The organism is Methylobacterium sp. 190mf, from assembly GCF_900107945.1.
Classification (GTDB): Bacteria; Pseudomonadota; Alphaproteobacteria; order Rhizobiales; family Beijerinckiaceae; genus Methylobacterium.
Map to the genome: position 1 here is coordinate 112,066 of NZ_FNVI01000010.1, position 56,427 is coordinate 168,492.

The window sequence follows — 56,427 nt, forward strand, 5'->3', positions numbered from 1 at the left end:
GACCCGGAACGTCGTGGCCGCGTGGGTCGACACCACAGTCTCCGGGCTCAGGCCGCTCCGCTCGGCGACCTGCGCGACGTCTTCCCCGTGGGGCGCGTCGTAGCAGCAGGGCAGCGTCCAGAGTATCGGGCTCGCCGCGCGCGCGGTCGCGCCGGCCACCAGCGCCCGGACCCGCTCGGCGAGCGTCTCGCGGTCGAGCACCAGCGGGTCGTAGTGCAGCATCAGGGAGCGGTAGGTCGGCACGCGCTCGCGCAGCCCCTCGGGCGGATCCGCCCCGAGGGCGTCGTCGAGGGCCAGGACCCGGTCGCTGATCGCCGGGTCGACGGTGCTGCCGAACTCGACCACGAGGGCCGCCTCGCCGGCGTCGAGGAGGCGGGGCTCGTCCAGCGCCGCGCTCACGGCCGGAACGGCGCCAGCGTGACGCCCGCGCCCTCCAGCCGGGTCCGCACCGCCCGCGCCGTGGCGACGGCGTGGTCCGAATCGCCGTGGACGCAGATCGAGCGGATCGGCGTCGGCAGCGTTTGACCGTCGGCCGTGAGGATCGCGCCCGCCTCGACCATGCGCAGGACGCGGTCGGCCGCCTCGCCGGCATCGGTGATCATCGCGCCGGGCTCGCTGCGGGGGATCAGGAGGCCTGTCGGCGTGTAGCCGCGATCGGCGAAAATCTCCTGGTGAACGTCGAGGCCGCAGGCCTCGCCCGCCGGCACCTGGGCGGTCAGCGCGATGGCGAGCAGCGCGAGCTCCCGGTCCACCGCACGGACCGCGCGGGCGATGGCGTCGGCCACCGGCCGCTCCTCCGCGGCGACGTTGGCCAGCGCCCCGTGCGCCTTCACGTAGGTGATGCGGTGGCCGGCATAGGCGGCGAGCGCCTGCGCGGCGCCGATCTGGTAGGCGACGAGTCGCTCGATCTCGGCGGGGCTGTAGGGCATCCGCCGCCGCCCGAAGCCCCAGAGATCCGGGAAGCCCGGATGGGCGCCGACCGCCACGCCGCGCTCCTTCGCCAGCGCGAAGGTTCGGGCCATGATCTCGGGGTCGCCGGCGTGGAGGCCGCAGGCGACGTTGGCCGAGGTGACGATCCCGAGGATCGCCGCGTCGTCGCCGCAGGCGTAGGCGCCGTAGCCCTCGCCGAGGTCGGAATTCAGGTCCACGCTGGTCATCGCCGCCGCTCCGCGTGCCGATCGGGTCTCATAGGGCCGCAACGGGTTCCGGCTCGGCCGGATCCGCGCTGCGAGAATCGAGCGCGCGGCCCGCCGTCTCCGGCAAGAGAAGCGCCGCGACGATCACGAGGCAATAGGCGCCCGCCGCCACGACGCCGATGGCGATGCCGAGTGTCAGCGAGCCGCTGAGGTGGCCCACCACGGCGGGGCAGATCGCGCCGGTGGCGCGGCCGAAATTGTAGCAGAAGCCCTGCGCGGAGCCGCGGATCCGGCTCGGGAACAGCTCGCTCAGGAAGGCGCCCATCCCGGAGAAGACGCCGGAGAGGAAGAAGCCCAGAGGGAAGCCCAGCACCAGCATCACCGGGTCGGTGATCGGGATCAGCGTGTAGGCGAGGACGAGGACGCCGGCGCAGAAGCCGAACAGGACGAAGCCCAGGCGGCGCCCGATGCGGTCGGAGAGCCAGGCGCTGGTCAGGTACCCGACGAACGACCCGAAGATCAGCATCAGCAGGTAGCCGCTGGTGTTCAGGACCGAGAGGTTGCGCTCGGTCTTCAGGTAGGTCGGGAGCCACGTGGTCACCGCGTAGTAGCCGCCCTGCATGCCGGTCGCCAGCAGGCTCGCCAGCACGGTCCGGCCGATCAGCGGCCGGGAGAAGATGTCGAGGAAGCTGCCGGTGTCGCCGACGTCCCGCATGGCGGCGCGGGTCTGCCGGTAGACTTCCGGGTCCTCGATGTTGCGGCGGATCCAGAAGATCAGCACCGAGGGGAGGGCGCCGAGCCAGAACAGGATCCGCCACGCCACCGCCGGCTCCACCAGGGCGAACACGGCCCAGAAGGCGATCGCCGCGCAGGCCCAGCCGACCGCCCAGCTCGACTGGACGAGCCCCACCGCCTTGCCGCGGTAGCGGGCCTGGATCGTCTCGGCGATCAGCACCGAGCCCACCGACCACTCGCCGCCGAAGCCGAAGCCCTGCAGCGCGCGGGTCACGAGCAGCTGCTCGTAGGACTGGGTGAAGCCGCTGAGCACCGTGAACAGGGTGAACCACGCGACGGTGCCCTGCAGGACGACGACCCGGCCGTAGCGGTCGGCCAGGATCCCGGCCGCCCAGCCGCCGATCGCCGACGTGACGAGCGCGGCGGTGGCGATGTTGCCGGCCTCGACCTTGGTCAGGCCCCAGACCACGACCAGGGTCGGGATCAGGAAGGTGTAGACCATGTAGTCGAACGCATCGACGCCGTAGCCCGCGAAGGCCGCGCCCAGGACCCGGCGCTCCGCCGGACTCGTGTCTCTCACCCACATGGCGCAACTCCTTTGCGGAATGGCCGCCGCGCGGCCGGGATGGTCACAGGAACGGCAGGTCGCGGTTGAGGAGGTCGGTGATCAGCATGTGACCGGGCGCGTGGGTGATGCAGAGCGGCAGCCGCGCCGCCATCGCCACGGCCTGCGGGGTGACCCCGCAGGCCCAGAAGACCGGGAGCTCGTCGGGCTCGATCGGCACAGGGTCGCCGAAATCCGGTCGCGCGAGGTCGCGGATGCCGATCAGGCCCGGATCTCCGAGATGGATCGGCGCCCCGTGGACCGCCGGCATCCGGGCCGTCACCTGCACGGCCTTGATGGCGTCCGCCGCCTTCATGGGCCGCATGGAGACGACGAGCGGACCGTGGAACGGGCCCGACGGCTGGGTGGCGATGGAGGTCCGGTACATCGCGACGTTGCGGCCGAGGGCGATGTGCCGGAGCGGGATGCCCGCCTCGATCAGGCCGGCCTCGAACGAGAAGGAGCAGCCGAGGACGAAGGTGACGAGGTCGTCCCGCCACACGCCGGTCAGGTCGGGCAGCTCGGCCACGAGCGCGCCGCCCTCGTAGACGCGGTAGCCGGGGACGTCTGTGGCGAGGTCGAGATCGATCCCCAGCGTCGGCAGTGCGCGGTCGCCGGGCCGCGAGACGCCGAGGATCGGGCAGGGCTTCGGGTTCTGCTGGCAGAAGCGGTGGAAATCCTCCGCCATGGCCCGCGGCAGGATCATCAGGTTGCCCTGCGCGTGGGCGGGGACGAGACCCGAGGTGTGGCCCCGGAACCGACCCGCGCGGATCGCGCGCCGCGCGTCCGCCGCGTCGGCGAAGACAGGTGGCGCGCCGTCGGCGCCCGCGTGCTGGCTCACCGCGTTGATCTCCCTGGCTGGTCGTCGCGCGCCGGCGCGGCCGCGTCGGCCGTCCGTATTCCGCGAGATCCCGATCGCTTCAGCGATTCATTTCCTGCGGCAACGATCCCATCGCGCCGCGGAGCAGGCCAATCGTGATTGCGAATGGGGCGCGATAAACCGGACTTATCGGCCGGCGGCCCAGGTCTCGGCGGCCCAGGTCCCGGCGGCCCAGGTCTCGGCGACGTCCTGGGCGAGGCGGGCCGCGTCCGCCACGAAGTGATGGGCCGGCCGCTTGGTGTGCATCGCCGTGAAGGTCAGGTCCGAGAGCTGCGGCTCGGCTGGCAGGACGCGCAGGGTGCCGGCACGCAGTTCGGCTTCGACCACGGCCGGGGGGATCACGCAGATCCCGAGGCCCTCGACGCCCATCTTCACGATGGTGGCCAGGGAGGCGCTCGTGTGGATCTGGCTCGGCAGGAGGTTCTCCTGGAGGACGAGGTCGCGCAGCTCGACGTAGGGGCTGGTGTTGCGCGGGTAGGTGATGAGCGGGTGGTGCAGCAGCGCGCCGAGGCTCAGGGGCTCGTCGTCCGGCAGCAGGCCGGGCGCGGCGATCCAGGCGACGGGGGTGCTGAACAGGGGCCGGTTGGCGAAGCTCGGCAGGGTGATCGGCCCGACGAGGAGGGCGAGGTCGATCTCGTCGGCGACCAGGGCGGCCTGCATGTTCGGCGAGATGTCGACCGTGATGTCGACGCCGATCCCGGGATGGGTGGCGCGCATCCGCTCGATGAAGCGCGACAACCACAGGTGCACGATCGTCTCGGACACGCCGAGCCGCAGGGTGCCCCGCGTCCGGCCGGTCTCGTGCAGGGCCGCGCTCATCTCGGACTGGAGCGCCAGGAACCGCTCCGCGAAGCCGAGGAGCAGGCGTCCCCGCTCCGTCAGCGCGACGTCCCGGCTGCGGCGCTCGAACAGCGTCCCGTACTCGTGCTCCAGGGCCGCGATGCGCTGGGAGACCGCCGGCTGCGTGGTGTTCACCTTCTCACTGGCGCGGCGAAAGCTCGAGAGTTTCGCGACCCAGTAGAACACCTCCAAGCTGCGGAAATCCGCCATCCCGCGATCGTCCCGCCTCGCCGTCGTGCTCGGTCATATCGCGCCCCGATGCGCGCGAGCGCAAGCGCGCGGCCGCCGCTCGCCGCTAGAGGTTCGACACGCTCGTGGCCGGACGGGCCGGGCGCATGTGCGCGAGCAGCAGGCGCGCTTCCGCGACGAGGGGATGGTCCAGGTACCAGAGGCCGCAGGCCCAGCCGGCGATCCCGGCGGCGATCGCGGCCGCGAGGCTCGGGAGCGGCGTCTCGGCCGACCATCCCCAGGCCGACATCACCAGGACGGCGGGCGCGACGGCGATGCCGGTCAGGACGGCGGCGTGGAGGTAGATGGGGGCGTAGTCGCGCCGGAACGTGTCGGTCATCCGCTCGAGATGCGGCCGGTAGAGGCCGACGGCCAGGAACGCCTCGCCGATCCGCGCCGCGCCCGCGCCGCCGAGGCCGAACAGGCAGCCGATGCTGAACATCACGAGGCCGGCGCCGTGGCGCAGGAACTCGAACCGCGCCTGCAGGGCGGTCTGGTCCCGGATCAGGAACACCTCCCAGGTCATGCTGAGCGAGGTCAGGACGATCGCCGCCAGGGACAGCAGGCAGAAGGGCAGCGCCGCGCCCTCCCAGCCCGGCCCGAGCAGGACGCGCATGATCGGCCCGGCCAGGACGGCCGCGCCCGCGAAGGCCGGCCAGAGCAGCACGGTGATCATCCGCAGCGTGTGGAGGTAGCAGGTGCGCAGGGACTGCCCGTTCCGCTGCTGGTTCGCGAGGTCCACGAAGGTGATGCGCGTGATCACCACGTGCAGGTGGTCCCACATCAGGGTGTTGAGGCTCGCCGCGCGGGAGTACAGGCCGAGGGCGCTGAGCCCGAGCATCCGCCCGAGGACGAGGTCGCCCATCCGGCCGGCGATTCCCGCGACGCCCGCGATGGCGAAGAGCCGGCCGCCGTAGGTCAGGATCTCGCGCCAGCCCGCGAGGCCCATGCGCAGCGACACGTAGCGCAGGCCGAGGCCGTTCGCAGCCAGCGCCGCCGCGACGGCGCCCGCGGCCTGCCCGTAGGCCTGGCTCATGTAGCTGAAGCCGAGGAGCGCCAGCGCCAGCATCGCGCCGCTGGCGACGAGACCGCGCAGCATGTTGACGAGGGCCACGCCGCGGAAATTGCCGTGCCGCTCGATCATGGCGGCCGGGCGGAACTCCAGCGCGCCGACCAGCGGCACGACTGCGAGGATGGCCAGGGCGCGCTGGACCTCCGGCTCGCCCAGGAGGACGCTGCCGAATACGCTGAAGGCCAGGATCAGGATCGCCGCCGCGCCCGACAGGATCAGGTTCACCGTGAACACGCTCGCCAGCAGGGCCCCGTCCACCCGGTCCGCCCGGACGATGTAGCTCGACAGGCCGCAGGAGCGCAGCGTGGACAGCAGGCCCGCGATCGCGGCGGCGAGGCTGAAGATGCCGGTCTCGTGGGGCGTCAGCAGCCGCGCGAGGGCCAGCGAGGTGCCGAACTGTGCCAGGAACAACCCGCCCTGGCAGAATCCCATCCAGGCCAGGCTCCGGCGCTTCGAGAACGCGGGCGGCGCCGTCGCTTCCGGCCCCTCTCGGAGTTCTGCCATGGGATCCTTCGGACGCGACAGGGTGGCGGCGGCGCTGGCGGCGGCCAGGGCGCGATCGATCGGGACGGCTTAACAGTGCCCGGTGGACCGCGGCAGCTGGCCAATCGGAGGACCGTGCCCACGCCCGATGGCCGAGGTCAGGTCGGGCCGCCGTGCAGATCAGGCGCTGCAGAGAGGCCCGAGAACTCGCCCGCTCCCGAGTCCGGGAATCCGATTTGACTGTATCGGACGCACATATCCGTGTTTTGCCCGCGTCATGAACCAGCACGTAATATATTCATCTTACCGAACGCACTTCGAGCCCCGTTCACGCTGGCAGCACCGTATGCCGAGGCCGAACGAAGATATCCAAATGTGCAAGCGGCGCGCGGCACGGTCGGGATGATCCGATGTTTCGGCCGAAGACCTCGCGGAACAACTTGAAGGTCCGGTCGAAAGGCTAAACGGGTCGCATTCCGTCACGGCGTGCGCGTGCCCTATTCCGCGTTATCGTCGATGGAACAGTAAATCTCCGCAAGATTTTCCCGGCTTGACGGGTCGGTGGGATCGAATACCCGAGATCATCGTCCGATGCCGGCGCGGATCCGGACTTTTCTATAGCCCGTCAGAGGATCCAAGCGGCCGTCGCTGTGCGTCGAGGACGCCGGATATTGCGCCGCCACAACTGCACGACATTCGGTTCCGCATCCAAAAGGCGTAGCCGCCCCTACGGCGCACGGATCGAGAAAGTGCAATAACATTACTATACATTGTCTGTGACTCGTTTTAGAAGGTCGCAATTCTGGCAGTATTTATGGAATAATGCCAAATGAAAATCAGCTTCACCGTATGTACTCGCAACCGTGTAGCGTCCCTTATGCAGACGCTCGACTCGGTGGTCCGCGCGATCGAGGCCGCGCCCGAAGCTGAGGCCGAGATCATCGTCGTCGATAACGGGTCCGAGGACGGCACGGACGCGGCGTTGAAGCGCTGGTCCGCGTCAATCTCGATCGATCGACGCGACGTTCTGCTCCTCACGCAGGCGCGCCCAGGTGTCGCCGGGTCTCGGAACGCCGCGATCGCGCGCGCGTCCGGAGACATCATCGCGTTCATCGACGACGATTGCGTCGTGTCGGACCAGTATCTGCGAGATCTGATCGCGCACTATGCCGGCGACACGGAAAGCGTCATCCGCGGTGGCCGCGTCGAGCTGGGATCTACCCAGGACATCGACTTCACCACGAAGACCGAGGCCCTGGCCAGCCGGCTGACGTACCCGGCTCATCCCGGCGGCTTCGTCCACGGCTGCAACATGACCTGCAGCCGGGCCGTCATCGAGCGGATCGGCGGGTTCGACGCGGCGTTCGGCCCCGGGGCGACGTTCCGCGCGGCGGAGGACACGGACTTCATCTACCGCGGCTGGGCGGCCGGCGTGGCGGTCGAGTACGTGCCCGACATGAGCGTCAAGCATTTCCACGGGCGCCGGGACCCGCGCACGATCGACCGGCTGCACTGGAACTACCAGTTCGGCAACGGCGCGCTCTACGCCAAGCACATCGGCCGCAGCCCGTGGCTGATCAAGCACCTGTACTGGTCCGCCCGCAACGCCGCCCGCGAACTGGTCGGGGGCCCGTGCTTCGACGCGCAGCTCGGCCTGACGTGGCGCGCCATCGTGACCGCCAATCTGAGCGGCGTCCTGGCCTTCGCCTGGCACAGCGCGCGGACGCTGCTGACGCGCCCGCCCGCCCGGGCCTAGGGGGCGGAACGCGCCGGCGGGAGGCGCGGGAGTGCCGCCCGCTCAGCGGGCCGGCGCGCCGCCGGGCCGCGCGAGGCGCGTCCGGCCGAGCATCCGGAGCGTGACGCGCCGCCCGAGCTTCATCGCCGGGTAGAGAAGCCGCGCGCGTCCGGGGCTGCGCAGCAGCCGCGCCAGGAGCCGGCTCGCCGCGCCCCGGTCGTCGCTGAGGCGCGACAGCAGGACGAGGGCGTCCGCGCCGTAATAGAGGTCCGGGCCGTGCCGGACGACCATGCCCTCGTCGAGGTCGTACCCGCGCAGCGCGATCTCGTCGACCAGGGGACCCCCGCTCCGGGCGTCCACCAGGGCGACGGTGCCGACCGACCGGCGCAGGGCCATGAGGTGCACGTAGTTGGAGCAGAACGGGCATTCGCCGTCGTAGACCACCGTCAGGGCGGCCTCGGTCGAGGGGGCGGTCATGGCGTCAGGTCGATCCTGTGCTCGGCTTCGGACACCACGCGGCGGACGGGGACGCCGTCCTGCAGGCTGAAGCAGACGGATTCGCGCCGGTACACGTAGGCGACGATGTCGGCCATGGCGAGGGTGTCGAAGCCGGCGGCGTACTGGAGCGGGACGAAGAAGTGGTGCGGATAGACCGCGTAGGGGAACAGGCCCGTCCTGTCGCGGATCGCGCTGACGAGGCGGTGGTAGCCCCGGACGTAGGCGTCCAGCGCCGGACCGTCGATCTCCGACTTCGAGTATTCCTGACCCAGGCCGTCCGGTGCGGTCAGGACGGGAACGTCGCAGGTCGTCGAGGCCGTGACCTTGCGGAAGACCTGCGTGCCGCCGTTCGGGTTGTCGAGGGCGAAGGCGTTCGCCGCGTCGGGCGCGCCGTAGGCCATGTGGGCGAACGGGTAGGAGTAGAAGGTGAAGAAGTTGGTCGGCACGTAGTGCCGCTGGCCGGTCCGGTCGACCGCCTCGAAGTACATCTTGTTGTTGGCCAGGGTGTCGTACCAGCCGAGCCAGGCCTGGGTCATGAACGTGTTGCCGGTCAGGATGAACAGCACCGACAGGATCCCGACCGAGACCGGGGGCCGCTCGTAGTGCCGGCTCACGACGACGGCCGCGATGGCGAGGTTCAGCATGATCCAGGGGGCGAAGTTGGCGCCCATGAGCACGATGATCGACAGGTGCATCACGTCGAAGCCGAGGAGCAGCAGCAGCAGCCAGCGGCGCGGCATGAGGATCCCCACCAGGGCGATGCCCTGACCGACCAGGATGAGCGTGTTGGTCAGCGCGCTCGAATGGCTCAGGATCGTGCGCATCGCCTCCACCAGCACGGGCCAGCCGGCGTAGGGGACGTGGTTGTTGTCGAGGCCGACGATGAAGATCTTGCCGGGATCGTTGTTCAGCAGCCAGGAGAACGGCCCGTCGTCGAGCGTGACCTTGGCCAGGAATGACGAATAGTAGTTGCCGAGGTGGATGCTGATCGCCGCCGCGATCAGCACTTTCGAGAACATCGCGCTGGCCGACGCGACGTCCGACCGCGCCGCGGCGCCGAGCCCGCGCCAGTCGCGCAGACGCGCCGTCCCGTGGGCGATCAGCAGGCCCGCGACGAGGCAGAAGCTCACCTCCGCGAGCGGCACCACGTCGATGATGTGCCCGTGCCAGAGGCCGGTCACCCGGATGACCGCCTGCTTGCTCCAGACCAGGTAGGTGGCGCTGATCAGGGCGAGCGAGGGCCAGCGCAGGCAGAGCACGCCGCCGGCCACAGCCGCGACCCACAGCGCCGCGATGGCCGTGACGGCGACGGTCGCCTTCGCCCCGGGCAGAATGACGGGGAAGAGCGGGTAGTGGATCAGCGCGTAGCCGCCCGCGATCACGCCGATCATCTGCAGCAGCCGGACCGACGCGAGATCGGCGGCGGCGAAGCGCACCCGCGTCATCGCGAGGGCCAGCGCCACGGGCAGCACCACGCCGTAGTAGTTGTTGATCGCCGTGACGCCGTGCGAGATCTTCAGCAGGACCAGCAGGGCGCCGATCTGCGCGAGCAGGATCAGGTAGTAGCGCGCCCGCTCCGCCACTGGTCGCACGAGGCGTCGCAGGGCGGTGTCGAGGGCCTTGTCCGGGCCGGTGATCGGGAGCGTGCTGCTCATCGTCTGTCTTCCGCCGCGCTGGTGCGACCGCCGCTGCGCGCAGCGACGGCCTCTCATCCTCAAGGGCCCGCTTTGACGGGGCGGCCAGCGGCCGAACGGGGTCCGCCGTCATGCGGGCGTCTCGAGGAGGACCCGCCGCGGACCTGTCCTGCCGCCCCGGGTTCCTGCCTCGCCGGAGAGCTTGGCACTTCACGGGGGTGTGAGAGGCTGCAAAGAGGGCGATCGCCCCTACGCCTTTCGGCTACCCCGACCGTCCCGGCCCCCGGGCTCTACCCGCCGCTGCGCGCGGTGGGACGGGCGTCAGCGCGGCGCCTGTCCCGCCAGCGGTGAGGTCTCGTCGACGAATGTCAGCTTGGCGGCGACCCGTTCCGCCAGGACCCGGCGGCGCGCGGCGAAGAGGGGCTTGAGGATCGGGTTGCCTTTCAGGAAGGCCGCGATCCTGGAGCGGGACGTGAAGATGGTCGATTCGAAAGGTTTCCGCGAGACGGCGTTCGGGACGAGCGCGCGACCGCATGTCAGAGCGCCGCGCTCGAAGAAGTAGGCCCAGTTGTCCGACGTCACCGCGACCGGGCGGTTGGCCCGCAGGATCCCCTCGGCCGCCGACCGGGTGATCACGTAGGCTGCGGCCGTGCCGAGGCTGCTCATGTCCATGGGCAGGCACAACCGGTATTCGCCGATGGTGACGGTGTCGACTGAGCTGAACGGCCCGACCGTCTCGGCCCAATTGAAGAGCAGGACGACGTCGCCCGGCCGCAGGGCGGCCTCGATGCCGGCCACGATCTGATGGATCTGCGGCGGCAGAACGACGTCATCCTCGACGATGAGCGCGTGCGGCAGGTCGAGCGCGATCATCCGCTCGTAGGCGCTCATGTGGGACAGCGCGCACCCGATCTGACCGGCCGTCAGGTCGGGTTGGAACGGGGCGTTCGGATCCGGGACCGGGCCTTCATAGCCGGTGATCTCGCAGCGCGGCCCCCACACCTCGGCGAGGTGCCGGGATAGGTAGGCGTGCCGTTCGCGGAACCGGGGCAGGGAGATCCCGAAGCAGTACATCGTAGTCACCTCTGATGGGGCCCGTCGGGCCGGCCGCGTTCGGCGGCCGTGATCCTTCCCGACCGCGTCCTCCGGCTCTGGCCGTCCGGATCTGCGCCGGGGTCCGGACGGCGCTCCGGCCTGCGAGCTCAATCGCGGGCGGCCGGGTCGCTCCCGTCGACGGTCGGCGACCGCACCACCGGCAGGATCGCCGCCAGCAGGAGTTGGTGGAGACCGTGATTGACGAAGAGCGGGCACTCGAAACAGACCAGGACGAAGAGCTGGCTCATGAACAGGATCGGCCACGCCTCGACGTAGCCGGAGGAGCGCGCGAAATGGGCGATCACCCGGCGCGCGGTGTCGAGCAGCGCGGCCGTGAAGAGGACCAGGCCGACGATCCCGAACGCTACGGCCGTGTCGATGAAATTGTTGTGGAAGAACCACAGCTTCTGCTTCGTGACGAAGTGCAGGTAGGCGGCCGTGGTGAGCGGGCTCTCCCAGTAGGCCTTGTAGCCGATGCCGATGAGCGGCTCCCGCCAGAACTGGTCGAGGCCGAACTGCCAGAGGATGGTGCGGCCGGTCAGCGTGGTGTCCTTGCCGAGATCCGACAGCACGCTCGCCGAGATGTCGGCGCCCCGCGCGGCGACGACGAGGATCCCGACGCCCGCCAGGGCGATGGCGATGCCGAGGCAGAAGCCCGTCACGTGCTTTCCCTGGCGCCACGCGAAGATCGCGGCAAGCGGCAACAGCCCCGCGGCGGCCGCTACCAGGGCGGTGGCCGAGTGCGTCGACACGAGGAGCGCCAGGGCCAGGCAGAATCCAAACGCGGTCAGGAGACGGTTCCAGCCCTGCAGGAACAGGCAGGCCGCGCAGAGGATCTGGAGGCTCGACAGGGATCCGAGGACGTTCTTGTGCGAGTAGATCCCGGCCCAGTTGCCGTCCGTCCCGCGCGTCAGGGCGGGCGCCGCCACCGTGAGAAAGGCCGACAGGAGCTGTCCCGCCAGGAGGCCCAGGAAGACGATCCTGACGAGGCGGGACAGGCCCATCGTCGTCCGCAGGGTGATGCCGGCCACGATCGTCGCGAGCAGCTGGAGCCCGTGATAGGCCGAGAGGCCGGGCGTGAGGGACCACAGGGCGGACGCGATCGCGAGGAGCGGCCAGCTGAGCAGCAGCAGACGGCTGCCGAACAGGGTGGCGGCGAGGTCGCGGCGCATGACCAGGAACGCGAAAGCGATCAGGTCGCTGCCGATCCAGATCGCCTTGTCGACGCCCGGCAGCTTGATCTGCTCGCCGACCACCGGGGCGAAGAGGAACAGGACGATCCACGCGGCGGCGGCCACGCCGAGCCGCGGCATGGCCTCGGCCCCGCCATCGCCCGGTGCGCCCGAATGGGCCCAGCGGTGATCCGTTCCGTACGGCCCGCCCGGCGACCAAGCGAGACCGCCGGCAGGACCGTGTCCGAGGCCCGTCAAGTGTCGTGGAAACGCCATCGCTCGATCTCAGACGCCCCGGGTGAGGCGGTGTCCCATCCGCCCCGCGGCCTGACACCGCTCGAGGCTGCCGCGGACACGCCCCCTCGCGAGTCGACGCTATCCCGGGCATCCCGGACTCAAGAACTCGACCAAACGAGGTAGCGGCGGCGCGGCGCTCGGTGACGACCGGATCGATGCGCGGTCCCGCCGGGCCGATGAAACAGCTCGGCCGGGCCTCGTGGGATAAGATGCCGCACCGAAGATCGGCCGCCGCGACGTGAGCGGCCCGGTATCTTCGGCACCAATGTCTGAATTCATACATTTCTCCACGTTGAGGGCACCGAAATCCGGTGTGCGGCCCGCTCTCAATCGAAGATCTGGGCAGTCGCGACGGAACTCACGGGACGATTAGGCACTTGGGAGATCGATAAATCCTGGAGGAGCGTTTGATGAAGGTCTCTCATCTGGCCGGCGCGGTTGCGCTTCTGGCCCTCGCTGCCGGGCCCGCCCTCGCGGCCCCGTGCAACACCGGAACCACGAAGTCGAACAGCCCCGATCAGCAGGCATCGAATCCCAAGAGCTCCGACGTCGACAAGTCGAGCAAGAATCTCGCCGGCGGCAACCAGCCCGCGTCGCCCGGCACGGTCGGTGCCATGAACAACGTGGGCGCCAACCAGACCGCCGACCGTCAGGCGCAGACGGACGCCGGCTCCAAGTCGAACTCGACCGATCCGGCCGCCGCGAACCTGGCCGGCGGCAACCAGCCCGCGTCGCCCGGCACGGTCGGCGCCATGAACAAGGCCGCCGCCGATCGGCAGACCGCCCCGGTCTCCGGCAACGATTGCTGATCCGAACCGACATTATCCCAGAAGACTGGAAGCCCGCCTCGCACCGTCGAGGCGGGCTTTCGCGTTCCCGAGCACCCGCGAGGCCCGACCCACAACCGGAACCGAGCGTGACAGTTTGAGCTGGCCGAGTTCGGGTGTATTTGGCACCGAAACCGGGTAGATTCGGCAATCGGTCCAGGGGAGGAGAGCGACGTGCGTGGTCGCCGGGCGCTGCTGCTCATCGGAGGGGTCCTGCTCGCGGCGGCCGGTCTCGCGGTCACGCCGACGGGCGAGCGCCTCCGGGCCGATGCCGGCCCGATCGTCGCCGAGGTCCGGGCGCGCGTCGCGGCGCTGATCCCCGAGCGGCGAGAGAACCTGTCGGCGGCGGCGCAGCTTCCCGCGCCGCGCACCGCCATCGAGGACGGCCGGACCCTGGTCCGGCTGACGCCGGCCGAGCGCGCCCGGATCGGTCTCGTCGCCGAGGCGCGTCCCGCCGTCCTGCACCGCCAGGAATTGACCGCCTACGGCAGCGTCCTCGACCTCGCCCGCATCACCGAGCTGACCAACAGCTACGCCGGCGCCGTGGCGGCGCTCCAGACGGCCCGCGCCCGGGTCGAGGTCTCGGCCAGCGCCGCCCGCCGGGCGCGGACCCTCGGCGCCGGCGTGGTGGCGGTGGCGCAGATCGAGACCGCCGAGGGCACGCTCCTGACCGATCAGGCGTCGGTCACGGTGGCGGAATCGCAGTTGCGCACCTTCGCGGCGACGGCGCGCCAGGAATGGGGGCCGGTGCTCGGAAAGGCGATCATCGAGCGGTCGCCGCTGGTGACGCGCCTGATCGAGCGGGCCGATTTCCTCATGCAGGTGACGTTGCCGCCGGGGGAGACCCTGCCGGAGGCGCCCAAGGCCGCGTTCGCCGAGGTGCCGCCGCAGAGCGAGCGGGTCGCTCTCCGGCTGGTCTCGCCGGCGACGCGGACCGATCCGCGGATCCAGGGGCAGAGCTTCTTCTATCTCGTCTCCGGCGACAGCGGTCTCCTGCCCGGGACCAGCACGATGGCGTTCCTGCCGGCGCCGCGCGCGGTGAAGGGCGTCCTCGTGCCGGAGGACGCCGTCGTCCACGGCGAGGGTGGCACCTGGGTGTATCGCGGGACCGGCGACGGCGCCTTCGTGCGTCACCCGGTGCGGCCGGACGCGCCGATGTCGGCCGACGCCTTCGTGGTCGAGGATCTGGCGGACGGCAGCGAGATCGTGCTGCGGGGCGCGCAGGCGCTCCTGTCCGAGGAGATGAAGAGCCGCATCCGCGTCGTGGGCGACGACGATGATTGAGCCGCCCGCTGCCGCCGGTCGCGGCGGTCCGCAGGCGGCCCTCGTCGGTTTCGCCGTCCGGCTGCCCAGGGTGGTCCTGGCGCTCGCCTGCGCCGTCCTCGTCTTCGGGCTCTACGCCCTCTCGGGGGCGCGCTACGACGTGTTCCCGGAATTCGCGCCGCCGACCGTGACCATCCAGACCGAGGCGCCGGGCCTCGATTCTGAGCAGGTCGAGGTGCTGGTCACGCAGCCCGTGGAGGTGTCGGTCGGCGGCCTGCCGGGCCTGGAGACCCTGCGCTCCACCTCGATCCAGGGCCTGTCGGTGATCACCGCCGCGTTCCGGTCCGGCAGCGACGTCGACCGCATCCGCCAGCGGGTCAACGAGCGCCTGGCGGCGCTCGCCGGCCGCATGCCGGCCGGCGTGGCGGCGCCCGCCATGACCCCGCTGACCTCCTCGACGCTGACCGTGCTCCTCGTGGGTCTCACCTCCGAGACCCGCGACGCCATGGACCTGCGCCAGGTCGCGGAGTGGACCGTGCGGCGGCGGCTCCAGGCGGTGCCCGGCATCGCCCAGGTCTCGATCTACGGCGGCGGCGTGCGCGCCCTGCAGATCCAGGTTCGCCCCGACGACCTGATCCGCTTCCAGATCGGCCTCAACGACGTCCTGACGGCCGCCCGGAAGGGGACCGGCGTGCGCGGGGCGGGCTTCGTCGACACGCCGAACCAGCGCGTCCTGCTCCGGACCGAGGGGCAGTCGCTCACCCCGGAGGCGCTCGGGCAGATCGTGCTCCACAACGACGGCGGGGCGAGCGTGGTGCTCTCCGACGTGGCGACCGTCACGGCCGCGCCCGAGCCGGCGATCAGCGCGGCCCTCGTGGACGGCAGGCCCGGCGTGCTGCTGATGATCGGCGCGCAGGTGGGCGTCGACACCCGCGCCGTGACCGCCCGCCTGGAGGTAGCCCTCGACGAGCTGCGCCCGGTCCTGAAGCGCGACGGCGTGAGCCTGCGGGCCGACCTGTTCCGGCCGGCGAACTTCGTGGACGTGGCCACAGGCAACGTGATCGAGGCGCTGGCGCTCGGCGGCGTGCTGGTGGTGGTCGTGCTCCTCGTCTTCCTCGCGGACTGGCGGGCGGCCCTGATCAGCGCCACGGCGATCCCGCTGTCGCTGATCGCCGCCGCCCTCGCCCTCCAGGCCTGGGGCGAGAGCCTCAACACGATGACCCTCGGCGGGCTGGCCCTCGCCATCGGCGAGGTCGTCGACGACGCGGTGATCGGCGTCGAGAACGTCGCGCGCCGCCTGCGGGAGTCGCGGGGCGGACGCCGCGGCCTGCCGCGCGTGGTGCTCGCCGCGATGCTGGAGGTGCGGACCTCGGTCGCCTACGCGACCCTCGCGGTGATCCTGATGTTCCTGCCGGTCCTGGCGCTGACCGGCGTCGCCGGCCGCCTGTTCGGGCCGCTGGCGCTCGCCTACATCGCGGCCGTCGTCGCCTCGCTCCTCGTGGCGCTCACGGTCACGCCGGCCCTGGCGCTCCTGCTCCTCGGGGGCCGGATGGGGCGCGACGCCGGCGCCGCGCCGCCCGATCCGCCCGTGGTGCGCTGGAGCCGCGCCGCCTACCTGCGGCTGCTCGCCGGGATCGGGCGGGTGCCGCGGGTCGCCATGGCGGGCGCCCTGCTGGTCACCCTCGCGGGCGCCGCCGTCCTGCCGACCCTCGGCGCGGTGTTCCTCCCCGACCTGAAGGAGGGGCACATGATCCTGCACATGGTCGCCATCCCCGGCACCGCGCTGCAGGAATCAGAGCGGCTCGGGACGCTGATCACCGGCGACCTGAAGGAGATCCCCGGGGTGCGCGCCGTGGCGGCGCAGATCGGCCGGGCCGAGGCCGCCGAGGACACCGCCGGGCCGCACTACAGCGAGATCCACATCGATCTCGAGCCCGGGCTCGACGGCGCCGCCCAGCGCCGGGTCGAGGGCGCCATCCGGCAGCTGATCGCCGGCTTCCCGGGGGCCGCCTTCTCGCTCAAGACCTTCCTCACCGAGCGCATCGAGGAGACGGTCTCGGGCTTCACCGCGCCGGTCGTGGTCAACGTGGTCGGCAGCGACCTCGACCGGATCGAGGCCGCGGCCCGCTCGGTCGCGCAGGAACTCTCGGAGGTGAAGGGCGCCCGGGACGTCCAGCAGGCCTCGCCGGCCGGGCTGCCGCAGGTCACGGTGGCGCTGCGCCCGGTGGACCTGCGGCACTGGGGGCTCGACCCCGTGGAGGTGCTGGAGGCCGTGCGCACCGCCTACCAGGGCGACACGGTCGGCCAGACCTATCGCGGTAACGCCGTGTTCAACGTGCTGGTGATCCTCGACGCCCGCGTGCGGGACCGCCTCAGCGCGGTGGGCGACCTGCCCCTGCGGACGCCGGGCGGGCGCTACGTCCGGCTGTCGCAGGTCGCCGACGTCTACGAGAGCGCCGGGCGCTACCAAGTCCAGCATCTCGGCGCGCAGCGGGTGCAGGCGGTGACCGCCAACGTCGCCGACCGCGACGTCGCGGGCTTCGTGGCGGCGGCCAAGCGCAAGATCGCCCGCGAGGTGCGGCTGCCGGAGGGGGTCTACGTGACCTTCTCGGGGGCCGCCGAGGCGCAGGCGGCCGCCCGCCGCGACCTGCTGGTCCATGCCGGGATGGCCGGGTTCGGCATCGTGGTGCTCTTGGCGATCGTCACCGGCTCCGCGGCGAACCTGCTGCTCGTCCTCGTCAACCTGCCCTTCGCGTTCGTGGGCGGCGTCGCGGCCGTGGCGCTCACCGGCGGTGTGCTGTCGCTGGGCTCGATCGTCGGCTTCGTGACCCTGTCGGGCATCTCGCTGCGCAACAGCGTGATGCTGATCGCCCATTACGAGCAGATGGTCACCCGGGACGGGCGCGCCTGGGACGCCGCCACGGCGGCGGCGGGCGCCGCGGACCGGATGGTGCCGATCCTGATGACGTCCCTGGTGACGGGCCTCGGCCTGCTGCCGCTGGCGCTCGGTGCCGGGGAACCCGGCCGCGAGATCGAGGGCCCGATGGCCCTCGTGATCCTCGGCGGCCTGATCACCTCGACGGTGCTGAACCTGCTGGTCCTGCCGGTGATGGCGTTGCGCTACGCCCGGTTCCGGCGCGCCGACCCCGCGGATCTCGAACTGACCGCGGTCGGGTCCTGAGGTCGCGGATCGCCGGCGGCCCTACCACCAGCTCGCGCGGGTCTCGGGCGCGGGCGGCCGGCTGCTCGTCGCCGGGCGCAGGGAGTGGTCGAGGGCGGCGAGCACGCGGCGCACGGCCTCCTCGTAGGTCGCCGCCACCGGTTCGCGCGGCCGGGCGAGCGCGACCGGGACGGTCTCGTCGAGGCGCCCGGGCCGCGGGCGCATCACCACCACCCGGTCGGCCAGGGTGACGGCCTCCCCGACATCGTGCGTGACGATCAGGATCGTCGGCTTCGACTCGGCCCAGAGACCGAGGAGCTGGTCGTGCAGCCCCTTGCGGGTGAAGGCGTCGAGGGCCGAGAACGGCTCGTCGAGGAGCAGCACCCGCGGCCGCGCCACGAAGGCGCGGGCGATCGCCACGCGCTGCTGCTGGCCGCCGGACAGCTCCCGCGGCCAGCGACCGCCGTGCTCGGCGAGCCCGACGCGCTCCAGGGCGTGGGCGACGCGGGCGCGGCGCTCGGACCGGGACAGGTCGGCGAGGCCGAAGCCGACATTGCCGGCCACGTCGAGCCAGGGCAGCAGGCGCGGCTCCTGGAAGACGACGCCCACGCTCGGATGGGGCGCGCGGATCGTCTCGCCGTCGACCGCGACGGCGCCCGCGCTCGCGTGGTCGAGCCCCGCGATCAGCCGGAGCAGGGTCGTCTTCCCGCAGCCCGAGCCGCCGATCAGCGCGACGATCTCGCCCTGCTCGACCGACAGGTCGATGCCCGCGAGCGCCTGCGTGCCGTCCGCGTAGGTCTTGGAGAGGTCGTCGACGGTCAGCACGGGCGTCTCTCGGCGGGCGTGGCGTGGGGATCGCGGCGCGGGGCGGCCTTCCGGTCCGCGGCGCGCGTCCGGGCCGGAGACGCGGTCACAGGCTGTCCCGCACGGTATCCTGCCACCGGGTCAGGGGGGCTGTCAGCGTGACCAGGGCCATGTCGGCCGCCTTGCCGACGAGGGCGAAGGCGATGATCGCCGCCACGATCTGATCGGGCTTGCTGAACTGCTGGCCGTCCACCAGCAGGTAGCCGAGCCCCTCCGAGGCGCCCATCAGCTCCGCCGCCACGACGAACAGGAAGCCGAGGCCGAGCCCCGTGCGCAGGCCCACCAGGGTCGCCGGCAGCACGGCCGGCAGCAGGATCCGGCGCGCGAGGGCGAGGCGGGACAGGCGGAAGATCCGGCCGACCTCGACCAGCTTGCGGTCGACCGAGGCGATCGCGCCCGAGACGCCGACATAGACCGGGAAGAACACCCCCACGGCGATCAAGAGGACCTTCGGCGTCTCTAGGATGCCGAACCACAGGATGAAGAGCGGCACCCAGGCGAGCGACGGGACGGCCCGCAGCGCCTGCAGGCTCGGGTCGAGGAGCCAGCGCAGCGGCGGGACCGTGGCCACGAGGGCGCCGGCCAGGATCCCGGCCGCCGCGCCGCAGAGGAAGCCGAGGCCGACCCGCACGAGGGTCGCCTCGACATGCATCCAGAGATCGCCCGAGACGGCCAGGGCCCAGAGGGTCGCGGCGATCCGGCTCGGCGGCGGGAGCAGCCGCCCGGACGCCGCGCCGCTCGCGACCGCGATCTCCCAGCCGATCGCCAGGACGAGCGGCAGCAGCAGACCCAGGCCGGCGCGACCGCCCCGCCGCAGCAGCGGCACGCGGCCGCTCACTGTCCGGCGACGGGATTGAAGCGCGTGTCGAGCAGCCCGTCGACGGCGGCGGACACGTCGGTGCCCGCCGGGATGATCCCGGCCTGCTGCAGGGCGGTGCCGGCCGCCTTGATCGACTGCGCCTGGGCCGGGCCGATCGCCGGCTGGGAGAGGTCGGTCCGCTCGAGCTGCCGGGCGATCACCGGCTCGGGCAGCTTGGTGGCCGCCACGAGGGCCGCCGCGAGCGCCTGCGGGTTGGCCAGCGCGTAGGCGCGCGCCCGCTCGTAGGCCGCGATCACCGTCCGGACGAGGTCGGGATGGGCGGTGGCGAAGTCCTCCCGGACGTCGAGCAGGCCCCAGGTGTTCGCCGCGGCGTCGCGGTAGACCAGCACGTCGCCGTTCTCGATCTCGGCCGCCGCCATCATCGGGTCGAGGCCGGCCCAGGCATCGACGTCGCCGCGGTCGAGGGCGGTCCGCCCGTCCGCGTGCTGCAGCAGCACGAGCTTGGCGTCGCGCTCGGTGAGGCCGGCGCCCTGGAGCGCGCGGATCAGGAAGATGTGCGGATCGGTGCCCCGGGTGACGGCGACGCGCTTGCCCTTCAGGTCGGCGGGCTTGGTGATGCCGCTGTCCTTGCGGGTCACGAGCGCCGTCCATTCGGGGCGCGAGTAGGCGTAGATCGCCTTGATCGGGTTGCCGTTGATGCGCGCCACGAGGGCCGCCGCGCCGGCCGCCGACCCGAAATCGATGGCGCCGGCGTTCAGGAACTCGAGGGCCTTGTTGGAGCCGAGCGACTGGACCCAGCGGACCTTGATGCCGCGCGGCGCCAGCGCCTCCTCCAGGAAGCCCTTCTCCTTCAGGAGCAGGCCGACCGGGTTGTAGGTCGCCCAGTCCAGGCGGATCTCCTTCGGGTCGTCGGCGCGGGCCTCGCGCGGCGCGAGCGCGCCGAGGCAGGCCAGGGCGAGGCCGGCGGCCAGGAGGGATCGGCGGGTGGAGCGCATGGTCGGGCCTGATGTCGTGGCGAAACGGAGGGCGGGGTGCGGGGCCGGCGCGGGGCAGGGGATCCGCGCCGCGGCGCGGTCCCGAGCGGTCTCGTCCGGGCGGCTGGGTTCAGGGACGCGGCGCCGTCGGCGAGACGATCGGCCGGGCGCATCCGGCGCGTCCGAGACCCGGGACCGCCCCGATCGCGCGATCCGCGCCGACACATCCCCCGGCTGCGGGATCACGCCCGGTCCGCCCCTGCGTCTTCATCGTACCTGCGCGGCCCTCGGCGTAACTGTGAATACAAGATCCTGTCGGCCGGTCGCGGAGTCAACAAAAGGGCTTTCTCTACTTCGCGGCGTCGAAGCAAGAATTTTCGGTCGGCCGACCCAGGACGAGAAGAAATTACGCGTCCGCGCGCGCGAGGAGCAACGTCTGTCCTCCCGGGCCGCGCCGCGGCCACGCTGGAGCCGCGGCGCGCATTCACGTGAGACCGCGGCTGCGGGCTGACGGGTCCTTCCGGCGCCCGAAGGCGTGCCAGGATGGCGGCTGCCACGACGGCTGAACCGCCGGCGCTCGACTGTCGGAAGCGATCCGCGCCCGCGCCAGGACTGTAACCGTTGCCGCATCGCCGAGCGACGTGCAGAGTTCAATGTCTCCGGCACGGGGGGAACTCTGCCATGGACTCGAGAATCGTCGTGATCGGCGGCGGCTTCGCCGGTCTGTGGGCCGCCGCCGCCGCGGCGCGCGCCCGGACCGAGTTCGGCCTCGGCGACCGCGTCGCGGTCACGGTGATCGCGCCGGACCCGTTCCACGTCATCCGGGTCCGCTGCTACGAGGCCGATCTCGGCGCCCTGCGCGTACCCCTCGACGACGTGCTCGGGCCGATCGGCGTGGAACGCCGCGAGGCGCGCGCGATCGACATCGACCCCGCGGCGCGCACGGTCACGGTCGAGTCCGCGGCGGCGTCCGCGGTGTCGTCCGCGGTGTCGTCCGCGGTGTCGTCCGCGGTGTCGTCCGCGGTGTCGTCCGCGGTGTCGTCCCCGGTGTCGTCCGCCGCGTCGTCGGGCGTCGTCGAGACGCTGGCGTACGACCGCCTCATCCTCGCCGCCGGAAGCCTGCTGTGGCGCCCCGAGATCCCGGGAATCGCGGGCGCCTTCGATGTCGACACCTTCGCGGGGGCCCAGGCCCTCGCGGCGCATCTCGATCGTCTCGGTGACGCGGGCGGGCCGGATGAGGCTGGCCGCTGGACCGCCGTCGTCATCGGCGGCGGCCTGGTGGGACTGGAACTCGCCTGCGAGCTGCCCGCCCGGCTCGCCGCTGCCAGGGACCGGGCCGGGGCCACGGGTCCGGTGCGGACCATCCTGATCGACCACGCGCGCGAAGTCGGGAGCGCCATGGGCGCGGCGGCCCTGCCGGGGATCCGCGAGGCTTTGCGCGATGCCGGCGTCACCTGCATCGGCGGTGCGCGGGTCGGTGCCGTCGATCGCGCCGGGGTAACGCTGGCGGACGGGACGCGCCTGCCGGCGTGGACGAGTGTCTGCGCCACCGGCATGCGGGCGAGCCCGCTGGGCGGCACGCTCGGCCTCCCCCTCGACCCGCTCGGGCGCCTGCCCGTCGACGCCTTCCTGGCCGTCCAGGGGCTCGCTGGCGTCTACGCGGCCGGCGACATCGCCTCGGCTGCGGCGGACGATGCCGGTCATCGCACGGTGATGTCGTGCCAGCACGCCCGGCCAATGGGTCGGTTCGCGGGTTTCAACGCCGTCTGCGATCTCGCTGGCCGGCCGGAGCGGCGGCTGCGCTTCGCCGCGCCCGACTACGTCACCGTGCTGGATCTGGGCGCCTGGGGGGCGGTCTACACCGCCGGCTGGGATCGCGGCACGCTGGTCTCGTCGGGCGCCGCCGCGAAGGCGACGAAGCGGATCATCAACGGCACGCGCATCTATCCGCCCCTCGACCGCGACGCCGCGTCCATCCTGGCCGCGGCCGCGCCGATCATCCAGGCCGCGCCCGCGACGCAGGCCGCGCGATGACGCCGGCCCGAGCGCGGCCGGTCCGGGAGTTCGGTCTTCGGCGGTCGATAACCTGCCGAAACCGCTCGAAGCGCCTCGGAAACTGGAACCGATCCGGCGGAAGATTGTCGAGCCTTCCCGTCCGGGCCTGCCGAGACTGATCGGGCCGCCACGAACCGTCCGGGATTCGCGCCGCCGCGCCGCCGATTAACCACCCATTAACCATACCGGAGATTGTATTGGTTATTGCCAAAATCCCGCCAGGGTAGAGCCATCATGGTCGCGGCCCCCACAGCCACGTGGTCCCACATCCTCTCGCAGGTCGCCGACAGCCTGGACCGCTTCGTCGAGGGACCGTCCGCCGAGATCCTGAAGCTCAAGCCGTCCTTCGACACGGTCGAGGGGCCGGCCGCGCTGTCCGCGCCGCGCATCGAGCCCGTCGCGCACCCGCCGATCCTGCCGGAACCCGCGGTCAACGACGCGGGTCCCGCGCCGGTCCTCTGCGAGTCCGAGGCGGTGTCGGACTGGATGAGCACGCTCGACATCATCACCGGCATGGCCGGCCGCGCCGAAGCGCAGAAGCAGCGCCTGCAGGAGCAGAGCATGTCGCACGAGGCCGCCCTGGCCGCCGCGCAGCGCGCGCTGGCGGAGACCCGGCACCGCCTGCAACTGTCCGAGATGCGCGTCCGCGAGGTCGAGGCCCGCGCCGATATCCGGCTGCAGCGCGTCCAGGCCGAGGCGGACGCCCAGGTGCAGGACATCCGCGCGGAGGCCGAGGCGCGCGTCCGGACGATCCGCGCGGAGGCCGAAGCCTGGGTCCGGGCCGCCGAGGAGCAGGTCCGCGTCGCCGACCTGCGCGCGGAGACCGCGGAGAAGTGGCTCGGCCGGATCGACGCGGCCGCCAAGGCGCTCCTTCTTGGCGGCCACGTGAGCCGCGGGCCGGCGGGCGCCTGAGGTCGAGTGCCGGGGCCGGGCCATGTCCGCGCCGGGCACCCGGCCCCTCCACGGCGCTGCTCCAGGCCGTCCGCCGGGACCCGTTTCCGGACGCGCTCCGCGCCGAGGACGGAGCGCCGCGGTCTCCCGCGCGGTCGAGGCCGCATCGCTGATCCGCGGGTGGACCGTACCGATCCGGTCTGTCGCCGTCGCGGCACTCGCCCTGGCGCTGCCCCTCTGCGGCTGCGTCTCCGGCCGCGTCCCGTCCGCCGACATCGCCGTGGCGGAGCCTCCGACGGCCGCGCCGGCCGCGACGCGGCCGCCCGATCCGGCCCTCGACCCGGCCATCGTCGCGGATTCGTCCGGGTGGCGCCTGCGGCTCACCCACCTCTGAGGCGCGGCCTTCCCGGCACGGCCGATCTCCTCGGCGGCCTCCGCGCCCGCTCAGAGTCCGAACGTCACCCGACCGCGTTCATCGATCCGCCAGGCCGGGTTCCAGGCGATCTCCCAGGCATGTCCGTCCGGATCGCTCAGATATCCGCGGTATCCGCCGTGGGGCGGTTCGTCGGCCGCGCGCAGGAGCGTCCCGCCCGCCGCGACGAGCCGCGCGATGGTGGGCGCGACGTCGCCGCGGTTCGGGACATTGTGGGCGAGGCAGAACGCGCTCGGGCTCGGTTCGCTCGCGCGCCGCATGTCCTGGTCGAGGTTGGGGTTCTGCCAGGTTCCGAGCATGAACCCGTTCATCTGGTAGAAGACGATCTCGTCGTTCTCGAACACGGGAGCCCAGCCGAAGCCGTCGCCGTAGAAGGCGCGCGACCGGCCGAGCGATGAGACGCCGAGCGTGATGACCGAGATCTGCTGCTGCATCGTCGGATCCTAGCATCCGACACGGGCGCGTCGCGCGAAATGTCGAAGGCCTTGCGCCGTCGACACGATGCCAGTCGGCTGGCGCACGCGGTGGACGGGCCCATTGTCCGGCCGCGCGCTCGGCGCCGACGCGCCGCTCTCTCGATCCTCAGTCTTACAGGATGTTCACGTCGTCGAAGGGCAATTGTCAGCTAGGCAGCGCAATCCGGGAAGCGGTCAGGGATTGACGAGGGGGAGCAGAGTTGAAGAGCTCTCAGGCCCCAGCAGGGGCGATTCACTTCAGGGAGTCGAGACGATGATCGATCCTGGCACTTTCCGCGAAGCCATTCTCGCTGTGGTTGTTCTTGGAGGAGGGGCTCTCGTGGTCGAACAGTACATCCGCACCCGCGCCTGGCCGCGCTCCCGGCAGAATGGCCCGGATTGCGGGGAGCGCACGCGCTGAGCCGCGCACGATCCCGAACGATCCGGCGACGGAGCGGAGATCTCCGAGGCGGTCGGCGCGAACCTCGAGGATCTCCGCGGCGGTGCGGGCGGGGGCGTCCGCCCGGATCGCGGCGGCCGTGACGGAGGTCGACCGGGTTCGTCCGATACTGCCGGACTTCGCAGGTCGTAAGCAACGCGGTCCACGAATATTGCTCGCCGACCGCGTCGTCGCCTATTCTCGACGCTGAAGGCCCGCCAGGACCGGCCGGCGAATGAGGGCGCGAACATGGGCGCGAACCGGCGACACGCGGTCCCGGACTTCTCGGGCTACCCGGACCTCGTCGTGATCTATCTCGGGATGAAGGTCCGCACCCTGGCCGGCGTGAAGACCCTGCTCGGCTTCGGGCCGCGGATCGACAGGGTCGGCGCGGCGCGGCCAGAGGGCCTCCTGCACTACGAGAACAACATCATCTTCAGCCTGCGCCCGCTCCATGTCGGCATGCGCTGGTACTGGCGGGACATGGACAGCATGGTCGCGTGGTCCAAGTCCGAGCCGCACCGGATCTGGTGGCGGGATTTCCTGCGCGACACGCGCGGCGTCGGCATCTGGCACGAGACCTACCACATGCGCGGCGGCATGGAGGCGATCTACCACGACGTGGCCGAGCCGGTCGGATTCGCGGCCTTCATGCCGATGCAGGAGGCGAGGGGCTCGCTGGCGGCCCGGCACGGGCGTTACGCCTCGTCCGACCTGCGCGACCTCCCCGCCGACAACGCGCCGGACGCCGCAGTCCCGCGCTGAGGCTCCGGCCGCCCGGCCGGAGTTCCGGTGCGGCGGATGAGCCGTGCGCGACGCGGGGTCCGCCCGTGCGCACGGTTCGGCTGGACACCGGCCCGCGCGGAAGGCACGGAGCGGATCAGGCACGATGACGGTCGGTTCGATGAGACAGGGTACCCTGCGCCTCGGCGCGTTCTTCTACGCGACCGGCCACCACGTCGCGGGCTGGCGCCATCCCTCCAGCGAGGCCGACGGCGGGCTCGTCCTGGAGCGCTACGTCGGCTGGGCGCAGCGCGCCGAGGCCGCGAAGTTCGACCTCATCTTCCTGGAGGACGGGAGCGGGATCCGCGACCTCGACCTGCGGTCGAGCGAGCGCACCGCGCGCTCGACCCATTTCGAGCCGCTGACGCTGCTGTCGGCCCTCGCGGCGGTGACGCGCCGGATCGGTCTCGTCGCCACCACCTCCACCAGCTTCAACGAGCCCTTCAACGTCGCGCGCCGGTTCGCCTCCCTCGACCATCTCAGCGGCGGGCGCGCCGGCTGGAACCTCGTGACCTCCGCGACCGACGCGGAGGCGGCGAATTTCGGCGGCGACCGGATCGGCCGTCACGCCGACCGCTACGAGCGCGCCGAGGAATTTGCGGACGTGGTCCTCGGCCTCTGGAACACCTGGGACGACGGCGCCGTGATCATCGACCGCGCGAGCGGCCAGTTCTCGAAGCCGGACGGCTTCCGCCCGCTGGATCACCGGGGCAAGCATTTCGAGGTCCGCGGTCCGCTCAACATCTCGCGGACGCCGCAGGGCCAGCCCGTGCTGGTGCAGGCCGGCGCTTCCGGGCCCGGCAAGGACCTCGCGGCGCGGACCGCCGAGATCGTCTTCACCGCGAACCAGACGCTGGAGGAGGCGGTCGAGTTCTACGGCGATCTCAAGGGGCGCATGCCCGGCTTCGGTCGTGCGCCGGATGATCTGAAGATCATGCCCGGCCTGTTCCCCGTCGTCGGGCGCAGCGAGGCCGAGGCGCGGGCGAAGTTCGAGGCGCTGCAGGACCTGATCGACCCGGTGGTCGGGCTGGCGCTGCTCGGTCGCATGATCGGCGGCCACGATCTGTCGGGCTACGATCCCGAGGGGCCGGTGCCGGAGTTGCCCGAGACCGAAGGCATCAAGTCCCGCCAGCAGCTCATGTTCGACCTCGCCCGCCGCGAGGGCCTGACCCTGCGCCAACTCTACCTGCGCATCGCCGGCGCGCGCGGCCACTCGCAGATCGTCGGCACGCCGGCCCAGATCGTGGACGAGATGGAGGCGCGGTTCCGGGCCGGCGGGGCGGACGGCTTCAACATCATGCCGCCGACGCTGCCCGGCGGCCTCGACGACTTCATCGCGCTGGTCCTGCCGGAGCTGCGGCGGCGCGGCCTGTTCCGCACCGAGTACGAGGGCCGGACGCTGCGGGACCATCTCGGCTCGCGCCCGCCGGCCGGGTTCGGCCCCGGTCGGGCCGCGGTGTAGCGGCGGGCCTCTTCCCGGGTCCGATCGGGCGAGGCGTCGCGACCCCCTGCGGCGTCTCGGACCGCATCATGATTGCGCACAAGCTATCCCCGCTGTGGTACAGCCACGCCACGAGGGCCGAAGGCCGCCATCGGCGAGTCGTGACAGGGGCGACCGGGCATTGACGGATCAGCAGGAACGCACGCGTTTCGAGGCGGAATTCGCCCGGACCGACGCGAGCACCGACCCCTTCGTCTCCGCCGTCCGGGCGACGCGGATGCCGATGCTGATCACCGATCCCCATCAGCCGGACAACCCCATCGTCTTCGTCAACGCCGCCTTCTCCAAGCTGACCGGGTACGGCCACGACGAGATCATCGGCCGGAACTGCCGGTTCCTTCAGGGGCCTGAGACCAGCAAGGCCGACATCGCGAAGATCAGGGCGGCGATCGCCCGCCGCGTGCCGATCGAGATCGAGCTCCTGAACCACAAGAAGAACGGCGAGCTCTTCTGGAACCGGCTGCTGATCTCGCCGGTCTTCGATCGCGCCGGGGAGCTCACCTACTTCTTCGCGTCGCAGTTCGACGTGACGCTGGAGCGGGAGAAGCTCGCGCGGATGCAGCGCGACCGGGAGGCGCTCGAGCAGGAGATCGAGCGCCGCACCAGCGACCTCACCCGCAGCGAGGAGCGGCTGCGATTCATCCTGAAGGCCGGACGTTTCGGCTCGTGGACCCTCGATCTCGCCGACATGCGGCTCGTGGCCTCCGAGACCTGCAAGGAGAATTTCGGGCGGGTGCCGGGCGAGGCGTTCAGCTACGAGGACCTGATCGCCGCGATCGAGCCCGAGGACCGGCCGCGCATGCAGGCCGCGGTGCAGACCTCGATCCGCGAGCACAGCGACTACGACATCGAGTACCGGGCGCGCACGCCCGGCGGCGAGCTTCGCTGGCTGCAGATCCGGGGTCAGACCTTCTACGACTCGGTCGGGCAGCCGCTGAGCATGGCCGGCGTCTCCATCGACGTGACCGAGCGCAAGCGCGCGGAGGAGCACCGCGCCCTCCTGGCCGACGAGTTGAATCACCGGGTGAAGAACTCGATGGCGACTATGCAGTCGATCGCGCACCAGACCCTGCGCAACGCCGCCTCCCTGGAGGAGGCGCACAGGACCCTCGACGCGCGGCTGCACTCGCTCTCGGCGGCCCACGACGTCCTGACCCGCCAGAGCTGGATCGGGGCCACGCTCGACGTCATCGTGGAGGGCACCCTCCAGGCGTTCCGGGGCGGGGCGGGACAGCGCTTCCTGATCAACGGACCGGAGGTGTGGCTGACGCCGCGCCTGACGCTCGCCTTCACGATGGCGCTGCACGAACTGGCGACCAACGCCGTGAAGTACGGCGCCCTGTCGAACGACCGGGGGCGAGTGGTCCTGAACTGGGACGTGGTCGACGGGGCGACGCCGGCCCGTCTCTGGTTCCGCTGGGAGGAGGTCGGCGGACCCGCGGTGACGGCACCGGCCCGCGGCGGGTTCGGCACGCGCCTCATCGAGCGGGCGCTGGCCGCCGAGATGGGCGGCTCGGCCGAGATCGAGTACCGCCCCCGCGGCGTGGTCTTCACGCTGGACGCGCCGCTGCCCGACCGCGCGCCCGCCGCGGCGGAGGCGACGGGCTGAGGATCGCGTCCCGCGGGCCCGCCGCCGGTCAGGTCATGCGGGTCAGGACGGTCTCGTTCCAGAGCCTGCGGTGCAGGAACGCCATCGCGGCGTGGCCGAGCACGACGACGAGGAGCGTGAAGCCCAGCCAGTAGTGAAACAGGTCGGCGGGCAGCATCATCCACTCGATCTTCGTTTCGCGCGCCGGCATGACCGGGATGCCGTAGGGCGCGAAGGGCTTGCCCGATCCGTACTGGCGCAGCAGCGCGAGGCTCGGGACCAGGACCATCAGGAGATAGATCAGGCCGTGACCGGCCGCGACCGCGCGCCCCGGCGCGCCCGGATGGGCGGGGCGCCGGTGAAGGTTCGCGAGGCCCCACACCCCGCGCAGGAGCACGAGCACGAACAGGGTGAAGCCGAGGGTGAAGTGGCTGCCGCCGACGAGGCGGGTGAGCGCCGCATCGCCGATCGTGACGTAGAGCAGCGCCCCGGTGAATTGCCAGGCGAACAGGGCCGCCATCACCCAGTGGAAGCCGCGGCTGACGCGACCGTACCGCTCCGGCGTGTCCAGCCAGACGGTCCGCGATGCGGTGGCGTGGCCGCTCTGCTCCGTCACGCGGCGTTCTCGGTCCAGAGGTCACCGGCCAGGCCGTCCCCGCGCAGGATCTCGGAGGCCGCGCTGGTGAGCGCGTGATCCGGTCCGGGCTGGCGCAGGTAGGTGGCGAGATCGCGCGACAGCCGCTCCAGCGGATGGCCGCGCAGGAAACCCTGGAGGCCGACCGAGCGCTGGGCCAGCTGGAGGATGTCGAGGCCGGCGCGCTCGACCGCGAGGCGGACCAGGTTGATGTAGGCGACGACGCGCTCCGGCGGCATCGCCGCGTCCGACGCGACCTGCGCCCCGCGCTCGACCCAGAGACGCGCGCCCTCGACCGCGATAGCGCCCTCGCCGAGGCGCGCCAGCTGGTGCGGATCGCTCCCCCGGCCGAGGCGGCGCAGATGGCCGCGCCAGGCATCGAACACGGCCTCGATGCCGCCGAGCTGCACCGCCGCGAAGCGCCACGCGCCGCCCGAGAAGGCCGGCTGCCGGAAGTAATCGTCGGGCTGGCCGAGGATATCGTCGGCCGCGAAGGCGAGGCCGGTGAAGTCGATCGTGCCGGTCGCCGAGGCGCGCATGCCCTGCGCCCGCCACGCCGAGAGATCGGACCGCGTGCCGGCGTCGAGCGGCACCACCATCATCGCCGTGCCGCCCTGTCCCGGATGCCGGGCGGTGACGAGGGCGCGGGTGACGAAGCCGGCGCCCGACGCGTAGGTCTTCACGCCGCGGAGATGGCCGTCGACGTCCGAGGCCTCGATCGTGAGGCCGCCTTCCCCCGGCTCGGTGTTCCAGACACCGAACAGGTGGCCGGCGCGCGCGTCGGCGAACAGGCGGACGCGCTGGGCGGGTGAGCCGTAACGGGCGACGAGCTGGAGGGCGTTGACGTGACCCTCGTAGAGCCGGCCGAGAGCGAGGCTTCCGTAGCCGACCAGCCGCAGAACCTCCGCCAGGGCACCGGCGCCCGGCTCCGTCCCGAGGCCCGCGCCGCCGTGATCCACCGGTACGGGCGCGGCGAGCAGCCCCAGGCGGGCGAGATCGGCGATATCGTCCTGTGGGAAGCCGTCGTCGTGATCCTGGGCGTCGGCGCGCGCGGGCGCCGACGCGGCGATCGCGCGCGCGGCCGCCTCGGAATCGTAGACGGGATCCAGGCGGGTCCACTGATCCATGCGCCTGACTCCTCTCAGAGCGCCACCGCGTCGACATCCAGGCGAATGGCCGCTGAGGGGCGGTTGCCCACGGTCGCGCGCTCGGGTCTCGTCACGTATGGGCCCCCATTGCCCGCAGAAGATGCGGAAGATCCTAAAAAACTAACCTAAGACTGAGCCATCCTTTCCCCGGCCGCGGCTGCGACCAATGCGACCGTCGTCGATCCGGGCTGCTCTCAGTTCAGCGTCCGGTTGGCGCGCAGCCGCGCCACGGCCAGGTCGACGAACGTCCGCACCTTCGCGGGCGCGTGCCGGCCTTCCGGGTACAGGACGTGGACGGGCAGCGGCGCTTCCTCGTAATCGGCGAGCACGATCTGCAGCCGGCCGTCCCGCAGGTCCGGGCCGATCTGGTAGTTCAGGACACGCGCCAGCCCCCAGCCCGACCGTGCGGCGCCGATCGAGACCTCGTTGGTGTTGCCCTCCAGAGTGGGGCGGACGACCACCCGCTCGTTCCGGCCGAACCGCCACTCCGGCGACGCGAAGGCCCCGGTGGAGACGGCGATCCGGTGGCGCTTGAGATCTGCCGGGGTCGCCGGCACGCCGTGCCGCGCGAAGTAGTCCGGGGCGCCGCAGATGACGTGGCGCACCGACCCGACCCGAGCGGCCGTGAACCCGGAATCGGTCAGGTGGCCGATGCGGATCGCCACGTCGATTCCCTCCTCCACCATGCTGACCGGCCGGTCGACGAAGAGGGTCCGCGCCACCATGGTCGGGTAGGTGTCGAGGTAATCGGTGACGATCGGGAGCACGTGCATCCGTCCGAACAGGACCGAGGCCGTCACCGCGAGCGTGCCCGACGGTGTCGCGTTGGAGCCGGCCGCCGCCGATTCCGCCTCGGCGATGTCGGCCAGGATCCGCCGGCAATCCTCGTAGTACCGGCTGCCCGCTTCCGTGAGCTTCACGGAGCGGGTCGTCCGGATCAGGAGGCGGGCGCCGATGGTCTCCTCGAGCGCCGCCACGGCGCGCGTCACGGCCGGCGGGCTCATGTGCAGGAGGCGGGCGGTCTGCGCGAAGCTCGCCGTCTCGGCGACCTTCGCGAAGATGCGCATGGCCTGCCACCGATCCATAGCCTCGCTCCGGGTTCTCGCGGCCGTGTCGCGACGCTCACGCCCGATCCGGCCCGCCGCGTCGGCGTCCCGGCCGATCGGTCAGAAGGCGAATTGGCTCAGGTCCGGATGGTCGTCCGGCCGGCGCCCGAGGGGCCAGTGAAACTCGCGGTCCGATTCCGCGATCGGCAACGCGTTGATGCTGCTGTGCCGATAGCGCATCAGCCCGTCCTCGGCGAGGCGGACCTTCGTGATCGTGCTCTGCGCGTCGAAGGGCGGCAGCGGCGGACGGACAGGATGGGCTCCTTGTCCTCGGGGAAGGTTCAGCCCGGCTCCGGTAGCGGCGCAGGATGATCCGCCGGCGCCGGTCCCGCGAGGCGGAACACGGCGCGCGCCGTGCCGTCGCGCGCGTCAGAGCGCCAGCTGCACCCGGTCCGTGCCCTCCGCGGGCACCGCGGAGCAGATCAGCACCTCGTCCTCAGCCACCGGTGCGCTCGGTTCCCTCAGATAGGTCACCGCGCCGGCCAGTAGCTTGGTGCGGCAGGTCCCGCAGCTGCCCTCGCGGCAGCTGAACTCCGGTGCGAGACCCCGCGCCTCGGCGAGGTCGAGGAGGCTGCCCGAATCCGGCGTCCAGCGCGCTTCCTTGCCGGTGTCGAGGAAGGCGACCGGCACCGTCTCCGTGGAGGCCGGTGGCCGCGGAGGCACGGCCGCCGCCGTTCCGGTGTCGCGGATGAGCCCCGATGGACCGAACGCCTCCGCGTGGATCCGGTCGTCCGCCACGTTGTAGCCGCGCAGGCCGTCATAGAGCGCCTGGGTGAAGGCCGACGGGCCGCACAGGTAGAAATCGTAATCCGCGAAGGCCAGGAACCGCGTGAGCAGGGCCATGTCGATCCGGCCCGCGGCCTCGTAATCGACGCCAGCCGCGGCATCGGAGACATCGCTCAGGACGCGCACGATCCGCACGGCTCCCTGCGCCGCCGCGGCGAGTTCGGACAACTCCCGGTCGAAGGCGCGCTCGGCGCGGGTGCGGGCAGCGTAGACGAGCGTGGTCGGCCGGATCTTGCGGGTGCGCAGGCCCTCGTAGACCACGTGCCGGAGCATCGCGAGGAGCGGCGTGATCCCGACGCCGCCGGCGAGCAGCACGGCCGGGCGCGCCGCGCTCGCATCGAGGGTGAAGCCGCCGCCGGGGGCGCGCGCCTCGACGATGTCGCCGACCTGGACTCGGTCGTGGAGGTGCCGCGAGACGGTGCCGTCGCGCTTCACGCTGATCCGGTAGGTCGGGTCCGAGGGCGCGACCGAGAGCGTGTAGGTTCTTATGACTGGCGCGTCTGCCCCCGGCAGCGTGACGCGGATCGGCAGGTGCTGGCCCGCGCGGTGCGGGAGCCGCCCGGCCCCGTCGTCCGGGGTCAGGTGGAAGGACCGGATCGTGCGGCTCTCGTCGACGATCTCGGCTACCCGGAACGGCCGCCAATGCGTCGCGCGCTCGGCCGCCCGGACGCGGTCGGCGGCCTCCGCCCAGTCGCCGGTCATCAGCGCGTTCGGCGACCAGCCGTCCGGCCGGAACGACCAGCGCAGCGGCAGGGCACCGCGTCGGCGGATCACCCGGCGCGGCCGGAAGCTCCAGAGCCGCTCGGCGCCCTGGAAGGCCGCGATCTCGGGCGAGTCCAGGATCACCGCGGCGTCGCCGGTCAGCTGCAGGAGATCGCCCGTCTCGAAATCGGTGAAGACCAGGCCGGCCCTGCTGTTCAGGAAGATGTTCCCGAGCGTGGCGAAGAACAGGTTGCCGGCGAAGTCGGGGATGGTCAGCGTGCCGTCCGCGGCGATGCGGACGAACCCCGCCTTGCCGCCGCGATGCGAGACGTCGACCTGCCGCCGGCCCTCCCGGTCGGCGTAGGAGGCCACGAAGAACGTGTCCGCCGCCGCGATCAGGCTGCGGGCTTCCGGGTCGAGCTCCGCGCTCTCCTCGGCGGGGGCCGGAGCGGGGGCGCCCGGCTCGCGGACGAAGCTCATGTCGCGCAGCTGGATGTATTGCGGGCAGTTCCCGAAGCTCTGGTCGACGGCGAAGTGCAGGACGCCGCCGGCCGTGGAGCGGACGAGGCCGTTGACGCGGTTGCGGCGGCGGCTGTCCAGCGCGATCCCGAGGAGGCCGATTGCGTCGCCGTCGCCCGTGCCGTCGAACGCGGGGTCGGCCGGGTCCGGCCGCGCGGCGATGTCGAGGGTCGTGGCGGTCGGCGAGGAGATGAAGCCGGGACGGCCGGCCAGGAGCGTGGCCCAGGCGTCGCCCTGCCGGTCGACGCTGCCCAGCACGATGAAGGGGATCTCCGCGAAGAAGGCGCGGTGCTGATCGGGCATGAAGTCCCGCACCACCCGCTGGCCGACCACCGCCATCCGGTCGGCGGCGCCGACCGTCTCCTGGATGGACGTCTCGCCGGCATGCCAGGTCGGCAGCGTCGCAAGGGTCTGACCGTCAGCCATCTTCGCGCCCTCCATCTGCATCCGCTCCCGGGCGCGGGTGCGCCCGGGGCCTTCCGGTCACGCCGCGGCCGTGAGGCCCGCGGGGGTCTGGGCGAAGGGGACGAAGCCCGGCAGGCCCTCGATCCGGCGCAGGAAGGCCTCGACCCGCGGGTAGCCCGACAGGTCCACGTTCCCCTCCGGGGCGCGGGCGAGGTAGCTGTAGACCGCCACGTCCGCGACGGTCGGCCGCTCGGCCGCGAGCCAGTTCCGGCCATCGAGATGCGCCTCGAGCCGCCCCAGGAGCGTGTGCGCCCGGGCGATCACCTCCTCCGGATGGAACGTGGCGCCGAACACCGTGATCAGCCGCGCGGCCGCCGGCCCGTAGGCGAGTTCGCCCGCCGCGACCGAGAGCCAGCGCTGGACCGCCGCCGCGGCGCGCGGATCCTCGGGCAGCCAGTCGGATCGGCCGAGCCGCTTCGCCACGTAGACGAGGATGGCGTTGGAATCGGAGACGATCACGCCGTCGTCGTCGAGCACCGGCACCTGACCGAACGGGTTCATGGCCAGGAAGGCCGGCGTCTTGTGTCCGCCCGCCTTCAGGTCAACCTCGATCAGCTCGTGCGGGGCCTCGACCAGGGAGAGGAACAGGCGGGCCCGATGCGCGTGGCCCGAGAGGGGATGGTGGTAGAGCTTCATGACCGTGGATCTCCGTCGGGGGCCGGGATCGCCCCAGGCCGTGTGAGGAGAATGCCGCCGCGTTCGGGCGAGCAGAATAGGCGTTCTCCGCAGTTCATAATTCCGGAAATCGGAATAATCGCACGGGCCAAAGGTGCCGAGCGATCCTGCGCCGGCCTGGCGCGGCCGTTATCCGCCTCGCCTCCGCGGGTACAGGCGCCGCGGAGGGGCCTGGCGCGGGCGCCGATCCGCGACCCGGGAAGCAATCATCAAGACGCCGGTTCCGAAAAGACTGCGCGGGACTTGACACCGAGGCCATTACCGAGGAGCCTAGTTTTCAGGCGCGGGGCAAAGCTGCCCAGTTTCGCGCCAATACGTCACCATCTTTCACGGCGATGCCGCCCGCAGTGCTTCCGCACTGGCGGGCTTTTTGCGTTCTGAAGGATTGCATGGGCCTCAGCCATCACCGCATCGGAATCCTGTTCTCCGCGGACGGACCCTACGGTCTCGTCGGGCGGGCGATGCTGAACGGCGCGCTCCTGGCGGTCGACGAGGTGAACGCGCGGGGCGACTGCGTCCTGGAGCCGGTGATCCGCGATCCGCAGGGCGCCCTCGCGGGCTACGTCGCCGGCGCCGAGCGGCTCCTCGACGCGGGGATCCGCCACGTCGTCGGCTGCTACACTTCGTCGAGCCGCAAGGAGATCATCCCGATCTTCGAGAAGCGGGATGCCCTGCTCTGGTACCCGTCGCATTACGAGGGCTTCGAGACCTCGGCGAACGTGGTCTACACCGGGGCAGCGCCGAATCAGCACATCGTCCCGCTGGTGCGGCACCTGCTCGCCCGGGGCGGCCGCACGGCCTTCTGCGTCGGCTCCAACTACATCTGGGCCTGGGAGAACAACCGGATCCTGCGGGAGACGCTGGCAATCGCCGGCGGCGACGTCGCGGGCGAGCGCTACCTCGCGGTGGGCGAGACCGCCTTCGATCAGGTGATCGCGGCGATCCTGGCCGCGAAGCCGGACTTCGTCTTCAACACGCTGATCGGCATCTCGGCGTACCGGTTCTTCCGCGACTTCCGGAGTGCCTGCGCGGCGCGCGGCATCGACCAGGCGCGGACCATGCCGGTGGCGAGCTGCAGCCTCGCCGAGCCGGAACTGGAGGCGATCGGGCCGGAGGCGGTCGACGGCCACCTGTCCTCCAGCGTCTACTTCACGTCGATAGATACGCCCCGCAACCGCGCCTTCATGGCGGCCTACGCGGCGCGTTTCCCCGAAGGCCCGACCCCCTCGGCGGATGCGGAATCCTCGTACATCGCGGTGCATCTCCTGGCGCGGGCGCTGGCGCGGGCCGGGACCGAGGATGCCGCGACGGTGCGCCGGGCGGCCTGCGCCGACGCGTTCGAGGCGCCCCAGGGACCGGTGCGCCTCGACGAGACGACCCTCCACGCCTGCCTGACCCCCCGGATCGGCCTCTCGACGGCGGCGGCCCGCTTCACCATCGTGGCGCAGGCCGAGGAGCCGGTCGCGCCGGACCCCTACCTGGTGCGCAGCGATCCGCGCGTCGTGCCGGTGAGCCGGCGCCCGCGCCTGAAGGTGGTGCCATGACGACACCCCGGCTGATCCAGAATTTCAGCGGCGCGCAGGCCCTGCTGATCGCGCCGCCGAGCACCGCCACGGACGTCCTGGCGAGCACCCTGATGAAGCTCGGGCTCACCGTGGCCTCGGTCGTCCCGGCCGGCGAGGCGCCGTGGCTCGATTTCGAGATCCTCGACCCCGAGCACCACATCGTCATCGTGGACGGCGACCTGCCGCTGCCCGGCCTCGCGGCGAGCGCCGTGCCCGACCTGCCGCCGGTCCCGGTGGTCGGGCTCGTGGGCGTCGAGGCGCCGAGCCGCCTCAAGGGGCTGCTCCAGCTCGGCGCGACCGGCCTGCTGCGCAAGCCGATCCACGGCGCCTCTGTCTACGCCGCCCTGTTCCTGGCGGTGAACGAGCACAACCGGCGCCGTCTCCTCGAAGAACGGCTTGCCCGCCTCGAGGAGCGGAGGCGCGGCCGGCGCCACGTCGTCAAGGCGATCCTCCGGCTGATGCAGGAGCACGGCCTCGACGACGACGCGGCCTACGAGACGCTGCGGCGTGACGCCATGCGCGCCCGGCAGCCCCTGGAAGCTTACTGCGAGGCGCTGGTCCGCGCCCGTCCGTCGGTCACGGCGCCTGCCGCCGCGCCGCGGCATGCCCGATCCTGAAGGTCTGTCGCAACCCCGAGAACGAGGACGCCATGATGCCGAGAACGCCCCGCGGATCCCGACTGCCCGCCCTCGCGGCCGCCCTGCTCGCGGGCGCATCCCTGGCCGCCCCCGCGGCGCGCGCCGCCGACCCGATCAAGCTCGGCGTCCTCGAGGACCAGTCCGGCGACTTCGCGGTCGCCACCATCGGCAAAGTCCACGGCATCCAGCTCGCCGCGGACGAGATCAACGCCGCGGGCGGCATCGCCGGGCGCAAGCTGGAGCTCGTGATCTACGACACGCAGTCCGACAACACGCGCTACCAGGAATTCATGCGCCGGGTGCTCCAGCGCGACAAGGTCAACGCCGTCTTCGCGGGCTTCTCCAGCGCGTCCCGCGAGGCCTACCGGCCGATCGTCGACCAGCTCGACGGCTTCGCCTTCTACAACAACCAGTACGAGGGCGGCGTCTGTGACGGCCACATGGTCGTCACGGGCGCGGTGCCGGAGCAGCAGTTCTCGACGCTGATCCCGTGGATGATGGAGAAGTTCGGCAAGCGGGTCTACACGATCGCGGCCGACTACAATTTCGGTCAGATCTCGGCCGAGTGGGTGCGCAGCATCGTCAAGGAGAACGGCGGCGAGATGGTCGGGGAAGAATTCATCCCCCTCGGCGTGTCGCAATTCTCGCAGACGATCCAGAACATCCAGAAGGCCAAGCCCGACATCCTGATGACGCTGCTCGTCGGGACGGCGCAGGCCTCCTACTACGAGCAGGCGGCGGCCGCGAACCTGAAGGTGCCGATGGGCTCCTCGGTCAATATCGGCCAGGGCTACGAGCACAAGCGCTTCCAGCCCCCGAGCCTCGCCAACATGTACGTGACCACGAACTACATCGAGGAGGTCGACAGCCCGTCGAGCAAGGCCTTCCTGGCCAAGTGGAAGGCGAAGTTCCCGAACGAGCCGTACGTGAACCAGGAGGCCGAGAACTCCTACCTCGCGGTCTACCTCTACAAGCAGATGGTGGAGCGGGCGAACGGCTCGACCAAGCGCGCCGACCTGCGCAAGGTCATCGCGGCGGGGGACGTCTGCGTGGACGCGCCGGAGGGCAAGGTCTGCATCGACCCGAAGAGCCAGCACGCCTCCCACACGATCTACCTCGCGAAGGTCGACGAGAAGCACGCGATCTCCTTCCCGAAGACCTGGGACAACATCCAGCCCTACTGGCTCGGGAAGGCCGGCTGCGACCTGACGCAGAAGGATCCGATGGCGCAGTACACGCCGAGCAACCCGCCGAAGCCCTGAGCCGCCGGGACGGACATCCGCGCGCCGCGGCCCCGGGCCGGAGACGACGCGACATCGCCGGGGCCGAGGCCCCGGCCCACAGCCATCACGATCGGGCCTCCGGATGGATCTGCTGACTCACGCCTTCACGTTCCTCTACCAGATCGGCGACGCGTTCTCGTTCCTGGTCCTCTCCGCCTGCGGCCTCGCGGTGGTGTTCGGCATGATGGGCGTGATCAACCTCGCGCACGGTGAGCTGATCATGTGCGGCGCCTACGTCACGGCGGCGACCACGCGGGCCGGGCTGCCGCTGCCGCTGGGCATCCTGGCCGGCGCGCTCACGGCCGGGGCCGTCGGCATGGTGATGGAGCGCCTCGTCATCCGCCACCTCTACGGTCGGCCCCTCGACACGATCGTGGCGACCTGGGGCATCAGCCTCGCGGCGACGCAGGGCACGCTGATCCTGCTGGGCTCCAGCATGCCGGGGATCGGCACGCCGCTCGGCAGCTTCACGGTCGGCGGCTACTCCTACTCGACCTACCGCGTGGTGCTGATGGTCGCCGCCGTCGCGGTGCTGGCCGGGCTCTACCTCGCCTTCAACGCCACCCGCTTCGGGACGCTCGCCCGCGCCACCATCCAGGTGCCGCACATGGCCGAGGCCCTCGGCGTCGACACGCGCACCGTCTACGCGCTGACCTTCGGCCTCGGCGCGGCGCTGGCGGGCCTCGCGGGCGGGCTCTACGCGCCGACCATGACCATCGTGCCGACCATGGGGACGACCTTCATCATGGAGGCTTTCGTCACCGTGGTGGTCGGCGGCGCCGACATCTTCCTCGGCACGGCGCCGGCGGCCCTCGTGCTCGGCACCGTGCGGGCGCTGCTCACGACGTGGCAGGGCCAGCTCTTCGGACAGATCGGCCTCCTCGTCGCGGTGATCCTGGTGATCCGGGTGCTGCCGCGGGGCATCTCGGGGCTGATCCTGCGCGAGCGGGCCTGAGGCCGTGGCGATGATTCCGGTGATGACTCGGGCGATGACCTTGCTCCGGCGCCTCGAGGGCCCGCAGACCCTGGGGCGCGGCCCGGCCTTCTGGACCGCCTTCGCCCTCGCGGTCGCCGCCGCGGTGGCCTACCCGTGGTTCGCGGACGGCTACACGGTCGGCAACACGGCGTACTTCTTCTGCTGGGTGTTCATGGCGCTCGGCCTGTGCCTGATCTGGGGCTACGGCGGCGCGCTCAGCTTCGGCCAGACCGCCTTCTTCGGCCTCTCCGGCTACGCCTACGGCGTGCTCACCCTCAACGTCGGCGCCGCCTACGGCTTCACCCTGGCGGCCGTTGTGCTGGCGGTGGCGCTCTCGGCCGTGATGGCGGCGCTCCTCGGCTACTTCCTGTTCTTCGGCCGGATCGGCGGCGTCTTCCTCGGCATCATCACCCTGTCAGTGACGCTCGCCCTGGAGCGCTTCATGGCGCAGACCGCCGGCCCGGAATGGAAGATCGGGGCGGCGCGGCTCAACGGCTACAACGGCATGAGTGGCATGCCGCCCCTGACCGTGCCGTGGCTCGACGGCGACGTCGTGCTGTTTCCCGACGTCGCCCTCTACTACGGCCTCCTGGGCCTCCTGATCGTCGTCTACCTCGCGCTGCGCATTCTGGTGAACGCCCGGTTCGGCAACGTGCTGGTGGCGATCCGCGAGAACCCGGAGCGGGCCGAGATGCTCGGCTACGACGTGCGGCGCTACCAGCTCGCCGCCTTCGTGATCGGCTCGGCCCTCGCGGGGCTGAGCGGCACCCTCTACACCGCCTGGGGCCAGTACATCACGCCCTCCAGCATGGGCCTCACCGCCGCCGCGCTGCCGGTGATCTGGGTCGCGGTCGGCGGCCGTGGCGACCTGACGGCCACGCTCGTCGGCACGCTCGTGGTCCTCGGCGGCTTCCAGGCGCTGACGATCTACGGCAGCCAGTACGCCCTGGTGGTGATGGGCCTGCTCCTCGTCGTGGTGGTGCTGGCCGCGCCTGACGGCCTCGTGGTGGCGGCCATGCGCGGGCTCGGGCGCCTGCGCGGCCGGGAGGCCGGCCGATGAACCCGCTCCTCGAGACCCGCGACCTCAGCAAGCATTTCGGCGGGCTGCACGTCACCAACGACGTGAACTTCGCCCTCGCGGCGGGGGAGATCCACTGCCTGATCGGGCCGAACGGCGCCGGCAAGAGCACCTTCTTCCGCCTGCTGCTCGGCGAGTACGCGCCGGAGCGGGGACAGATCCTCTATGCTGGCGAGGACATCACCGCGCTCAAGCCCTTCGCGCGGATCCGCCGGGGCATGAGCGTCAAGTTCCAGGTGCCGGGCATCTTCCCGAGCCTGTCGGTGGCGCACAACCTGGAGATCGCCCTGCAGCACCATCTGGAGGGCGCTTCGCTCGGCGCCGAGATCCGCCGGCTGCTCGCCTTCCTCAACCTCACCGCCGCGGCCTCTGACCGGGCCGGCAACCTCAGCCACGGGCAGAAGCAGTGGCTGGAGATCGGCATGGCGATCAGCCTCAAGCCGCGCCTGCTCCTCCTCGACGAGCCGACCGCCGGGATGTCGCCGGACGAGACCTTCGCCACCGGCGCGATGGTGCAGGCGCTCAACCGCGACGGCGTCGCGGTGCTGGCCATCGAGCACGACATGGCCTTCGTCCGGCAGATCGCCCAGCGGGTGACCGTGCTCCATGTCGGGCGCATCTTCGCCCAGGGCACCACCGACGCGATCATCGCGGACGAGCGGGTCGCCGCGATCTACCTCGGGGAGGCGGACGCGCCGCCGCTGCGGAGCGTCGCCGATGCCTGAACCGCTCCTCGCGACGACCGGCCTGCGCGCCGGCTACGGCGGCAAGCCCGTGCTGCAGGGCGTCGACCTCGCGGTCCGGCCCGGCGAGATCGTGGCGGTGATCGGCCGCAACGGCGTCGGCAAGTCGACGCTGATGCGCAGCCTCGTCGGGCTGCTGCCCGCCTCCGCGGGCGGCATCGCGTTCCGGGGCGCTGCCGTGGAGGGGCTCGCCGCCCACCGGCGCGCCCGCCTCGGCATCGGCTACGTGCCCCAGGGCCGCGACGTCTTCCCGCGCATGAGCGTCGCCGACAACCTCACGGTCGGCGCGTCGCTGCTGCCGAAGGGGGAGCGGCCGGATTACGAGCGCGCCTTCGGGCCGTTCCCGATCCTGCGGGAGCGGCGCGGGCAGCGGGCGGGGACGCTCTCGGGCGGCCAGCAGCAGCAACTCGCCATCGGCCGCGTCCTCGTCGGCGGGCCCGCGCTGATCCTCCTCGACGAGCCCTCCGAGGGCATCCAGCCCTCGGTGGTGCAGCAGATCGGCCGCACCCTGGTCGATCTCAACCACCGCACCGGGGTGACGATCGTGTTCGTGGAGCAGAACCTCGACCTGATCCGCGCCATGGCCCAGCGCAGCTACGTCATGGACAAGGGCCGGATCGTCGCGGAGCTGACGGCCCGGGACCTCGACGACCGCGACCTCGTGCGGCGCCACCTCGCCGTCTGACGACACGGCAGACAACCCAGGGAGAGACGACCATGCAGTGGCTCGACCAGTCCATCATGGCCCGCAAGGGCGTCGCCGGCGGCAAGCCCGGCGGGGAGTACACGATCACCGAGGCCGAGCAGGGCCGCTACCACTACGTCTACGGGCCCTTCGCCGAGCCGCTGCTGACCGTCGATCCCGGCGCCGTCGTCACCGTCGAGACCCACGACGCCTTCGAGGGCAAGATCCGCCACGAGACCGACAGCCCGACGCAGATCCTGAACTTCCCCTACCTCAACCCGCAGAACGGGCCGATCTACGTCAACGGCGCCGAGAAGGGCGACTGCCTCGCGGTGGCGATCCGCTCGATCCGGCCGCGCGGCCCGCAGCCCTGCGGCACGACGCTGATCATGCCGGAATTCGGTGGCCTCGTCGCCACCGGCGACACCGCGCTTCTCAATCCGCCGCTCCCCGAGCGGGTGCGCAAGCTCGAGGTCACGGCCGAGAACGGCGTGCGCTGGAACGACCGGATCACGCTGCCCTACCAGCCGTTCATCGGCACGATCGGCACCTCGCCGGAGATCGAGGCGATCTCCTCGCTGCAGCCGGACTATTACGGCGGCAACATGGACCTGCCGGACGTGGGCGTCGGCGCGGTGATCTACCTGCCGGTGAACGCGAAGGGCGCGCTCCTCTACCTCGGCGACTGCCACGCCGCGCAGGGCGACGGCGAGCTCTGCGGCGTCGCGGTGGAGCACCCGACCCACACGACGGTGCAGATCGACCTGATCAAGGGCTGGACGTTCCGCTGGCCGCGGCTCGAGACCGAGGACTTCTACATGACGATCGGTTCGTCCCGCCCGATGGAGGACGCCGCGCGCATCGCCTACCGGGAGCTGGTCCGCTGGCTCGCGGCCGATTTCGGCTTCGACGAGATCGACGCCTACATGCTGCTCACGCAGTGCGGGCGCGTGCGGCTCGGCAACATGGTCGATCCGAAATACACGCTCGGCGCCTCGATCACGAAAGCGATCGCCCACGCCTGACCGGCGACGGAGGAGGACGGCATGGATCTCGGGCTCAGAGGCCGCCGGGCGCTGGTGACCGGCGGCACCAAGGGTATCGGCGGGGCGATCGTCGACCTGCTGGCCGACGAGGGGGCGGCGGTCGCCCTCTGCGCCCGCAACGCCGCGGAGGTCGCCGCCAAGGTGGCGGCCCTGCGCGCCCGGGGCGTGGCGGCGACCGGGCGCGCCGTCGATGTCGCCGACTCGGCCGCCCTGCGCGGCTGGGTCGCCGAGGCCGCGGAGGAGCTCGGCGGCCTCGACATCGTGGTGCCGAACGTCAGCGCGCTGGCGGTCGGCAGCGACGAGGCGGCGTGGCGCAGCGGTTTCGCGGTCGACATGATGGGCACCGTCTCGGCGGTCGAGGCGGCGATGCCGTTCCTCGAGCGCTCGGAGGCCGGCGCGATCGTCGTCATCTCCAGCGTCTCCGGCCGCGAGATCGACTTCGCGGCCGGTCCCTACGGCGCCTTCAAGGCGGCGCTGATCCACTACGCGCAAGGGCTGGCCTTCCAGCTCGCGCCGCGGAACATCCGCGCCAACTCGGTCTCGCCCGGCAACACCTACTTCGCGGGCGGCGTCTGGCACCAGATCGAGACCGGCAACCCGGCGCTGTTCGCCGAGGCGCTCCGGCTGAACCCGACGGGACGGATGGCGCGGCCGGAGGAGGTGGCCCGCGCGGCCGTGTTCCTGGCGAGCCCGGCGGCGAGCTTCATCACCGGCACCAACCTCGTGGTCGACGGCAGCCTGACCCGCGGCGTGCAGTTCTGACTCCGCCGACAGGCGTCGCCGTCCGGGGGGCGCCTGCGGCAGTCGAAGCACGCGCGGCACATTCGATACGCAAGTTCGGCGACGAAGTCTGGAGATCGCGAGGATCCACCACACTTGCGACGCATTTCGGCCGCTCTCGGCTCTGTAAGGACAAGCTTGCCAGGTGCGCTGGCACGCGGCACTCTCGAGCTTGGCCGTTCGCGCGGGAAAGGCACGCCGCGCGGTCGCGCCGGGCTGCAGGACAGGGAAGTCCAGGGCGATGATGACGGACGATCGCATGGCCGGCGGCCTCGACGGGCGCGGGCATCCGGAGCGCGAGGCCGGGCGTCTGAGCCGCCGGTCGTTCCTGGCCGGCTCGGCCCTGGGGATCGGCGCCCTCTCGCTCGGCGGGTGCGGGACGACCGACACCCTGCTCATGGCCGAGGCGGCGAAGACCTACGGGCCGATGCCGAACGAGAAGTTCCCGATCCCGGCGGTCGACGTCAGCAAGGTCAACCCGAAATACTACCGGCGGACGGTCCAGTACGCCTCGTCGGAGGCGCCCGGCACGATCGTGGTCGATCCCGCCAACTACTACGTCTACCGCATCGAGGGTGACGGCACCGCAACCCGCTACGGCGCCAATGTCGGCCGCCAGGGCTTCCTGTGGAACGGGAACGCCTATGTCGGCCGCAAGTCCGAGTGGGCGACCTGGACCCCGCCCAAGGAGATGATCCGGCGCCAGCCCGAGGCCGCGAAATACGCCCGCGGCATGCCGGGCGGCCTCGACAACCCGCTCGGCGCCCGCACGCTGCACCTGTACCAGAACGGCGCCTACACGCTCTACACGATCTACGCCAGCAGCGACGCCGAATCGATCGGCACGGGCATCACCAGCGGCTGCGTCGGCCTGCTCAGCCAGGACATGATCCACCTCTACGCGCGCACGCCGGTGAAGACCAAGGTGGTCGTGCTGCCGGCCTGAGGGCGGGCAGCGCCCGCGCCGTCCCCGCTTCCCGGCGGCCCCGACATCCTGCAGGATCGGGTTCGCTGACGTCCGACAGCGCGCCGGGAGCGCCCGCATGGCCTACGCGACGACGATCGAAGGCACACGCTTCACTTTCCCCGACCTGCGCAGCCTGCTCGCCAAGGCCACGCCGGAGCGCTCGGGCGACCAGCTCGCCGGCCTCTGCGCCGACGGGCCGGTGGAGCGCCTGGCCGCGCAGATCGCCCTCGCGGACCTGCCGCTCAAGACCTTCCTGGCCGAGGAGCTGATCCCCTCCGATCAGGACGAGGTCTCGGACCTCATCGCCCGCCGGCACGACGCGGCCGCCTTCGCGTTGGTCTCCGCCCTCACGGTCGGCGCCTTCCGCGAGTGGCTGCTCTCCCCCGCCGCCGACGCAACGGCGCTCGCCGCCCTGTCGCCCGGCCTCACGCCCGAGATGGTCGCGGCGGTCTCCAAGATCTGCCGGCTGCAGGACCTCGTCGCCGTCGCCGCCAAGCGGCCGGTGGTGACGCGATTCCGCTCGACCATCGGCCTGCCCGGCCGGCTCGCGACCCGCAACCAGCCCAATCACCCGACCGACTCGTCCGAGGGCATCCTGATCTCGGCCCTCGACGGCCTGCTGATGGGCTCCGGCGACGCGGTCATCGGCGTCAACCCGGCCACCGATTCCCTCCCCGACTACATCCGCATCGTCGAGCTCCTGGAGACCCTGCGGCTGCGCCTCGACGTGCCGACCCAGCACTGCTGCCTCGGCCACGTCACGGTGGCGATCGAGGCCATGGCGCGCGGGGCGCCCGTCGATCTCGTGTTCCAGTCGGTGGCGGGCTCGCAGAAGGCCAATGCCGGCTTCGGCGTCGATCTCGCCGTCCTGCGCGAGGCCTCCGAGGCGGCCCGGTCGCTGGGCCGCTGCCCGGCGGGCGGTCAGTTCATGTATTTCGAGACCGGGCAGGGTTCGGCCCTCTCCGCGGACGCCAACTGGGGCGTCGATCAGCAGACCATGGAGGCGCGCGCCTACGCGGTGGCGCGGGAGTTCGACCCGCTGCTCGTCAACACGGTCGTGGGCTTCATCGGTCCCGAGTACCTCTACGACGGCAAGCAGATCATCCGCGCCGGACTCGAGGACCACTTCTGCGGCAAGCTGCTCGGCCTGCCGATGGGCGTGGACGTCTGCTACACCAACCATGCCGACGCCGACGGCGAGGACATGGACGCCCTCCTTACCCTCTTGTGCGCGGCCGGCGTCAACTTCGTCATCACCGTGCCGGGGGCAGACGACGTGATGCTGAACTACCAGTCATTGTCGCACCACGACGCTGTCTACGCCCGCGAGACCCTGGGTCGCCGTCCGGCCCCGGAATTCGAGGCGTGGCTGCGGGCCGTGGGCATCACGGACGGGCAGGGCAGGCTGGCCAGCGCGACGGGCGCGCTGCCCCCGGCCCTGGCGGAGGCGTCCCGACTCCTGCCTGGGCGGGCCGCGTGAGCGGCGAGCCGGCCCGTCTGGGCCCCCCGACGCTGCGCGACTTGCGCGGGCTGACCCAGGCGCGCATCGCGCTCGGCGCGCACGGCGCTGGCCTGCCGACCGGCGCGGCGCTCGCCTTCGGGCTCGACCATGCCCGCGCCCGCGAGGCGGTGTGGACGCCCCTCGACGCGGCCGCGATCCGCGAAGGGCTGCGGGCGCAGGGCCTCGACGCGGTGGAGGTCCGCTCCGCCGTGGCCGACCGGGCGGAGTACCTGCGCCGGCCGGACAGGGGCCGCACCCTCGATCCGGACTCCGGGTCGGTGCTCGACGGGCACGGGCCGGGCTTCGACGTGGCGATCGTGATCGCGGACGGGCTGTCGGCGACGGCCGTCGCGCTGAACGCGGTCCCGGCGGCGGCGGCGCTGGCAGCGCGGGTGTGGCAGGCCGGCTGGCGCCTCGCGCCGGTGGTCGTCGCGAGCCAGGGACGTGTAGCGATCGGCGATCCGATCGGGGCGCGACTCGGGGCGCGCTGCGTCGTGGTTCTGATCGGGGAGCGGCCGGGTCTGTCGGCCTCCGACAGCCTGGGCTGCTACGTCACGTTCGGCCCGGCGCCGGGGCTGCCCGATTCCCGGCGGAACTGCATCTCGAACATCCGGGAGGGCGGCCTGGCGGTCGAGGCGGCCGCCGGGCAGATGGAGGCGCTGCTACGGGCGATGCTGGCCCAGGGCACCAGCGGCGTCGCGCTGCGCCGGGACGATCCCGCAGACCCGAAGGCGCTGCCGGACGCGCGGGACTGACCGCTCGGACGACCCGGGCGGACGTCACGCGCGCTCCGCGGACGGGCTGCAGCCGAAATGGGACCGGTAGCAGCGGGCGAAATGGGCCGCGCTCGTGAAGCCGCAGGCCGTCGCGATCTCCCCGATCCTGAGCGGGCTCTGGCGCAGAAGGCGGCGTCCGTGGGCGAGGCGAATCGCCCTGTACTGGGCCGAGAAGCTGAGCCCGAGCTTGTCGAGGAACAGCCGGTCGAGGTGGCGCGGGCTGATCGCCGCGAGGCGCGCCATGGCGAGGCGGCCGAGCGGCGCCTCCACGGTCTTCTCCATCGTCTCCAGCACCGCCAGCAGAGCCGGATGGTGGATTCCGTAGCGCTCGACCGCGGAGGCCCGCTGCGGGTCGTCGGCGGCGCCGATGGCGGTGTGGAGGAACCAGTCGGAGACGCGCCGGGCGAAGGCCTCGCCCATGCGTTCGGCGATCAGGGCGTGGGCCATCTCCAGGGGCGCGACGCCGCCGCCGCAGGTCAGGCGATCGCCGTCGGCGACGTAGCGCGCCCGGCTCAGGCGCGCCTCCGGGAAGGTCTCGACCGTGGCACCGGCATATTCCCAGTGGAGCGTGAACGCGCGATCGGCCAGCAGGCCCGCTTCGGCCATCAGGTAGGGACCGCCCGAGATGCCGCCGATGCGGACGCCGAGTCGGGCCATCCGCCGCAGGGTCGCGTGGATCTCGGGCCTGTCCCACCCGGTCGGCTCGCCGCCCGCGCAGACGAAGAGGGTGTGGAGGTGGCCGCGCTGGCGCGGCAGCGCCTCGGTGGGGACCTCGGCGCCCGACGAGGCGGCCACCCGGCCCTCCGACTCGCCGAAGTAGCGCAGGCGGTAGAGCGGCCGCCCGGCAAGTTCGTTGGCCGCCCGGAACGGCTCGCACCCCGAAGCGAAGGACAGCAGCGCGAAGCCGGGCACGAGGATGAAGCCGATCTCCTGTGGGCGATCCCCGGTCTCCGCCTCCATCTCGGACGCCCCCTCCGCTCCTCGATGGCTCAAACGTGCAGGAAACCGTCCGTTTCAGTCAAACGCCCGCCTCGGCATTGATCATGCTGTGTGCCGTTACCCCGTCCCGCGCGAGATCGCTTCCGGATGCCTCGACCTGCCGATCTTCCTCCGTTCCGCGCCGCCGCGGCGGCCCGTCCCGGAATCGAGCGGGAGTGTCGGCCGTGAGCCGCCGCTACGACGTCGCCGTGCTGGGTCTCGGCGCGATGGGCAGCGCCGCGCTCTACCAGCTGGCGAAGCGGGGCGCCGCGGTCATCGGGCTCGACCGCTTCGCGCCGCCCCACGCGCTCGGGTCGAGCCACGGCGAGACGCGGATCACCCGTCAGGCGGTCGGTGAGGGCGCCGACTACGTCCCCTTCGTCACCGCCTCGCACCGCATCTGGCGCGAGCTGGAGGCCGAGACGGGCGAGACCCTGCTGAACGCCTGCGGGGCGCTCGTCATGGCCCCGGGCCACGGCGTCTCCTCACACCACGGCAAACCGGACTTCGTGGGCCGGTCCATCAGCGCCGCGGAGGGCGCCGGCATCGTCCACGAGGTGCTGACAGGGGCGGAGGTGGCCCGCCGCTTCCCGCAATTCCTGAACCTCGCGGGCGACGAGAAGGCCTATTACGAGCCGGGCGGCGGCTACGTGTTCCCGGAGCGATGCCTCGCGGCGCAGCTCGGCCGCGCGGGTGCCGCGGGCGCCGAGATCCGCACCAACTGCACGGTGGTCGGGCTGCAGCAGGACGGGAGCGGCGTCCGCATCGAGACGGCGGAGGAGACCATCCTGGCCGACCGCGCCGTCGTGGCCGCGGGCGCCTGGACGGCCCCCCTGCTCGGGAGCCCCTTCGACCGGCTCCTGACCGTCCGTCGCCAACTGCTGCACTGGTACGCGCTCGCGGACGAGACCGCCTACGGGCCGCACGCGCCGGTCTTCATCTGGATGTACGGGACGAGCGACACGGAATACCTCTACGGCTTCCCGCCGCTCGACGGGTCCATCAAGGTCGCGACGGAGCAGTACAGCACCACCACCACCGCCGACGGGGTGGAGCGCCGCGTCGATCCGTCGGAATCCGACGACATGTACCGGCTGCGCGTCGCGAACCGGCTGGCCGGCGCGACCCCGGAGGTCGTCCAGGCCGCCGCCTGCGTCTACACGGTGACCCCCGACCGCGGCTTCATCATCGACCGGCATCCCGCGATGGAGCGGATCCTGGTCGTCTCCGCCTGCTCGGGGCACGGCTTCAAGCACTCGGCCGGCATCGGCGAGGCCGTCGCCGCGGAGCTGGCTGGGACCGGTAGCACCGTCGATCTCAAGCCCTTCGCTCTGGCACGTTTCAGTTGATGCGCCGGCCAATGGCTCGTGGATTGCTTGAAACCATGCCAAGATCCGTCGACCCGAGCAGGAAAGATCCGATGCGTCTCACCGTCCGCACCCTTCTGACCACCGGTGCGCTGGCCGCGCTCGCGGCGTTCTCGACCGTCGCGCTGCCCGGCCGGGCCACGGCCGCCGACGGCGTCGACGCGATCAAGAAGCGCGGAACGCTGATCGTCGGCGTGAAGGCGGATTACAAGCCGTTCGGCTTCCGCGACCCGAGCGGGACCATCATCGGCCTGGAGCCCGACCTCGCCGCCGACCTCGCCAAGCGGCTCGGCGTGAAGCTCGAGCTCGTGCCGGTCGTCTCGGCCAACCGGATCGAGTTCCTGCAGCAGGGCAAGGTCGATCTGCTGATCGCCACCCTGTCGGACAAGCCGGAGCGCCGCCGCGTGGTGCAGGCGATCGACCCGAACTACTATTCCGACTTCGTGAACGTCCTGCTGCCCAAGTCGTCCGGCATCACCGACTGGGCGCAGCTCAAGGGCAAGCCGCTCTGCGCCACCTCGGGCGCCTGGTACAACAAGGACGTCGCGCGGACCTACGGGGCGGAGATCGTCGCCTTCGACGGGTCCGAGAAGCCGCTCTTCGCGCTCAAGCAGGGCAACTGCATCGGCTACGTCTACGACCAGAGCATGCTGCAGGGTAAGCTGCTCGACGACGACTGGAAGGCCAACTACGCGCTGCCGCTCAAGGGCATCCTCGACGCCCCGTGGATGATGGCGGTGGCGCAGGGCAACACCACGCTCCAGGCCGCGGTCGAGGACGCCACCAAGGACTGGATGAAGACCGGCTTCATCGTCAACGAGGAGAAGAAGTGGGGCATCGAGCCGACCGCTTACTCGAAGGCGATGCACGAGAAGTACAAGAACGCGACCAACTGATGCGGTTCTGCGCGACAACACCGAGCGTTAGCCCGCGATGATCGCCACGATCCAGGCGTGGTTCCAGCAGCTCTACGAGACCACGGGCTTCAACTTCACGGTCTTCTACGATCCCTACGACTGGGACCGGTACGTGGCCGGCCTGCGGATGACGCTGCTCCTCGGGATCAGCACGATCCTGGCGAGCCTCGTCATCGGCGCCGTCGGCGCGCTCCTGCAGAGCGGGCCGTCGCGCGTCCTGCGGGCGCTGGTCAACGGCTTCGTGGTGGTCTTCCGCAACACGCCGCCGCTGGTGCAGATCTTCTTCTTCTACTTCGGCCTCGGGACGCTGCTCCCGGACATCCGCTCGGCCGACGGCCTGCGCGCCCCGATCCTCAACAACGTCCAGTGGGCGATCATCTCGCTGTCGCTGTTCGCGGGCGCGTTCAACGTGGAGATCTTCCGCTCCGGCATCGAGGCGGTGCCGCGGACCACGGTCGAGGCCGCGGAGGCCCTGGGCTACACCCGCTTCAAGGCCTACCGGTACGTCGTCCTGCCGCTGGCCCTGCGGGTCTGCCTGCCGGCGCTCAACAACAACCTGATCAACCTCCTCAAGACCACCACGCTGGCCTACGCCATCGCGGTCCCGGAGACGCTGTACGCGGTCAAGCAGATCTGGTCCGAATCGCAGAACGTGCTGGAGATGATGCTGGTGCTGCTCGCGACCTACGCGGTCCTCGTCGGCGTGCTCGTCTGGATCATGCACCGCTGGGAACGCGCCCTGCGGATCCCGGGATACGGCCGATGAAAGCTGCCGATCCGCGGGGCGGCCGACCGGGCGACCTGCCGGTGCTGCTGCCCTTCGCGCTCCCGAGGGACCGCGCGGCGGCGCGCCTGCGCCCGGCCCATCTCTGGCTGCTCACCGCGCTCGCCCTCGTCGCCGTCCCGGCTCGGGCGCAGGGCGGGGCCGCCGCGCTGTCGCCGCTGGAGGTGGTGATCAAGTGGGCGCCCCTCCTGCTCACGGGCTTCGCCTTCAACGTCGCGATCTCGCTGATGGCGATGGCGATCGGGACGGTGGCGGGCATCGGGCTCGGTCTGGCCATGCTGGCGGAGGGCCGGGTCCTGCCCCGTCTCGCGTGGTGCGCCACGCAGGTCTTCCGCAACGTGCCCTGGCTGGTCCTGCTGTTCTTCGTGATGTTCCTGGTCCCGTTCCAGGTCACTGTGTTCGGCGTCCGCGTGCCGCTGCCCGACTGGGTCAAGGCGACCTTCGGCTTCAGCCTGCCGGTCATGGCCAACGTCGCCGAGATCGTCCGCGGTGCGGTGCGCTCGGTGCCCAACACCCAGTGGGAGGCCGCCGAATCCCTGGCCTTCACCCGGCGCCAGACGATGTGGCGCATCATCCTGCCCCAGTGCGCGAAGCGCATGCTGCCGCCCTGGATGAACGTCTACTCGCTCATCGCGATGGCCACCGTGCAGGCCTCCATCGTCGGCGTCACCGAGATGCTGACGCTGACCGCGCAGGTGCACGCCGCCGAGGGCGGCCGCCCCGAGCTGTTCGCGCCGCTCTACGGCTTCGCGCTGCTCTGCTTCTTCCTCTACTGCTACCCGATCGACCGGTTCACCGCCGCCCTGGAACGCCGCTTCGAGACCCGCTGAGACCATGACGCGCGCGATCCTGGCCGCCACCCCGTCCCCGAGCTGGACCCCCGATCAGCCGATCGTCCGCGTCGTCGACGTGCACAAGTCGTTCGGGTCGTTCGAGGTGCTGAAGGGGATCAGCTTCGACGTCCGCAAGGGCGAGGTCGTCTGCATCATCGGCCCCTCGGGCTCGGGCAAGTCGACGCTGATCCGCTGCGTCAACGCCCTGGTGCCGGTGAGCGCCGGCTCGATCCAGGTCGAGGGGATCGACGTCACCGATCCGCGGCTCGACAAGCTGGCGCTGCGCCGCAAGGTCGGCATGGTGTTCCAACAGTACAACCTGTTCCCGCACAAGACCGCGCTGCAGAACGTGATGATGGCCCCCATCCACGTCCTGGGTCAGGAGAAGCGCGAGGTCGAGTCCCGGGCGCGGGCGCTCCTCGCCAAGGTCCGGCTCGCCGGCAAGGAGAACGCCTATCCGGGCGAATTGTCGGGCGGCCAGCAGCAGCGCGTGGCCATCGCCCGCTCGCTGGCGATGCGGCCGGACGTGATGCTGTTCGACGAGGTCACCGCCGCCCTCGATCCGGAGACGGTCAAGGAGGTGCTGGTGACGATCCGGGAACTCGCCGAGGAGGGCATGACCTGCATGCTCGTCACGCACGAGATGAACTTCGCCCGTGACGTCGCCGACCACATCTACTTCACCGACCGCGGCGTCATCGTCGAGCACGGCCCGCCCGCGACCTTCTTCGCCTCCGCCCAGGACGAGCGCACGCGCCGGTTCCTGTCGCAGGTGCTCTGAGCCCGCCGGGGTCAGGGCCGCGTCAGCGCGGCGCGGCCTCCCGCGCCACGATGTGGTCGGCGATCGCCCCGGCGGTGGTGAGCCAGATGGCGTCGCGGCGGTCTGCGATGTGCCGGAGCGCCTGCCGCAGGGGCCGCAGCCGGTGCGGGCGCCCGACGATGTAGGGATGGAGCGCGATGCCCATCACCAGCGGCGCGCCCCGAGACTGCTCCAGCATTTCTTCGAAGGCGTCGACGATGGCTTCGGCGAACTGGCGGCCCGTCTCCTTGCGGGCGACGATCGCGGGGATGTCGTTGAGTTCCTGCGGGTAGGGCACCGTCAGGATGCGGCCGCCGCCGCGGGTCTTGAACCAGGTCGGCTGGTCGTCGTGGTCCCAGTCGAGCAGGTAGCGGTACCCGGCCTCGGCGAGGAGATCGGGCGTCACCCGCGACTGCGAGATCCACGGCCCGAGCCACCCGGCGGGGGGGCGGCCCTCCCGCGCGGCGATCTCGCGGGTCGTCTCGGCGATCAGGGCCCGCTCCGCGTCCTCGTCGAGGGTACCCTGCCGCTCGGCGTTGGTGCGTCCGTGGCCGACGATCTCGTCGCCCCGCGCCCGGAACGCCTCGATCAGCCCGGGGCAGTCCCGGTAGAGGTTGCTGTTGACGAGCACGCTCGCCGGCATCGCCAGAGCGTCCAGCATCTCGGCGATCCGCCACGCGCCGACCCGGTTGCCCCAGTCGCGCCACGCGTAGTTGAGCACGTCCGGCTGCGGGCCGCCGGGCGCCAGCTCGGCGCCCAGGCCCTCGCCGAACGCGAAGGTCTCGAGGTTCAGCCCGACATAGACGGCCAGCCGCTTGCCCTCCGGCCAGTCGTAGACCGGGCGGTCGGGGAGGGCGCTGTAGCCGTAGCGACCGTGTCCGGCATTCGTGTACATCAGAGCCCCCGTTACGCCGCACCGAGATAGGCCGCTTCCAGCCCCTTGTCCGCCGACAGCTCCGCGGCGGTTCCGCGCGCGACGACCCGGCCCTGCTCCAGCACGTAGCCGCGGTCGGCGACCGTGAGGGCCAGCGCCGCCATCTGGTCCACGATCAGGATGGTGACGCCCTCGTCGCGCAGCTCGGCCACGGTCGCGTAGAGGGCGTTGATCATCGCCGGGGCGAGGCCCAGCGACGGCTCGTCGAGGAGCAGGATGCGCGGGTGCGCCATCAACCCGCGGGCGATGGCCAGCATCTGCTGCTCGCCGCCGGAGAGCAGGCCCGCCCGGCTCGCCGCCCGGTCGCGCAGCCGCGGGAACCGGTCGAGCAGGCGCTCGACCTCGGCCGGGTCGATCGGCGACCCGCGCCCGAAGGCGCCGAGGCGGATGTTCTCGACGACGGTGAGCTCCGGGAAGACCTGCCGCCCCTCTGGCACCAGGACGAGGCCGCCGCGGGCGATCCGGTGGGCGGGCAGCGCGTCGACGCGCCGGTCGTCGAACACGACCGATCCCGCGACCGGGCGCAGCAGCCCCGCCAGCGCCCGCATCGCCGTGGACTTGCCGGCCCCATTCGCGCCCAGGAGCGCGACGGTCTCGCCGGGCCGCACGTCGAGATGGACGCCGTCGAGGACGGGCGCGGCGCCGTAGCCGGCGGTCAGGTCGAGGACCGAGAGGACGGCGTCCGCCGGTCCCTGCCACGGCGCGCTCCGCGGCCGGGCCGGGGTGTCGGCGCCGCCGAGATACGCGCGCAGCACCGCCGGGTCGCGCCGGATCTCAGCGGGCGTGCCGCGCGCGATCGGGCGGCCGGCATCCATGACGAGGATGTGGTCGGAGATGCCCATCACCAGCGGCATGTCGTGCTCGACCAGCACCACCGCGACGCCGCTGTCGGCGATCCGGCGGATCAGCCGGGCCAGCCGGTCGGTGTCGGCCCGCGACAGGCCGGCGGCGGGCTCGTCGAGGAGTAGCACCGCGGGGCTGCCGGCGAGCGCTCGAGCGATCTCCACGAGCCGCCGGTCGACGTGGGGCAGCTCGGCGGCCGGGCGGTCGAGGGCGCCCCGGTAGCCGACGAAGGCGAGGAGCGCGGCGGCCGTCGCGCGGTCCCGCGCCCGCGCGCGGCGCCACAGCCGGCCCGGCGCGAGGCCGAGGGCGACGTTGTCGGCCACCGGCAGCGAGCCGAACAGGCGCGTGGTCTGATAGGTGCGCGCGATGCCGGCGCGGGCGACGACGTGGGCCGGCCGCCCGGCGAGGTCGCGCCCGCCCAGCCGGATCGCCCCGGCGCTCGGGCGGTAGAAGCCCGAAACCATGTTGAGCACGGTGGTCTTGCCGGCCCCGTTCGGGCCGATCACGCTGGTGACGGCCGCCGGCCGCGCCGTGAGGTCGACGCCGTCCGCCGCCGTGATGCCGCCGAAGCGGATGCCGAGGCCCTCGAGGACGAGGGCCTCGCGCGCCGCCGTGCCGGGCAGCGGCACCTCCTCGCCCTCGGCGGCGGCCGGCGCGTCCCGGCCCCGGGGCAGCAGGCGGGCGAGGCTGCCGACCAGCCCCGAGGGCACCAGCCACAGCACCGCGAGGGTCGCGACGCCGAAGAACAGCAGGCGGTACTCGGCGAGGCCGGACAGCGCCTCCGGCAGCAGCACGGTGACGAGGGCCCCGAGGAGCGGGCCGAGCACCGTGCCGGCGCCGCCGACGATCACCGAGAGGACGAACAGGATCGACTGCGAGAACGGGAACGAGCTCGGCGCGATGAACAGCATCAGCGGCGGCAGGACAGCCCCCGCGAGGCCGGTCAGGGCGGCGGAGATCGCGAAGGCCAGGGTCTTCACCCGGACCGGGTCGAAGCCCAGAGCCGCCGCGGCGACGTCGGCGTCGCGCACGGCGCGCATCGCCCGGCCGAGGCGGCTGCGGGCGAGGATGTCGAACCCGGCGAGGCTCGCCCCGGCGGCGAGCACCGCCAGCACCGCGAGGCCGGCCGGCGAGAGCGGCTCGCCGAGGAGGCTCGGCGCGTCGGTCACAACGAGGCCGTTCTGGCCGCCGGTCAGCTCGCCGCCCTCGATCAGGCCGTGCTCGACGATGAAGCCGAAGGCGATCGTCAGCATGGCGAGGTAGGGGCCCTTCACCCGCATCGCCGGCACCGCCACGAGGCCGCCGACGAGCGCCGCGATCAGGGCCGCCGCCGGGAGCGCCAGCCAGAAGCTGACGCCGTGGAGCGTCAGGATCGCGCTCGCGTAGGCGCCGATCGCGTAGAAGCCGGCCTGGCCGAAAGAGATCAGCCCCGTCAGGCCGAGGAGCACGTTGAGGCCGACGCCCGCGACCGTGGTCAGCGCCATGAGGGCGATCACGAAGTGGCTGTAGCCGGCGGTCAGCGCCACGAGGCCGAGCGCGGCGGCGGTGAGGCCGGCGATGCCGAGCCGCATCGCCGGGCCTGAGCGCAGGTACGGCATCGCGTCAGACCTTGTTGACCGCGGCGCGGCCGAGCAGGCCGTCGGGGCGCAGGGTGAGGGCCAGGATGATCACCGAGAACACCACGAGCTGCGTGTAGGTCGAGCCCAGGGTCGCGGTGACGCCGGCCTCGACGAGGCCGTAGAGCAGCCCCGCCAGGATCACCCCGGTGGCGGAACCGATGCCGCCGAGGATCGCGACCGCGAAGGCCTTGATGCCGAACAGCGTGCCGAGCTCGGCCGAGACCGAGAAGAGCGGCGCGATCAGCAGGCCCGCGATGCCGGCGAGCACTGCCGAGAGCGCGAAGGCGCAGGCCACGGTGCGGCGCACGTCGATCCCCATCAGCCGGGCGGCGTCGGCGTTCTGCGCCACGGCGAGCAGGACGCGGCCGAGATCGGTCTTCCGGAACACCGTGCGGATCGCGAAGGCAAGGGCGATCCCGACCACCGGGATCACGAGCTGCAGCGGGTAGATGCCGGTCCCGAGAATCTCCACCGGCTTCGTGGCCAGCGGCGAGGGCAGGCTGCGCGGCTCCTTGCCGAAGGTGAACAGCACGGTGTTGTCGAGCACGATGCCGCCCGCCACCGTCGCCAGGAGCCACGCGTCCGAGCCGCGCGCAACGAACGGGCGGACCAGCGCCCGCTCGACCACGAGGCCGAACAGGGCGCAGCCGGCGAGCGCCAGGACGATCGCGGCCGGCATCGGCCAGCCGAGGGTGACGCCGAGCGCGTAGGCCAGGACCGCGCCCAGGGTGACGACGCTCCCCTGCGCGAAGTTCACGGTCCCCGACACCGCGTAGGTCACGTGGAAGCCCAGGGCCACGAGCCCGTACATGCTGCCG

General features: G+C 71.8%; 49 protein-coding genes and 1 pseudogene (2 of these 50 cut by a window edge). 26 read left to right on the forward strand and 24 right to left on the reverse strand.

The annotated features are described in order from the left end of the window. The 6 genes from C4T42_RS13905 to C4T42_RS13930 all read right to left on the reverse strand — a co-directional run. Positions 1-399 carry the 5' portion of an allophanate hydrolase subunit 1 gene (locus tag C4T42_RS13905; RefSeq protein WP_103985238.1) on the reverse strand. Its footprint begins 336 nt before the window's first position, so 399 of the gene's 735 nt are visible here — the first part of the coding sequence; its start codon is at positions 397-399; its stop codon lies off the left edge, out of view. Continuing rightward, positions 396-1,157 (reverse strand): 5-oxoprolinase subunit PxpA, encoded by a 762-nt coding sequence (locus C4T42_RS13910; RefSeq protein ID WP_020093067.1) that lies wholly within the window; start codon positions 1,155-1,157, stop codon positions 396-398. Before C4T42_RS13910 ends, C4T42_RS13905 begins: the two co-directional genes overlap by 4 nt. A gap of 28 nt (positions 1,158-1,185) precedes the next feature. Next, positions 1,186-2,457 carry an MFS transporter gene (locus C4T42_RS13915; protein WP_103985239.1) on the reverse strand — a complete coding sequence of 424 codons (1,272 nt, stop codon included), beginning with the start codon at positions 2,455-2,457 and terminating at the stop codon, positions 1,186-1,188. A 43-nt stretch (positions 2,458-2,500) separates the two neighbouring features. Further along, positions 2,501-3,316, reverse strand: a complete 816-nt coding sequence (locus C4T42_RS13920) for a putative hydro-lyase (RefSeq protein WP_020093069.1) — start codon at positions 3,314-3,316, stop codon at positions 2,501-2,503. Between the two features lie 165 nt (positions 3,317-3,481). Next, entirely contained in the window at positions 3,482-4,405 is a 924-nt protein-coding gene (locus tag C4T42_RS13925; RefSeq protein WP_020093070.1) for a LysR family transcriptional regulator, read from the reverse strand. An 85-nt stretch (positions 4,406-4,490) separates the two neighbouring features. Then, positions 4,491-5,999 (reverse strand): oligosaccharide flippase family protein, encoded by a 1,509-nt coding sequence (locus tag C4T42_RS13930; RefSeq protein WP_042672444.1) that lies wholly within the window; start codon positions 5,997-5,999, stop codon positions 4,491-4,493. An 808-nt stretch (positions 6,000-6,807) separates the two neighbouring features. Between C4T42_RS13930 and C4T42_RS13935 the strand changes: the two genes are divergently transcribed. After that, the gene (locus tag C4T42_RS13935) at positions 6,808-7,734 is read left to right on the forward strand and encodes a glycosyltransferase (protein ID WP_026604916.1); all 927 of its coding nucleotides are present in this window, start codon (positions 6,808-6,810) and stop codon (positions 7,732-7,734) included. Between the two features lie 42 nt (positions 7,735-7,776). On the opposite strand, the gene C4T42_RS13940 is transcribed toward C4T42_RS13935, so the two are convergent. The 4 genes from C4T42_RS13940 to C4T42_RS13955 all read right to left on the reverse strand — a co-directional run bounded on the left by C4T42_RS13940 (position 7,777) and on the right by C4T42_RS13955 (position 12,253). After that, positions 7,777-8,190 (reverse strand): DCC1-like thiol-disulfide oxidoreductase family protein, encoded by a 414-nt coding sequence (locus C4T42_RS13940; RefSeq protein ID WP_042672443.1) that lies wholly within the window; start codon positions 8,188-8,190, stop codon positions 7,777-7,779. Next, positions 8,187-9,866, reverse strand: coding sequence for a hypothetical protein (locus C4T42_RS13945; RefSeq protein WP_020093074.1), 1,680 nt, complete (start codon positions 9,864-9,866; stop codon positions 8,187-8,189). The genes C4T42_RS13940 and C4T42_RS13945 overlap by 4 nt, the downstream gene beginning before the upstream one ends. A gap of 300 nt (positions 9,867-10,166) precedes the next feature. Further along, positions 10,167-10,919, reverse strand: a complete 753-nt coding sequence (locus tag C4T42_RS13950; RefSeq protein ID WP_020093075.1) for a glycosyltransferase family 25 protein — start codon at positions 10,917-10,919, stop codon at positions 10,167-10,169. 128 nt (positions 10,920-11,047) lie between these two features. Then, on the reverse strand, positions 11,048-12,253 hold the full coding sequence (locus C4T42_RS13955) for an O-antigen ligase family protein (protein WP_020093076.1): 1,206 nt from the start codon (positions 12,251-12,253) through the stop codon (positions 11,048-11,050). A 566-nt stretch (positions 12,254-12,819) separates the two neighbouring features. Between C4T42_RS13955 and C4T42_RS13960 the strand changes: the two genes are divergently transcribed. From C4T42_RS13960 to C4T42_RS13970, 3 genes are all read left to right on the forward strand, one after another. Beyond that, complete coding sequence (locus tag C4T42_RS13960) at positions 12,820-13,218, forward strand: hypothetical protein (RefSeq protein WP_020093077.1); 399 nt, start codon at positions 12,820-12,822, stop codon at positions 13,216-13,218. A 192-nt stretch (positions 13,219-13,410) separates the two neighbouring features. After that, the gene (locus tag C4T42_RS13965; RefSeq protein WP_042672442.1) at positions 13,411-14,520 is read left to right on the forward strand and encodes a multidrug transporter; all 1,110 of its coding nucleotides are present in this window, start codon (positions 13,411-13,413) and stop codon (positions 14,518-14,520) included. Continuing rightward, the gene (locus C4T42_RS13970; RefSeq protein WP_103985240.1) at positions 14,513-17,680 is read left to right on the forward strand and encodes an efflux RND transporter permease subunit; all 3,168 of its coding nucleotides are present in this window, start codon (positions 14,513-14,515) and stop codon (positions 17,678-17,680) included. The genes C4T42_RS13965 and C4T42_RS13970 overlap by 8 nt, the downstream gene beginning before the upstream one ends. 21 nt (positions 17,681-17,701) lie before the next feature. Here C4T42_RS13970 and C4T42_RS13975 read toward each other — a convergent pair whose 3' ends face one another. The 3 genes from C4T42_RS13975 to C4T42_RS13985 form a co-directional block, all read right to left on the reverse strand. Next, positions 17,702-18,484: an ABC transporter ATP-binding protein gene (locus C4T42_RS13975; RefSeq protein WP_020093080.1), complete on the reverse strand. Its 783-nt coding sequence runs from the start codon at positions 18,482-18,484 to the stop codon at positions 17,702-17,704. Positions 18,485-18,569: 85 nt separating this feature from the next. Further along, complete coding sequence (locus tag C4T42_RS13980) at positions 18,570-19,349, reverse strand: ABC transporter permease (protein ID WP_244435397.1); 780 nt, start codon at positions 19,347-19,349, stop codon at positions 18,570-18,572. A gap of 8 nt (positions 19,350-19,357) precedes the next feature. After that, a complete protein-coding gene (locus C4T42_RS13985; RefSeq protein WP_020093082.1) occupies positions 19,358-20,338 on the reverse strand; it encodes an aliphatic sulfonate ABC transporter substrate-binding protein in 981 nt (326 codons plus the stop codon). 660 nt (positions 20,339-20,998) lie between these two features. Here C4T42_RS13985 and C4T42_RS13990 point away from each other — a divergent pair. Both C4T42_RS13990 and C4T42_RS13995 read left to right on the forward strand, forming a co-directional pair. Next, the gene (locus C4T42_RS13990) at positions 20,999-22,351 is read left to right on the forward strand and encodes an FAD-dependent oxidoreductase (RefSeq protein WP_103985241.1); all 1,353 of its coding nucleotides are present in this window, start codon (positions 20,999-21,001) and stop codon (positions 22,349-22,351) included. A 255-nt stretch (positions 22,352-22,606) separates the two neighbouring features. Continuing rightward, on the forward strand, positions 22,607-23,284 hold the full coding sequence (locus C4T42_RS13995) for a cell division protein DivIVA (protein ID WP_042674765.1): 678 nt from the start codon (positions 22,607-22,609) through the stop codon (positions 23,282-23,284). A gap of 423 nt (positions 23,285-23,707) precedes the next feature. Here the strand turns inward: C4T42_RS13995 and C4T42_RS14000 are convergent, their stop codons facing one another. After that, complete coding sequence (locus tag C4T42_RS14000) at positions 23,708-24,130, reverse strand: VOC family protein (protein WP_020093086.1); 423 nt, start codon at positions 24,128-24,130, stop codon at positions 23,708-23,710. Between the two features lie 709 nt (positions 24,131-24,839). Between C4T42_RS14000 and C4T42_RS14005 the strand changes: the two genes are divergently transcribed. The 3 genes from C4T42_RS14005 to C4T42_RS14015 all read left to right on the forward strand — a co-directional run bounded on the left by C4T42_RS14005 (position 24,840) and on the right by C4T42_RS14015 (position 28,483). Then, positions 24,840-25,355 (forward strand): DUF4188 domain-containing protein, encoded by a 516-nt coding sequence (locus tag C4T42_RS14005; protein ID WP_020093087.1) that lies wholly within the window; start codon positions 24,840-24,842, stop codon positions 25,353-25,355. 139 nt (positions 25,356-25,494) lie between these two features. Next, complete coding sequence (locus C4T42_RS14010) at positions 25,495-26,835, forward strand: LLM class flavin-dependent oxidoreductase (RefSeq protein WP_026604917.1); 1,341 nt, start codon at positions 25,495-25,497, stop codon at positions 26,833-26,835. A gap of 160 nt (positions 26,836-26,995) precedes the next feature. Beyond that, complete coding sequence (locus tag C4T42_RS14015) at positions 26,996-28,483, forward strand: HWE histidine kinase domain-containing protein (RefSeq protein WP_020093089.1); 1,488 nt, start codon at positions 26,996-26,998, stop codon at positions 28,481-28,483. A gap of 28 nt (positions 28,484-28,511) precedes the next feature. Here the strand turns inward: C4T42_RS14015 and C4T42_RS14020 are convergent, their stop codons facing one another. From C4T42_RS14020 to C4T42_RS14045, 6 genes and pseudogenes are all read right to left on the reverse strand, one after another. Further along, positions 28,512-29,078: a cytochrome b gene (locus C4T42_RS14020; RefSeq protein WP_020093090.1), complete on the reverse strand. Its 567-nt coding sequence runs from the start codon at positions 29,076-29,078 to the stop codon at positions 28,512-28,514. After that, complete coding sequence (locus tag C4T42_RS14025; protein ID WP_020093091.1) at positions 29,075-30,223, reverse strand: acyl-CoA dehydrogenase family protein; 1,149 nt, start codon at positions 30,221-30,223, stop codon at positions 29,075-29,077. The genes C4T42_RS14020 and C4T42_RS14025 overlap by 4 nt, the downstream gene beginning before the upstream one ends. Positions 30,224-30,438: 215 nt before the next feature. After that, positions 30,439-31,329, reverse strand: a complete 891-nt coding sequence (locus C4T42_RS14030; RefSeq protein ID WP_020093092.1) for a LysR family transcriptional regulator — start codon at positions 31,327-31,329, stop codon at positions 30,439-30,441. 81 nt (positions 31,330-31,410) lie between these two features. After that, positions 31,411-31,545, reverse strand: a pseudogene (locus C4T42_RS32420) (DUF1348 domain-containing protein); the annotation flags it as partial. Positions 31,546-31,719: 174 nt separating this feature from the next. Then, positions 31,720-33,783 (reverse strand): pyridoxamine 5'-phosphate oxidase family protein, encoded by a 2,064-nt coding sequence (locus C4T42_RS14040; RefSeq protein WP_103985269.1) that lies wholly within the window; start codon positions 33,781-33,783, stop codon positions 31,720-31,722. 57 nt (positions 33,784-33,840) lie between these two features. Then, a complete protein-coding gene (locus tag C4T42_RS14045; RefSeq protein ID WP_020093095.1) occupies positions 33,841-34,458 on the reverse strand; it encodes a glutathione S-transferase in 618 nt (205 codons plus the stop codon). 428 nt (positions 34,459-34,886) lie between these two features. Here C4T42_RS14045 and C4T42_RS14050 point away from each other — a divergent pair, with 428 nt between their 5' ends. The 12 genes from C4T42_RS14050 to eutC all read left to right on the forward strand — a co-directional run bounded on the left by C4T42_RS14050 (position 34,887) and on the right by eutC (position 46,514). Next, positions 34,887-36,041 (forward strand): transporter substrate-binding domain-containing protein, encoded by a 1,155-nt coding sequence (locus C4T42_RS14050; RefSeq protein ID WP_103985243.1) that lies wholly within the window; start codon positions 34,887-34,889, stop codon positions 36,039-36,041. After that, positions 36,038-36,679 (forward strand): GAF and ANTAR domain-containing protein, encoded by a 642-nt coding sequence (locus C4T42_RS14055; protein ID WP_103985244.1) that lies wholly within the window; start codon positions 36,038-36,040, stop codon positions 36,677-36,679. The genes C4T42_RS14050 and C4T42_RS14055 overlap by 4 nt, the downstream gene beginning before the upstream one ends. 35 nt (positions 36,680-36,714) lie before the next feature. Then, on the forward strand, positions 36,715-37,962 hold the full coding sequence (locus tag C4T42_RS14060; protein ID WP_181049167.1) for an urea ABC transporter substrate-binding protein: 1,248 nt from the start codon (positions 36,715-36,717) through the stop codon (positions 37,960-37,962). Positions 37,963-38,065: 103 nt separating this feature from the next. After that, the gene (locus C4T42_RS14065; RefSeq protein WP_103985246.1) at positions 38,066-38,938 is read left to right on the forward strand and encodes a branched-chain amino acid ABC transporter permease; all 873 of its coding nucleotides are present in this window, start codon (positions 38,066-38,068) and stop codon (positions 38,936-38,938) included. A gap of 22 nt (positions 38,939-38,960) precedes the next feature. Further along, positions 38,961-40,019: a branched-chain amino acid ABC transporter permease gene (locus tag C4T42_RS14070; RefSeq protein WP_103985270.1), complete on the forward strand. Its 1,059-nt coding sequence runs from the start codon at positions 38,961-38,963 to the stop codon at positions 40,017-40,019. Next, positions 40,016-40,762, forward strand: coding sequence for an ABC transporter ATP-binding protein (locus tag C4T42_RS14075; protein ID WP_103985247.1), 747 nt, complete (start codon positions 40,016-40,018; stop codon positions 40,760-40,762). The genes C4T42_RS14070 and C4T42_RS14075 overlap by 4 nt, the downstream gene beginning before the upstream one ends. Next, positions 40,755-41,465: an ABC transporter ATP-binding protein gene (locus tag C4T42_RS14080; protein WP_091781230.1), complete on the forward strand. Its 711-nt coding sequence runs from the start codon at positions 40,755-40,757 to the stop codon at positions 41,463-41,465. Before C4T42_RS14075 ends, C4T42_RS14080 begins: the two co-directional genes overlap by 8 nt. Positions 41,466-41,497: 32 nt before the next feature. Next, positions 41,498-42,490 (forward strand): acetamidase/formamidase family protein, encoded by a 993-nt coding sequence (locus tag C4T42_RS14085; RefSeq protein ID WP_103985248.1) that lies wholly within the window; start codon positions 41,498-41,500, stop codon positions 42,488-42,490. Positions 42,491-42,511: 21 nt separating this feature from the next. Next, positions 42,512-43,273, forward strand: a complete 762-nt coding sequence (locus C4T42_RS14090; protein ID WP_103985249.1) for an SDR family NAD(P)-dependent oxidoreductase — start codon at positions 42,512-42,514, stop codon at positions 43,271-43,273. Between the two features lie 259 nt (positions 43,274-43,532). Further along, positions 43,533-44,237, forward strand: coding sequence for a L,D-transpeptidase (locus C4T42_RS14095; protein WP_042674768.1), 705 nt, complete (start codon positions 43,533-43,535; stop codon positions 44,235-44,237). A 97-nt stretch (positions 44,238-44,334) separates the two neighbouring features. Then, positions 44,335-45,738 (forward strand): ethanolamine ammonia-lyase subunit EutB, encoded by a 1,404-nt coding sequence (locus C4T42_RS14100; RefSeq protein ID WP_103985250.1) that lies wholly within the window; start codon positions 44,335-44,337, stop codon positions 45,736-45,738. After that, entirely contained in the window at positions 45,735-46,514 is a 780-nt protein-coding gene (gene eutC, locus C4T42_RS14105; protein ID WP_020093107.1) for an ethanolamine ammonia-lyase subunit EutC, read from the forward strand. The genes C4T42_RS14100 and eutC overlap by 4 nt, the downstream gene beginning before the upstream one ends. A gap of 24 nt (positions 46,515-46,538) precedes the next feature. Here eutC and C4T42_RS14110 read toward each other — a convergent pair whose 3' ends face one another. Then, entirely contained in the window at positions 46,539-47,495 is a 957-nt protein-coding gene (locus C4T42_RS14110; RefSeq protein ID WP_020093108.1) for a GlxA family transcriptional regulator, read from the reverse strand. 203 nt (positions 47,496-47,698) lie between these two features. Here C4T42_RS14110 and solA point away from each other — a divergent pair, with 203 nt between their 5' ends. From solA to C4T42_RS14135, 5 genes are all read left to right on the forward strand, one after another. Next, the gene (solA, locus tag C4T42_RS14115; protein WP_042674778.1) at positions 47,699-48,862 is read left to right on the forward strand and encodes an N-methyl-L-tryptophan oxidase; all 1,164 of its coding nucleotides are present in this window, start codon (positions 47,699-47,701) and stop codon (positions 48,860-48,862) included. A 71-nt stretch (positions 48,863-48,933) separates the two neighbouring features. After that, a complete protein-coding gene (locus C4T42_RS14120; protein WP_020093110.1) occupies positions 48,934-49,776 on the forward strand; it encodes a transporter substrate-binding domain-containing protein in 843 nt (280 codons plus the stop codon). 37 nt (positions 49,777-49,813) lie between these two features. Next, positions 49,814-50,563 (forward strand): amino acid ABC transporter permease, encoded by a 750-nt coding sequence (locus C4T42_RS14125; protein WP_012320251.1) that lies wholly within the window; start codon positions 49,814-49,816, stop codon positions 50,561-50,563. Beyond that, on the forward strand, positions 50,560-51,411 hold the full coding sequence (locus C4T42_RS14130; RefSeq protein WP_103985251.1) for an amino acid ABC transporter permease: 852 nt from the start codon (positions 50,560-50,562) through the stop codon (positions 51,409-51,411). Before C4T42_RS14125 ends, C4T42_RS14130 begins: the two co-directional genes overlap by 4 nt. A 4-nt stretch (positions 51,412-51,415) precedes the next feature. After that, positions 51,416-52,195 carry an amino acid ABC transporter ATP-binding protein gene (locus C4T42_RS14135; protein ID WP_103985252.1) on the forward strand — a complete coding sequence of 260 codons (780 nt, stop codon included), beginning with the start codon at positions 51,416-51,418 and terminating at the stop codon, positions 52,193-52,195. Positions 52,196-52,217: 22 nt separating this feature from the next. Here C4T42_RS14135 and C4T42_RS14140 read toward each other — a convergent pair whose 3' ends face one another. The 3 genes in view from C4T42_RS14140 to C4T42_RS14150 are tightly spaced (at most 11 nt apart) and all read right to left on the reverse strand, a layout consistent with a single transcriptional unit that may run on beyond the window. Continuing rightward, positions 52,218-53,108, reverse strand: coding sequence for a polysaccharide deacetylase family protein (locus C4T42_RS14140; RefSeq protein ID WP_103985253.1), 891 nt, complete (start codon positions 53,106-53,108; stop codon positions 52,218-52,220). A gap of 11 nt (positions 53,109-53,119) precedes the next feature. Further along, positions 53,120-55,588 carry a branched-chain amino acid ABC transporter ATP-binding protein/permease gene (locus tag C4T42_RS14145; RefSeq protein ID WP_103985254.1) on the reverse strand — a complete coding sequence of 823 codons (2,469 nt, stop codon included), beginning with the start codon at positions 55,586-55,588 and terminating at the stop codon, positions 53,120-53,122. A 4-nt stretch (positions 55,589-55,592) separates the two neighbouring features. Continuing rightward, a protein-coding gene (locus C4T42_RS14150; RefSeq protein ID WP_020093116.1) for a branched-chain amino acid ABC transporter permease crosses the window boundary here: on the reverse strand, positions 55,593-56,427 show its 3' portion. Its footprint extends 35 nt past the window's final position; the window shows 835 of its 870 coding nt (coding positions 36-870); its start codon lies off the right edge, out of view; its stop codon occupies positions 55,593-55,595.

Coding starts and splice junctions, on each gene's coding strand:
- C4T42_RS14125 (WP_012320251.1), top strand. CDS start 49,814: ATGATCGCCACGATCCAGGCGTGGTTCCAGCAGCTCTACGAGACCACG.
- C4T42_RS13940 (WP_042672443.1), bottom strand. CDS start 8,190: ATGACCGCCCCCTCGACCGAGGCCGCCCTGACGGTGGTCTACGACGGC.
- C4T42_RS14145 (WP_103985254.1), bottom strand. CDS start 55,588: ATGCCGTACCTGCGCTCAGGCCCGGCGATGCGGCTCGGCATCGCCGGC.
- C4T42_RS14045 (WP_020093095.1), bottom strand. CDS start 34,458: ATGAAGCTCTACCACCATCCCCTCTCGGGCCACGCGCATCGGGCCCGC.
- C4T42_RS14010 (WP_026604917.1), top strand. CDS start 25,495: ATGAGACAGGGTACCCTGCGCCTCGGCGCGTTCTTCTACGCGACCGGC.
- C4T42_RS14000 (WP_020093086.1), bottom strand. CDS start 24,130: ATGCAGCAGCAGATCTCGGTCATCACGCTCGGCGTCTCATCGCTCGGC.
- C4T42_RS14075 (WP_103985247.1), top strand. CDS start 40,016: ATGAACCCGCTCCTCGAGACCCGCGACCTCAGCAAGCATTTCGGCGGG.
- C4T42_RS14140 (WP_103985253.1), bottom strand. CDS start 53,108: ATGTACACGAATGCCGGACACGGTCGCTACGGCTACAGCGCCCTCCCC.
- C4T42_RS14065 (WP_103985246.1), top strand. CDS start 38,066: ATGGATCTGCTGACTCACGCCTTCACGTTCCTCTACCAGATCGGCGAC.
- C4T42_RS13970 (WP_103985240.1), top strand. CDS start 14,513: ATGATTGAGCCGCCCGCTGCCGCCGGTCGCGGCGGTCCGCAGGCGGCC.
- C4T42_RS13915 (WP_103985239.1), bottom strand. CDS start 2,457: ATGTGGGTGAGAGACACGAGTCCGGCGGAGCGCCGGGTCCTGGGCGCG.
- C4T42_RS13910 (WP_020093067.1), bottom strand. CDS start 1,157: ATGACCAGCGTGGACCTGAATTCCGACCTCGGCGAGGGCTACGGCGCC.
- C4T42_RS14040 (WP_103985269.1), bottom strand. CDS start 33,783: ATGGCTGACGGTCAGACCCTTGCGACGCTGCCGACCTGGCATGCCGGC.
- C4T42_RS13985 (WP_020093082.1), bottom strand. CDS start 20,338: ATGCGCTCCACCCGCCGATCCCTCCTGGCCGCCGGCCTCGCCCTGGCC.
- C4T42_RS13930 (WP_042672444.1), bottom strand. CDS start 5,999: ATGGCAGAACTCCGAGAGGGGCCGGAAGCGACGGCGCCGCCCGCGTTC.
- C4T42_RS13960 (WP_020093077.1), top strand. CDS start 12,820: ATGAAGGTCTCTCATCTGGCCGGCGCGGTTGCGCTTCTGGCCCTCGCT.
- C4T42_RS13945 (WP_020093074.1), bottom strand. CDS start 9,866: ATGAGCAGCACGCTCCCGATCACCGGCCCGGACAAGGCCCTCGACACC.
- C4T42_RS14130 (WP_103985251.1), top strand. CDS start 50,560: ATGAAAGCTGCCGATCCGCGGGGCGGCCGACCGGGCGACCTGCCGGTG.
- C4T42_RS14055 (WP_103985244.1), top strand. CDS start 36,038: ATGACGACACCCCGGCTGATCCAGAATTTCAGCGGCGCGCAGGCCCTG.
- C4T42_RS13955 (WP_020093076.1), bottom strand. CDS start 12,253: ATGCCGCGGCTCGGCGTGGCCGCCGCCGCGTGGATCGTCCTGTTCCTC.
- C4T42_RS13935 (WP_026604916.1), top strand. CDS start 6,808: ATGAAAATCAGCTTCACCGTATGTACTCGCAACCGTGTAGCGTCCCTT.
- C4T42_RS14120 (WP_020093110.1), top strand. CDS start 48,934: ATGCGTCTCACCGTCCGCACCCTTCTGACCACCGGTGCGCTGGCCGCG.
- C4T42_RS14070 (WP_103985270.1), top strand. CDS start 38,961: ATGACTCGGGCGATGACCTTGCTCCGGCGCCTCGAGGGCCCGCAGACC.
- C4T42_RS14085 (WP_103985248.1), top strand. CDS start 41,498: ATGCAGTGGCTCGACCAGTCCATCATGGCCCGCAAGGGCGTCGCCGGC.
- C4T42_RS14030 (WP_020093092.1), bottom strand. CDS start 31,329: ATGGATCGGTGGCAGGCCATGCGCATCTTCGCGAAGGTCGCCGAGACG.
- C4T42_RS13995 (WP_042674765.1), top strand. CDS start 22,607: ATGGTCGCGGCCCCCACAGCCACGTGGTCCCACATCCTCTCGCAGGTC.
- C4T42_RS14135 (WP_103985252.1), top strand. CDS start 51,416: ATGACGCGCGCGATCCTGGCCGCCACCCCGTCCCCGAGCTGGACCCCC.
- C4T42_RS14080 (WP_091781230.1), top strand. CDS start 40,755: ATGCCTGAACCGCTCCTCGCGACGACCGGCCTGCGCGCCGGCTACGGC.
- C4T42_RS14110 (WP_020093108.1), bottom strand. CDS start 47,495: ATGGAGGCGGAGACCGGGGATCGCCCACAGGAGATCGGCTTCATCCTC.
- C4T42_RS14025 (WP_020093091.1), bottom strand. CDS start 30,223: ATGGATCAGTGGACCCGCCTGGATCCCGTCTACGATTCCGAGGCGGCC.
- C4T42_RS14100 (WP_103985250.1), top strand. CDS start 44,335: ATGGCCTACGCGACGACGATCGAAGGCACACGCTTCACTTTCCCCGAC.
- C4T42_RS13925 (WP_020093070.1), bottom strand. CDS start 4,405: ATGGCGGATTTCCGCAGCTTGGAGGTGTTCTACTGGGTCGCGAAACTC.
- C4T42_RS13990 (WP_103985241.1), top strand. CDS start 20,999: ATGGACTCGAGAATCGTCGTGATCGGCGGCGGCTTCGCCGGTCTGTGG.
- C4T42_RS13950 (WP_020093075.1), bottom strand. CDS start 10,919: ATGTACTGCTTCGGGATCTCCCTGCCCCGGTTCCGCGAACGGCACGCC.
- C4T42_RS14050 (WP_103985243.1), top strand. CDS start 34,887: ATGGGCCTCAGCCATCACCGCATCGGAATCCTGTTCTCCGCGGACGGA.
- C4T42_RS14005 (WP_020093087.1), top strand. CDS start 24,840: ATGGGCGCGAACCGGCGACACGCGGTCCCGGACTTCTCGGGCTACCCG.
- C4T42_RS14090 (WP_103985249.1), top strand. CDS start 42,512: ATGGATCTCGGGCTCAGAGGCCGCCGGGCGCTGGTGACCGGCGGCACC.
- C4T42_RS14060 (WP_181049167.1), top strand. CDS start 36,715: ATGCCGAGAACGCCCCGCGGATCCCGACTGCCCGCCCTCGCGGCCGCC.
- C4T42_RS14095 (WP_042674768.1), top strand. CDS start 43,533: ATGATGACGGACGATCGCATGGCCGGCGGCCTCGACGGGCGCGGGCAT.